This window comes from Stenotrophomonas chelatiphaga (genome assembly GCF_032054965.1).
Classification (GTDB): Bacteria; Pseudomonadota; Gammaproteobacteria; order Xanthomonadales; family Xanthomonadaceae; genus Stenotrophomonas; species Stenotrophomonas chelatiphaga.
In genome coordinates this window covers 1-55,749 of the sequence record NZ_DAMBRS010000015.1, presented here as the reverse complement: position 1 = coordinate 55,749, position 55,749 = coordinate 1, and the positions used below count along the sequence as shown (strand labels likewise).

51 protein-coding genes (1 of these 51 only partly in view) are annotated in these 55,749 nt (G+C 67.6%); 24 read left to right on the top strand and 27 right to left on the bottom strand.

Annotated features, from left to right (window positions below; all coding sequences use genetic code 11):
* Positions 1-1,060, bottom strand: partial view of an oligopeptide:H+ symporter gene (locus RTX79_RS15900; protein ID WP_312684723.1) — the 5' portion only. Its footprint begins 503 nt before the window's first position; 1,060 of the gene's 1,563 nt are visible here — the first part of the coding sequence; the start codon lies at positions 1,058-1,060; the stop codon falls past the left edge of the window.
* Between the two features lie 154 nt (positions 1,061-1,214).
* Here RTX79_RS15900 and RTX79_RS15895 point away from each other — a divergent pair, with 154 nt between their 5' ends.
* Complete coding sequence (locus tag RTX79_RS15895) at positions 1,215-2,039, top strand: endonuclease/exonuclease/phosphatase family protein (protein WP_312684722.1); 825 nt, start codon at positions 1,215-1,217, stop codon at positions 2,037-2,039.
* Between the two features lie 82 nt (positions 2,040-2,121).
* Here the strand turns inward: RTX79_RS15895 and RTX79_RS15890 are convergent, their stop codons facing one another.
* Positions 2,122-2,733: a superoxide dismutase gene (locus RTX79_RS15890; RefSeq protein ID WP_309685050.1), complete on the bottom strand. Its 612-nt coding sequence runs from the start codon at positions 2,731-2,733 to the stop codon at positions 2,122-2,124.
* 201 nt (positions 2,734-2,934) lie between these two features.
* Here RTX79_RS15890 and RTX79_RS15885 point away from each other — a divergent pair, with 201 nt between their 5' ends.
* Entirely contained in the window at positions 2,935-3,387 is a 453-nt protein-coding gene (locus RTX79_RS15885; protein ID WP_309685048.1) for a ribonuclease domain-containing protein, read from the top strand.
* On the top strand, positions 3,384-3,800 hold the full coding sequence (locus RTX79_RS15880; protein WP_312684721.1) for a barstar family protein: 417 nt from the start codon (positions 3,384-3,386) through the stop codon (positions 3,798-3,800). The genes RTX79_RS15885 and RTX79_RS15880 overlap by 4 nt, the downstream gene beginning before the upstream one ends.
* A gap of 32 nt (positions 3,801-3,832) precedes the next feature.
* On the opposite strand, the gene RTX79_RS15875 is transcribed toward RTX79_RS15880, so the two are convergent.
* Positions 3,833-5,629, bottom strand: coding sequence for a hypothetical protein (locus tag RTX79_RS15875; RefSeq protein ID WP_312684720.1), 1,797 nt, complete (start codon positions 5,627-5,629; stop codon positions 3,833-3,835).
* A 10-nt stretch (positions 5,630-5,639) separates the two neighbouring features.
* Entirely contained in the window at positions 5,640-6,239 is a 600-nt protein-coding gene (locus RTX79_RS15870) for an NfuA family Fe-S biogenesis protein (protein WP_057687180.1), read from the bottom strand.
* A 95-nt stretch (positions 6,240-6,334) separates the two neighbouring features.
* On the opposite strand from RTX79_RS15870, the gene RTX79_RS15865 reads away from it, so the two are divergent.
* From RTX79_RS15865 to zupT, 3 genes are all read left to right on the top strand, one after another.
* Entirely contained in the window at positions 6,335-6,676 is a 342-nt protein-coding gene (locus tag RTX79_RS15865; protein ID WP_057687181.1) for a 4a-hydroxytetrahydrobiopterin dehydratase, read from the top strand.
* Positions 6,677-6,681: 5 nt separating this feature from the next.
* Complete coding sequence (locus RTX79_RS15860; protein ID WP_312684719.1) at positions 6,682-7,104, top strand: energy transducer TonB; 423 nt, start codon at positions 6,682-6,684, stop codon at positions 7,102-7,104.
* Positions 7,105-7,201: 97 nt separating this feature from the next.
* Entirely contained in the window at positions 7,202-8,011 is an 810-nt protein-coding gene (gene zupT / locus RTX79_RS15855) for a zinc transporter ZupT (RefSeq protein WP_057687183.1), read from the top strand.
* A 465-nt stretch (positions 8,012-8,476) separates the two neighbouring features.
* On the opposite strand, the gene RTX79_RS15850 is transcribed toward zupT, so the two are convergent.
* A complete protein-coding gene (locus RTX79_RS15850; RefSeq protein WP_312684749.1) occupies positions 8,477-9,451 on the bottom strand; it encodes an RluA family pseudouridine synthase in 975 nt (324 codons plus the stop codon).
* A gap of 408 nt (positions 9,452-9,859) precedes the next feature.
* Between RTX79_RS15850 and RTX79_RS15845 the strand changes: the two genes are divergently transcribed.
* Positions 9,860-13,348: an Rne/Rng family ribonuclease gene (locus RTX79_RS15845; protein WP_312684717.1), complete on the top strand. Its 3,489-nt coding sequence runs from the start codon at positions 9,860-9,862 to the stop codon at positions 13,346-13,348.
* A 219-nt stretch (positions 13,349-13,567) separates the two neighbouring features.
* On the opposite strand, the gene RTX79_RS15840 is transcribed toward RTX79_RS15845, so the two are convergent.
* The 10 genes from RTX79_RS15840 to RTX79_RS15795 all read right to left on the bottom strand — a co-directional run bounded on the left by RTX79_RS15840 (position 13,568) and on the right by RTX79_RS15795 (position 27,488).
* A complete protein-coding gene (locus RTX79_RS15840) occupies positions 13,568-14,503 on the bottom strand; it encodes an endonuclease/exonuclease/phosphatase family protein (protein WP_312684716.1) in 936 nt (311 codons plus the stop codon).
* A gap of 5 nt (positions 14,504-14,508) precedes the next feature.
* Entirely contained in the window at positions 14,509-17,676 is a 3,168-nt protein-coding gene (locus tag RTX79_RS15835) for a discoidin domain-containing protein (RefSeq protein WP_428696020.1), read from the bottom strand.
* Entirely contained in the window at positions 17,673-18,509 is an 837-nt protein-coding gene (locus tag RTX79_RS15830; RefSeq protein ID WP_309685035.1) for a carbohydrate ABC transporter permease, read from the bottom strand. The genes RTX79_RS15835 and RTX79_RS15830 overlap by 4 nt, the downstream gene beginning before the upstream one ends.
* A complete protein-coding gene (locus RTX79_RS15825) occupies positions 18,506-19,387 on the bottom strand; it encodes a carbohydrate ABC transporter permease (protein ID WP_057506835.1) in 882 nt (293 codons plus the stop codon). Before RTX79_RS15825 ends, RTX79_RS15830 begins: the two co-directional genes overlap by 4 nt.
* Entirely contained in the window at positions 19,384-20,682 is a 1,299-nt protein-coding gene (locus RTX79_RS15820) for a sugar ABC transporter substrate-binding protein (RefSeq protein ID WP_428696022.1), read from the bottom strand. The genes RTX79_RS15825 and RTX79_RS15820 overlap by 4 nt, the downstream gene beginning before the upstream one ends.
* A gap of 40 nt (positions 20,683-20,722) precedes the next feature.
* Positions 20,723-22,327, bottom strand: coding sequence for a glucoamylase family protein (locus RTX79_RS15815; RefSeq protein WP_057506836.1), 1,605 nt, complete (start codon positions 22,325-22,327; stop codon positions 20,723-20,725).
* A gap of 238 nt (positions 22,328-22,565) precedes the next feature.
* Positions 22,566-25,625, bottom strand: coding sequence for a TonB-dependent receptor (locus RTX79_RS15810; protein ID WP_057506837.1), 3,060 nt, complete (start codon positions 25,623-25,625; stop codon positions 22,566-22,568).
* 76 nt (positions 25,626-25,701) lie between these two features.
* Positions 25,702-26,766, bottom strand: a complete 1,065-nt coding sequence (locus RTX79_RS15805; protein WP_123699774.1) for a substrate-binding domain-containing protein — start codon at positions 26,764-26,766, stop codon at positions 25,702-25,704.
* 147 nt (positions 26,767-26,913) lie between these two features.
* Entirely contained in the window at positions 26,914-27,174 is a 261-nt protein-coding gene (locus RTX79_RS15800; protein ID WP_312684747.1) for a BolA family protein, read from the bottom strand.
* A gap of 14 nt (positions 27,175-27,188) precedes the next feature.
* Positions 27,189-27,488: a YciI family protein gene (locus tag RTX79_RS15795; protein ID WP_312684711.1), complete on the bottom strand. Its 300-nt coding sequence runs from the start codon at positions 27,486-27,488 to the stop codon at positions 27,189-27,191.
* Between the two features lie 369 nt (positions 27,489-27,857).
* Here RTX79_RS15795 and RTX79_RS15790 point away from each other — a divergent pair, with 369 nt between their 5' ends.
* Genes RTX79_RS15790 through RTX79_RS15780 form a run of 3 tightly spaced genes read left to right on the top strand, consistent with a single transcriptional unit; the run spans position 27,858 to position 31,366 of the window.
* Positions 27,858-28,763 carry a segregation and condensation protein A gene (locus RTX79_RS15790; RefSeq protein ID WP_057506841.1) on the top strand — a complete coding sequence of 302 codons (906 nt, stop codon included), beginning with the start codon at positions 27,858-27,860 and terminating at the stop codon, positions 28,761-28,763.
* A 13-nt stretch (positions 28,764-28,776) separates the two neighbouring features.
* Positions 28,777-29,685 (top strand): SMC-Scp complex subunit ScpB, encoded by a 909-nt coding sequence (gene scpB, locus RTX79_RS15785; RefSeq protein ID WP_312684710.1) that lies wholly within the window; start codon positions 28,777-28,779, stop codon positions 29,683-29,685.
* The gene (locus RTX79_RS15780; protein ID WP_312684709.1) at positions 29,678-31,366 is read left to right on the top strand and encodes a pseudouridine synthase; all 1,689 of its coding nucleotides are present in this window, start codon (positions 29,678-29,680) and stop codon (positions 31,364-31,366) included. The genes scpB and RTX79_RS15780 overlap by 8 nt, the downstream gene beginning before the upstream one ends.
* A 170-nt stretch (positions 31,367-31,536) precedes the next feature.
* Here RTX79_RS15780 and RTX79_RS15775 read toward each other — a convergent pair whose 3' ends face one another.
* From RTX79_RS15775 to RTX79_RS15765, 3 genes are all read right to left on the bottom strand, one after another.
* Positions 31,537-31,974, bottom strand: a complete 438-nt coding sequence (locus tag RTX79_RS15775; RefSeq protein WP_312684708.1) for a hypothetical protein — start codon at positions 31,972-31,974, stop codon at positions 31,537-31,539.
* 91 nt (positions 31,975-32,065) lie between these two features.
* Positions 32,066-32,893 (bottom strand): amidohydrolase, encoded by an 828-nt coding sequence (locus tag RTX79_RS15770; RefSeq protein ID WP_057506845.1) that lies wholly within the window; start codon positions 32,891-32,893, stop codon positions 32,066-32,068.
* The gene (locus RTX79_RS15765; RefSeq protein WP_312684706.1) at positions 32,890-34,038 is read right to left on the bottom strand and encodes a pyridoxal phosphate-dependent aminotransferase; all 1,149 of its coding nucleotides are present in this window, start codon (positions 34,036-34,038) and stop codon (positions 32,890-32,892) included. The genes RTX79_RS15770 and RTX79_RS15765 overlap by 4 nt, the downstream gene beginning before the upstream one ends.
* Before the next feature lie 129 nt (positions 34,039-34,167).
* Here RTX79_RS15765 and ccmA point away from each other — a divergent pair, with 129 nt between their 5' ends.
* Genes ccmA through RTX79_RS15720 form a run of 9 tightly spaced genes read left to right on the top strand, consistent with a single transcriptional unit; the run spans position 34,168 to position 40,943 of the window.
* Entirely contained in the window at positions 34,168-34,806 is a 639-nt protein-coding gene (ccmA, locus tag RTX79_RS15760) for a heme ABC exporter ATP-binding protein CcmA (RefSeq protein ID WP_312684704.1), read from the top strand.
* Positions 34,803-35,498, top strand: coding sequence for a heme exporter protein CcmB (gene ccmB / locus RTX79_RS15755; RefSeq protein WP_057506848.1), 696 nt, complete (start codon positions 34,803-34,805; stop codon positions 35,496-35,498). The genes ccmA and ccmB overlap by 4 nt, the downstream gene beginning before the upstream one ends.
* Positions 35,499-35,531: 33 nt before the next feature.
* Complete coding sequence (locus RTX79_RS15750) at positions 35,532-36,281, top strand: heme ABC transporter permease (RefSeq protein WP_312684703.1); 750 nt, start codon at positions 35,532-35,534, stop codon at positions 36,279-36,281.
* The gene (gene ccmD / locus RTX79_RS15745) at positions 36,278-36,463 is read left to right on the top strand and encodes a heme exporter protein CcmD (RefSeq protein WP_057506850.1); all 186 of its coding nucleotides are present in this window, start codon (positions 36,278-36,280) and stop codon (positions 36,461-36,463) included. The genes RTX79_RS15750 and ccmD overlap by 4 nt, the downstream gene beginning before the upstream one ends.
* Positions 36,460-36,921: a cytochrome c maturation protein CcmE gene (gene ccmE / locus RTX79_RS15740; RefSeq protein WP_123699767.1), complete on the top strand. Its 462-nt coding sequence runs from the start codon at positions 36,460-36,462 to the stop codon at positions 36,919-36,921. The genes ccmD and ccmE overlap by 4 nt, the downstream gene beginning before the upstream one ends.
* A complete protein-coding gene (locus RTX79_RS15735) occupies positions 36,922-38,841 on the top strand; it encodes a heme lyase CcmF/NrfE family subunit (RefSeq protein WP_312684702.1) in 1,920 nt (639 codons plus the stop codon).
* A gap of 14 nt (positions 38,842-38,855) precedes the next feature.
* Positions 38,856-39,473 carry a DsbE family thiol:disulfide interchange protein gene (locus RTX79_RS15730; protein WP_057506853.1) on the top strand — a complete coding sequence of 206 codons (618 nt, stop codon included), beginning with the start codon at positions 38,856-38,858 and terminating at the stop codon, positions 39,471-39,473.
* Between the two features lie 37 nt (positions 39,474-39,510).
* Positions 39,511-39,942 carry a cytochrome c-type biogenesis protein gene (locus RTX79_RS15725; protein WP_312684701.1) on the top strand — a complete coding sequence of 144 codons (432 nt, stop codon included), beginning with the start codon at positions 39,511-39,513 and terminating at the stop codon, positions 39,940-39,942.
* Positions 39,936-40,943, top strand: a complete 1,008-nt coding sequence (locus RTX79_RS15720) for a tetratricopeptide repeat protein (protein WP_428696021.1) — start codon at positions 39,936-39,938, stop codon at positions 40,941-40,943. The genes RTX79_RS15725 and RTX79_RS15720 overlap by 7 nt, the downstream gene beginning before the upstream one ends.
* 136 nt (positions 40,944-41,079) lie before the next feature.
* On the opposite strand, the gene dksA is transcribed toward RTX79_RS15720, so the two are convergent.
* Entirely contained in the window at positions 41,080-42,363 is a 1,284-nt protein-coding gene (gene dksA, locus RTX79_RS15715) for an RNA polymerase-binding protein DksA (RefSeq protein ID WP_312684698.1), read from the bottom strand.
* Between the two features lie 371 nt (positions 42,364-42,734).
* Here dksA and yidD point away from each other — a divergent pair, with 371 nt between their 5' ends.
* From yidD to RTX79_RS15700, 3 genes are read left to right on the top strand one after another with little or no spacing between them, the layout of a single operon-like run.
* A complete protein-coding gene (gene yidD / locus RTX79_RS15710; protein WP_042615209.1) occupies positions 42,735-42,989 on the top strand; it encodes a membrane protein insertion efficiency factor YidD in 255 nt (84 codons plus the stop codon).
* A 1-nt stretch (position 42,990) separates the two neighbouring features.
* On the top strand, positions 42,991-44,337 hold the full coding sequence (locus tag RTX79_RS15705) for a dihydroorotase (protein WP_123699762.1): 1,347 nt from the start codon (positions 42,991-42,993) through the stop codon (positions 44,335-44,337).
* Complete coding sequence (locus RTX79_RS15700; protein WP_309685003.1) at positions 44,337-45,176, top strand: M23 family metallopeptidase; 840 nt, start codon at positions 44,337-44,339, stop codon at positions 45,174-45,176. The genes RTX79_RS15705 and RTX79_RS15700 overlap by 1 nt, the downstream gene beginning before the upstream one ends.
* A gap of 153 nt (positions 45,177-45,329) precedes the next feature.
* On the opposite strand, the gene RTX79_RS15695 is transcribed toward RTX79_RS15700, so the two are convergent.
* The 5 genes from RTX79_RS15695 to efp form a co-directional block, all read right to left on the bottom strand.
* On the bottom strand, positions 45,330-46,034 hold the full coding sequence (locus tag RTX79_RS15695) for a phytoene/squalene synthase family protein (RefSeq protein ID WP_312684697.1): 705 nt from the start codon (positions 46,032-46,034) through the stop codon (positions 45,330-45,332).
* A 10-nt stretch (positions 46,035-46,044) separates the two neighbouring features.
* Positions 46,045-46,740: a phosphoglycolate phosphatase gene (locus tag RTX79_RS15690; protein WP_312684695.1), complete on the bottom strand. Its 696-nt coding sequence runs from the start codon at positions 46,738-46,740 to the stop codon at positions 46,045-46,047.
* Positions 46,737-47,453 carry a bifunctional 2-polyprenyl-6-hydroxyphenol methylase/3-demethylubiquinol 3-O-methyltransferase UbiG gene (gene ubiG, locus RTX79_RS15685; RefSeq protein ID WP_057506862.1) on the bottom strand — a complete coding sequence of 239 codons (717 nt, stop codon included), beginning with the start codon at positions 47,451-47,453 and terminating at the stop codon, positions 46,737-46,739. The genes RTX79_RS15690 and ubiG overlap by 4 nt, the downstream gene beginning before the upstream one ends.
* 42 nt (positions 47,454-47,495) lie before the next feature.
* On the bottom strand, positions 47,496-48,839 hold the full coding sequence (locus tag RTX79_RS15680) for a TRZ/ATZ family hydrolase (RefSeq protein ID WP_057506863.1): 1,344 nt from the start codon (positions 48,837-48,839) through the stop codon (positions 47,496-47,498).
* A 200-nt stretch (positions 48,840-49,039) separates the two neighbouring features.
* Entirely contained in the window at positions 49,040-49,606 is a 567-nt protein-coding gene (gene efp, locus RTX79_RS15675; protein ID WP_182339677.1) for an elongation factor P, read from the bottom strand.
* Between the two features lie 120 nt (positions 49,607-49,726).
* On the opposite strand from efp, the gene epmB reads away from it, so the two are divergent.
* Positions 49,727-50,731: an EF-P beta-lysylation protein EpmB gene (gene epmB / locus RTX79_RS15670; protein WP_312684694.1), complete on the top strand. Its 1,005-nt coding sequence runs from the start codon at positions 49,727-49,729 to the stop codon at positions 50,729-50,731.
* Positions 50,732-50,738: 7 nt separating this feature from the next.
* On the opposite strand, the gene RTX79_RS15665 is transcribed toward epmB, so the two are convergent.
* The 3 genes from RTX79_RS15665 to RTX79_RS15655 all read right to left on the bottom strand — a co-directional run bounded on the left by RTX79_RS15665 (position 50,739) and on the right by RTX79_RS15655 (position 54,643).
* Complete coding sequence (locus RTX79_RS15665) at positions 50,739-52,871, bottom strand: putative bifunctional diguanylate cyclase/phosphodiesterase (RefSeq protein WP_312684693.1); 2,133 nt, start codon at positions 52,869-52,871, stop codon at positions 50,739-50,741.
* Positions 52,868-53,800, bottom strand: a complete 933-nt coding sequence (locus tag RTX79_RS15660) for a phosphate/phosphite/phosphonate ABC transporter substrate-binding protein (protein WP_312684746.1) — start codon at positions 53,798-53,800, stop codon at positions 52,868-52,870. The genes RTX79_RS15665 and RTX79_RS15660 overlap by 4 nt, the downstream gene beginning before the upstream one ends.
* 78 nt (positions 53,801-53,878) lie before the next feature.
* Positions 53,879-54,643 carry an RNA methyltransferase gene (locus tag RTX79_RS15655; protein WP_057506867.1) on the bottom strand — a complete coding sequence of 255 codons (765 nt, stop codon included), beginning with the start codon at positions 54,641-54,643 and terminating at the stop codon, positions 53,879-53,881.
* A gap of 115 nt (positions 54,644-54,758) precedes the next feature.
* On the opposite strand from RTX79_RS15655, the gene RTX79_RS15650 reads away from it, so the two are divergent.
* Positions 54,759-55,586, top strand: a complete 828-nt coding sequence (locus RTX79_RS15650; RefSeq protein WP_042615229.1) for an inositol monophosphatase family protein — start codon at positions 54,759-54,761, stop codon at positions 55,584-55,586.
* The last annotated feature ends 163 nt before the right edge of the window (positions 55,587-55,749 follow it).

Below are 55,749 nucleotides of genomic sequence, written 5' to 3'. Positions count from 1 at the left end.
TCACCAGCAGCGGGTTCAGGGCCTGCATCTGCGAGGCGGTGAACCAGCTCGGCATCTGCATCTGCTGGCCCTGCAGCACCCAGGTGGAGGCTTTCTGGTCGAACAGCGAGAAGAACGGCGTGGTCAGGGCGAAGATCACCAGCACGCGCAGCACCGAGCGCACGCCTTCGACGGCTTCGTCCGGGTGCACCGCACGGGCGCGCTCCAGCTGCATCCAGGTACCTCCGCCGATACCGGCCAGGATCGACACCAGCGCCAGGCACAGGCAGATCACGATACCCAGCGTGCCGACCAGCCCGAACGAAGCGATCGCCAGCACCACGCCGGCCACGGCCAGCACCAGGCCGGGACGGCCGCGCCCTTCCACGCGCGCGGTCAGCGCCGTACGCACCACGTTGGCGAACGAATGCGGGTCCTTCGGCGGCAGCGGCGTCAGCACGTAGCCCTTGCGTCCCAGCCAGAACACGAAGGTCGCGATGAACATCAGGATGCCCGGGATGCCGAATGCCCACTGCGGGCCCCAGTTCTTCAGCACCAGCGGGATCAGCAGCGAGGCGAACAGCGAGCCGAAGTTGATGATCCAGTAGAAGGCGTCGAAGACCAGCTTGGCCAGGTGCTTGTTGCCCTGGTCGAACTGGTCGCCCATGAACGAAGCGACCAGCGGCTTGATCCCACCCGCACCCAGCGCGATCAGGCCAAGGCCGAAGAAGAAGCCGCCGCGGCTGCCTTCGAACAATGCCAGGCACAGGTGGCCGACGCAGTAGATCAGGCTGAACCAGAGAATGGTGTGGTACTTGCCGAAGAATCTGTCGGCCAGCCAGCCACCGAGCAGCGGGAAGAAATACACGCCGATCATGAAGCTGTGCATGATGTCCTTGGCTTCACCGGCACGGCCTTCGGTGGTGATCTCCTGCAGCAGCAGCGAGGTGATCAGGAACTGCACCAGGATGTTGCGCATGCCGTAGAAACTGAAGCGCTCGCAGGCCTCATTGCCGATGATGTACGGGATCTGGCGCGGCATGGATCCCTTGCCGGCGGGGGCGACTGCGTTATGGCTCATCCTGTAAGGCTTTCCTGCGGACACGAAAGCGCCAAGGTTACCGGAAGGCAGGCCCCCAGCGCACGCTGCACGGCTGCATGACAGCACCCGGAAAGCATGGCAGAGACGCAACGGGGTCACGACGCCTGCACGGCGCAAGCGTAAACTTATCGTTATGCGCGCCCTCCCTTTCCCCTTGTTGCTGTGCGTTGGCCTGTTGCTGGCTCCTCTGGTGGTCCGTGCACAGCCGGCGGCGGCAACGCCGCTGGCCGAACTGAGCGTGGCCAGCCTGCAGCTCCCCGCGCAGGAGGATCCGGCCTGGGTACACCGTCGCGAAGCCATCGCCCAGCTGCTGGCCACGCTGCAACCGGACGTGATCACCGTGCAGCAGGTGCTGCAGGAGGGCAGGCGCAATCCAGCGTGCTGGCTGGCCAGCCGCCTGCGCTACAGCTGCGATTTCATCACCGCCGATCCGCCCAGCCAGGCCCAGCGCCACGGCAGCGCGATGCTCAGCCGGCTGCGCGTGGAAGAAGACGGCGTCACCCTGCTGCACCCGCCCGGCCGCTACAGTGCGGCGGGCATGATGCGCGTTGCGGTCGGCGAGGGCCAGGTCAACATCTACGTGGCGCGGTTGCGCCCCGAGCCGGATACCGCGGCCAGTCGCCAGCACCAGGCCAATGACCTGATGACCTGGATCGCCGCTACGTCCGATGGCCACCCCAGCCTGGTGGCGGGTGACTTTGCCGCCAGCAGCAGCGACGTGGTGCGTGGCATGCCCGGTTTCCAGCCAGCGCGGCGCAATCCGTCGGCCAGGGTGGAGAAGCCGGGCGCGGGCAACGGCAACGGCAACATCGACAGCCACGGGCTGGATGTGCTGTTCCAGGTCAAATCCTTCAGCGGCAAGCGCCAGCAGCGCATCGAACTGCCGGTCGAAGGCGATATGCCGGTGCTGCCACTGGGTGTCATGGCGGTGCTGCGCCTGCAGGCGCCGGCCGGCTGAGCCGACGCCGGCGGTCGTGCAACAGAAAAAGGCCGCGCTTGAGGGCGCGGCCTTTCTGCTGTTTACCGTGGCGCTGTTGCGATCAGGCAACCGCTTCCTGGTAACGACGCTCGACTTCATTCCAGTCGATCACGTTGAAGAACGCGCCGATGTATTCCGGGCGACGGTTCTGGTACTTCAGGTAGTAGGCATGCTCCCAGACGTCCAGGCCGAGGATCGGCGTGTTGCCTTCCATCAGCGGGCTGTCCTGGTTGCCGGTGCTTTCCACCACGACCTTGTTGTCCGGGGTAACGCTCAGCCAGGCCCAGCCGCTGCCGAAGCGGGTCAGCGCAGCCTTGGTGAAGGCATCCTTGAACTTGTCGAAACCGCCGAGATCGCTGTCGATCTTCTTGGCCACGTCACCCACCGGGTTGCCGCCGGCATTGGGCGCCATCACCGTCCAGAACAGCGAATGGTTGGCATGGCCGCCACCGTTGTTGCGCACCGGGCCCTGCAGGTTTTCCGGCAGCGACTTCAGCTTCTTGACCAGCTCTTCCACCGGCAGGTCGGCATATTCGGTGCCTTCCAGCGCTGCGTTGACGTTGTTGATGTAGGTCTGGTGGTGCTTGGTGTGGTGGATCTCCATGGTGGCCGCGTCGATATGCGGCTCCAGGGCTTCATAGGCGTAGGACAGCTTGGGCAGGGTGTAGGCCATGGTGCATCTCCTCGTAGCTTGGGGACCTGGCAGGCGCCAGGTGGTGCGCAGTAAATGATGGGGACTGGCGTGAAGATTACCAAGAGGGATGTAAAGGAAACTTCGTCCTGCAGGTGACCGTCGTGCGACAGCGGCGGCCCTCATGCACGATGCAGGCCCGCGGCGCTACAGTGGGCGCCGTCCCCACGCCTGCCCTTCGCCATGCGCAATCCCCGGCTGTTGATCACCGCCATCGCCCTGCTGCTGCTCGGGCTGCTGGGCAATCATTTCCTGCAGCGCCCGGCCAAGCCACAGTTCGCGCCCAGCCTGTCCGGCGCGCCGGCAAGCGTTGCCCGGCCGGCGGCCATCGCCGGTGACGGCGAACTGCCCGGTTTCCTGCCCGCCGAAGCACGCCACACGATCACCCTGATCCAGCGTGGCGGACCGTTCCCGCACCGCCAGGACGGCAGCGTGTTCGGCAACCGCGAACAGCGTCTGCCGCAACGCGAGCGCGGCTATTACCGCGAGTACACCGTGGAAACGCCGGGCGCCGGCAACCGGGGTGCACGCCGCATCATCACCGGCGGTCAGCCACCCGATGCCTGGTATTACACCAGCGATCATTACGAAAGCTTCCGCAGCTTCAACGTACCTGCAGAAGGGACCGCGCCATGACCCACGATGCCTTCGGCCTGGGCCTGCACGACCTCAACAATGCCGGCGTGTATGCGATCGGCGAAGGCGACGAAGCCGCACTCGCCGCGGCGATGCGCGATGCCGGCCTGCAGGTGCGCCGGGTCGACCTGGAAGGGGTCGCGGACAAGCGCACCCTGCTGGCCCGGCTCGCCGCGCAGTTGGATTTCCCGACCGGTTCCGGCGGCAACTGGGACGCGCTGTCGGACAACCTGCGCGACCTGTCGTGGCTGCGTGCCGATGGCGGGCATGCGCTGTTCCTGGATCGCATCGATGCGCTGCGTGCGCAGGACACCGGCAGCTTCGACACCCTGCTGGACATCCTCGACGAGGCCAGCCAGTACTGGGCCGCGCAGGACGTGCCGATGTGGGCGTTCCTGTCCAGCGAACGCTGAGCTGCCGCACGGCGCGCGCCGCACGGCAGGGGTCAGCGGATGCTGCCGTTGTCTTCCTGCAGCTCTTTCTTGAACGGAATGTCCGGCGGCGGACGCGCGATGGCCGGCTGGTCCTGCATGTTCGGATCGTTGAGGCCACAGCCGCCACCGAACTGCAGCACCGAGATCACGCAGGAGATCTTCGTGCTGGTACCGGGCAGCGGGATTTCCACCGATTGCACGCCACGCCGGACCCATTCCGCCAACAGTGATTCATTGGGCACCCAGTACTTGTCGAACGAGGTCGGGGTGTAGTCATACGGCGGCCGTTTGAGCCAGGTGCCGGACTGCGCTATGCGGTCGCGGGTCCACCCATCGTTGTCGCCACCGGGGGCGCCGCGATCGGCAGTGCCGGCGCCGTCCTGGCCGGGAACGCGCACGCTGCCGTCGGCGTTGAAGACACCGGTGCCCTGCCCGGCATCGCGGTTGGCCTGAGCTCCCGCACTACTGCCGGGACGATCCCGGTTGGACGCACCCCAGTCATCGCCACGCGCCGGCGTGGCCCAGTTGCCGGGCGTCGGCCGCGCCTGCGCACCGGCCTGGCCGGGCGCGCGCGACGAGGTCGCGGTGGCCGCAGGTGCGGTGGCAGGCGCAGTCGAAGATGACGAAGAAGAAGACGCCTGCGCAGCGGCGGTGGTCGGCGCGCGTGCGGGTGCACTGGCGGCGGCGCTGGCAGGGGCGACGGCACGTTCGCGCACCGTCGGTTCACTGCTGGGACGCGTGCGCAGCACCGGTTCGCGCCCCGGCAGGGTCGGCACGCTGACGGCAGGGGCGGTCACGGTGGCCACTTCGCGCTCACGCACGGCGGTTGGATCCCGCGGCGTTACCTGCACCGCTACCTCGGCCTGCGGTATCCGCAGAGGGGTTGGTGCCTCCACGGCCAGGGCGACCTCGCGCTCACGCACCTGCACCGTGGTTTCCTGCGGCGTGCGAGTACGCACGGGCGTGACCGGACGCGGCGTGACCACGGCCGGGGCCTGCACGATCTGCACCTCGCGTTCGCGGACCGACGGCGCCGCCTGGCGCGGGACCACGGTGACTTCGGTGCGCGGCACACTGACCGGCGGCACCACGAAATCGGTGGTCGCCTCGGCGACCTCGGTGGCTTGGATCGGCGGTGTCGGCAGTGGCGGCGCCGTTGCCGGTGGCGCCGGTTCGGCAGGCGCCGGTTCGGATGCGCTCGGCGGCGCCGCAGCGGCTTCAACCGGTGCAGGCTGCGCCGACGCAGTCGATGCTGTCGGCGCGCTGTCCCGTGCTTCGGACGGGGCGGCGGCAGGTTCGGCCGGCGCCGCGGCTGCCGCTGCGCCGGTCTCAGCCGCCGCCGCATCGCTGCCCGGCTGGTCGCCGCCACCTTCCTGCGCGCCCTGGCCGATGAACTCGACCTGCACCCGCTCGCCTTCTCCGCCCTGGTTATCCGGCTGCGAAGAACGCACCAACGCCACCCACAGCAGCAGGACGGCGAACAGCACGTGCAGCAGCAGGCTGGCGACGGCGGAGGTCCAGCGCATCCAGCGCTGGTCGCGCGGCGCCGGGTCCCACTGCTGCCACCCCAGGCGGCGCACCGCCTGCCACATCGTCAGTCCAGGCAGGCGCCCACCGGCGGCCGGCAACGGCCGCGGCAGCAGCACCGCGACCACCTCACGCGCATGCTGGGGCCGCGGCAGCGGCGGACGCGCGCGCAGCCAGATGGCCCACCCATAGGGCAGGCCGGTCTTCTTTTCGAGAATGGGCGGCTCCTGCTGGCGTGCCAGCAGGGCCTCGATCCACTGTGCAGCCCGGGATGACGGCACGCAGCGGGCGTCAGGCGACGTTGCCGCGCGGCATGTACGGCGCCTGCCCACTATCGTGGTCGGTGGCATCGCGCACGGCCGTGATGCCCGGAACCCGGCCCATCAGCGTCTTCTCGATTCCCTGCTTCAACGTGACATCGGCCATGCCGCAGCCCTGGCAGCCGCCGCCGAAGCGCAGCAGCACCACGCCGTCGGCAGACACTTCCTGCACCGCGACCTTGCCGCCATGCGAGGCAAGCTGCGGATTGACTTCGTTTTCGACAACCCAATGCACGCGCTCCACCAGCGAGGCCGCGTCGCCGGGTGCTTCACCCTTGATGCGCGGTGCCTTGATGGTCAGCTGCTGGCCTCCGGCATTGCCGGTGACGATGTCGATCTCGGCGCCGTCCAGCCAACCCACGCTGTCCGAAGCCACGTACAAGGTGAAGCCATCGCAGTCCACCGCCCACTCGTCGCCGAGCAGGTCGGCCGGTTCGGCGAACTCAAGGCGGGCGTCGGCGCGGGGGGTGCCGGCGTCGACCGCGGACACGCGCACGCCCATGCCGGGCACGCCTTCGCGTTCGATCAACTTGCGGAAATGGGTCTGGGCGGTGTCGGAGATCTGGATCATGGCGCTATTCTAACGAAGTACCTGTTACGCGATCATTCGGTTTATACACTGGACCGCGCAATGTTCAGTCAACGATTTCAGAGGTAGAGCATTCCATGAACGATCTGGTCCCGCTGGTACAGGCCCATTGCATCCCCCGCCGGGGCAACGAGCACCGCCTGGGGCAGGCCCGGCTGGCCGAGCTGCTGCCGCAGGTACCCGGCTGGGAGCTGGTTGAAAACGGCCAGGCGCTGCAGCGCACCTTCCGCTTCAAGGACTATTACCACACCCTCGCCTTCGTCAATGCGCTGGCCTTCATCGCCCATGGCGAGGACCACCACCCGGACCTGGGGGTGCATTACGACCGCGCCGTGGTGCGCTTTTCCACCCACGACGTGGGCGGGCTGAGCGAGAACGATTTCATCTGCGCTGCCAAAGCATCGGCCCTGACGGAGTGACTGCCATGACCCTGCGCTTGTTGACCCTGCCCCTGGTCGCCACGCTGTTGACCGCCTGCGGTGGTTCCGGCCAGCCCGCGACCCCGGCCGCACCGGCCACCCCGCCCACCGAAGTGGCCGCAGTGAAGACCCCGCCGCCGCAGTACCCGATCGAACTGGCCTGCAGCGGCGTGGGCGGCACCACCACGCTGAAGGTGGTGGTCGGGGTGGAAGGCAAGCCCACCGACGTGTCACAGCTGACCAGCAGCGGCAACCCGCAACTGGACGAACAGGCGCGCACGGCCGTGCAGGGCTGGCAGTTCAATGCCGCCAGCCGCAATGGCCAGAAGATTCCCGCCACGATCCAGGTGCCGGTGAGCTTCAACCCGCCACAGCCGCGCCCGGATGAGTGCTTCGCGGTGGAAGAACGCCTGCGCCGCGGCGGCTGATTCCTGCTTTACCCACCAAGGCCAGCCTGCGCCCGCCTTCCCTCCCCAACGCCCCGCCTGAGCGGGGCGATCGCTACCTGAAGGATCGCGCCGGCAGATGCTGCAGATTTCTACTGAAAATGTCTGGATCGCCATGGCGGTCACCCTGGCGGCTGGCCTGGCGACCGCGCTGGGCAGCCTGATGGTGCTCTTCGCCAAGCGCCCCAACCCGCGCCTGCTGGCCTTCGGCCTGGCCTTCGCTGGCGGTGCGATGGTCTATGTGTCGCTGTCGGAGATCCTCAACAAGTCGATCGACTCGTTCACCCAGGCCTACGATCCGCGCCTCGGCTTCACCTATGGCACCCTCGCCTTCCTGCTGGGCATCCTGGTGATCATGGGCATCGACCACCTGATCCCCAACCCGCACGAAAGCCTGGACGCCAAGGATCCAAGCTTCCGCGCCGACAACAAGGCCTACATCAAGCGGGTCGGCCTGCTGACCGCCGTGGCGATCACCGCGCACAACTTCCCGGAAGGCCTGGCGACGTTCTTCGCCACGCTGGAGAGTCCCTCGGTGGGCATGCCGCTGGCCTTCGCCATCGCGATCCACAACATCCCCGAAGGCATCGCCATCGCGGTGCCGGTGTACTTCGCCACGCAGAACAAGTTCTACGCCTTCGCGGCCAGCCTGCTGTCCGGCCTGGCCGAGCCGATCGGTGCGGCGATCGGCTATTTCCTGCTGTCCGGCTCGCTGAACCACGCCACTTTCGGCTGGGTGTTCGGGCTGATCGCCGGCGTGATGGTGTTCCTGGCGCTGGACGAGCTGCTGCCGGCGGCCAAGCGCTACGCCAAGGGTCACGAAACGGTCTACGGCCTGGTGGCTGGCATGATGACCCTGGCCTTGAGCCTGGTGCTGTTCAAGTGGTGAGTGGGTTGGCGAACGGGTGAAACCCCCTCGCGGGTGGCGTTCTGCGGGAGGTGCATCCGGGGCTGGGCCGGGCGGTGGGGCTGGTCGGGGGACGGCAAAAACTGCATCCATGCGGGCCTCGATTCGCGCCATCCATGGCGCTCTACGCCCCCGCCCAGCCCCACCGCCCGGCCCCCGGACAGGTTCCGTGGCTGCCAGCCGCGTGAAAAAAAGAAAAACGGGGTCAGAGTCCTTTCGCTGCGCGAAAGGACTCTGACCCCTGCCTCCAATCTTTCATTACGCGGCGGAAGGGCCCCGAAATCTGTCAGGGGCCGGGCGGGTGGGGTATGCGGGGCCTTGAGCGGCAGGAGCCGCGAAGAGCTACATGGACGTACTTGCGCGTGCCCCGCATACCCCGCCCGCCCGGCCCAACCGGGGATGCAGCTCGAAAACCACCCGCCGCGAGGGGCTCCGCCGTTCGCCGACCTACTTCAACCGATCCAGCGCCTCGACCAGTTCCTCGGCCAGCGGCGCGTTCAACACGTAAGGGGTCTTGCCTGCGTCCAGCGCGAATTCCAGTGAAGCCGCATGCAGGAATAGCCGCTTCAGCCCGATCTGTTCACGAAACCGCTTGTTGACGACCGGATCGCCGTACTTGTCGTCACCGGCCACCGGATTACCCAGGTGCTGCGCATGTACGCGGATCTGGTGGGTGCGCCCGGTTTCGATCCGCACCTCGCAGTAGGAATGGCCGCCGCGGCGCTCCAGCACCTTGAAATGGCTGATCGACGGCTTGCCGATCGCATTCACCTGCACGTGCCGCTCCCCGCCCTGGCGCAGGCCCACGTGCAGCGGCGCATCCACCGTCATGGTGCCGTCGGGCATGCGCCCGGCCAGCAACGTCAGGTATTTCTTGCGGATGCCGGCACCATGGTCCTCGCGCAGCAGCGCCTGCAGCTCGCTGAGCGCCGAACGCTTCTTGGCCACGATCAGCAGCCCGGAGGTGTCACGGTCCAACCGGTGTACCAGCTCCAGCGTCTTGCCCGGACGCAGCGCCCGCAGCGTTTCGATGGCACCGAAACTGATCCCGCTGCCGCCATGGCTGGCCACCCCGGAGGGCTTGTTCAGGGCCAGCAGACGCTCGTCTTCAAAGACGATGGCCTGCTCCAGCCGGCGCATGAACGATTCCGGCGGGCCAGCCTTGTCTCCCTCCTCGCTGAGATGGACTGGAGGAATGCGGATCACCTCCCCGCCCTCCAGCTTGCGTTCGGCCTTGGCGCGGCCGCCATTGACCCGCACCTGGCCGCTGCGGACCAGCTTGTAGACCAGGCTGCGCGGTGCCCCTTTCAGTTGTCCGAGCAGGAAATTGTCCAGCCGCTGTCCCGCCCGGTCATCGGGAACGGTGATCATGCGCACGGAAGGCTTGTCGGAGTTGGGCTTTGCGGGGTCTTGAGCAGTCATCAGCCTGTTTATTCTGTTACACTCGGGCGGCGAGATAAGGGATTGATTTCGTTGGAAGTTACTCCGGGCCAGAAGCCTGTCTTCCAACGAATCCGGCACAGTGCGCGACCACCGCCCCCGGGGCGGCCATGTTAGCGGCTCACCGGCGCTCCCGGCCATCGCCGATTGCCTGACACGCAGTCGCGCTGAACATGTCCCGTGTGGCGCTCCAGTTTAGGCTGACAGCTGCCGCCGGTCCCGCAACACCCAAAAACCAGATAACAAGAGCGCTCCCGCGGCCTGCCGTGGTGTCGTAGCGCTGGAAACCCGGGCCACCCTCCCCGCGCCTGCGCGAATGGGCGGCCAGCCGTATCCAGAGGCGAAACTCCATGGCGTTCCGCGCGGTAGCCGCTTGCGAGGAACGCAACAATGAAGCGAATGCTGATCAACGCCACGCAGGCCGAAGAACTGCGTGTCGCCATCGTGGATGGCCAGTCGTTGTATGACATCGACATCGAGCAGCCGGCCAAGGAACAGAAGAAGTCCAATATCTACAAGGGCCGGATCTTCCGCATCGAGCCCTCGCTGGAAGCCGCCTTCGTCGAATACGGCGGTGGCCGCCATGGCTTCCTGCCGCTGAAGGAAATTTCCCGCGATTATTTCCAGGCCGGCGTCGACCACAACAAGGCCGGCATCAAGGAGCTCCTGCGCGAAGGCCAGGAAATCGTGGTGCAGATCGACAAGGATGAACGCGGCAACAAGGGCGCTGCCCTGACCACGTTCATCTCGCTGGCCGGCCGCTACATGGTGCTGATGCCGAACTCGCCGAGCGCCGGTGGCGTCTCGCGCCGGATCGAAGGCGAAGACCGCGCCGCGCTGAAGGACGCGCTGGACAAGCTGAACATTCCCGACGAAATGGGCGTGATCATCCGCACCGCCGGCGTCGGCCGCGATGCCGAAGAGCTGCAGTGGGACCTGGATTACCTGCTGAACGTGTGGCGCGCCATCGCCGAAGCGGCGCTGAGCAAGCCCGCCCCGTTCCTGATCTACCAGGAATCGCGGCTGATCGTGCGCGCCCTGCGCGACTACCTGCGCGCGGACATCGGCGAGATCCTGGTCGACACCGAAGAGATGTACCAGCACGCCCGCGAGTTCATGCAGCAGGTGATGCCGCAGACCCTGCGCAAGCTCAAGCACTACACCGACGACATCCCGCTGTTCAACCGCTTCCAGATCGAGTCGCAGATCGAAGGCGCCTACGAGCGCAACGTGCGCCTGCCGTCGGGCGGTTCGATCGTGGTCGACCAGACCGAAGCACTGACCGCCATCGACGTGAACTCCTCGCGCGCCACCAAGGGCAGCGACATCGAGGACACCGCGTTCCAGACCAACCTGGAAGCGGCCGAAGAAGCGGCCCGCCAGCTGCGCCTGCGCGACCTCGGCGGCCTGGTGGTGATCGATTTCATCGACATGTCCTCCAACAAGCACCAGCGCGAGGTCGAAAACCGCCTTGCCCAGGCGCTGAAGTACGACCGTGCCCGCGTGCAGGTCGGCCGCATCTCGCGCTTCGGCCTGCTGGAAATGAGCCGCCAGCGCCTGCGTCCGAGCCTGGGCGAATCCAGCCAGCTGGTCTGCCCGCACTGCGACGGCCACGGCCGCATGCGCAGCGTGGAATCGCTGTCGCTGTCGATCATCCGCGTCGCCGAAGAGCATGCGATGAAGGAGAACACCGGGCAGGTGCTGGTCCAGGCCCCGGTCGAGATCGCCAACTACCTGCTCAACGAAAAGCGCAGCGCCCTGCGTGAAATCGAAGCGCGCCACGAAGCCCCGATCGTGATCGTGGCCGACGAACAGCTGCACACCCCGCACTACACCGTGACCCGCCTGCGCGAGAACGAGCTGGGTGAGGAAAGCGGCAAGCCGAGCTACCAGCGTGGCACCCCGCGCAAGCTGCCGGTGCATGCCCTGACCAAGGGCCAGCTGAACATTCCGCCGCCGGCCGTGACCCAGGTCCAGCACAATTCGCCGGCCCCGATCCGCGAAGAAGCCGCGCCGCAGCCTGCGCCGGTTGCCGTGGCTGCTCCGGTCGCTGCACCGGCCGCTACCGGCGGCGTGGTCGGCTGGTTCAAGCGCATCTTCGGTGGCGAGCCGGCTGCCGCACCGGCTCCGGCACCGGCCGCACGTTCGAACGGCGCTGAACATGGCCGCAAGGACCGCAACGGCAAGGATCGCAACGGCAAGGACCGCAAGGACCGCCGCGACGACAGCCGCAGCGCCGGCAACGGCGCCCCGCAGGCACAGGGCCAGGGCCGCAAGGAACGAGGCGAACGTGGTGAGCGTGGTGAGCGCCGCCAGGGCAACGGCCAGGGCGGCAACGCGCAGGTCGTGGCCGCCGCCAACGCGCAGGCCGGCAACGGCAATGGCCAGCAGCAGCCGAAGCAGCGCCAGGAACAGGGCCAGCAGGGTGGCAAGCAGCGCAATGAGCGTGGCGAGCGCACCGAGCAGGCCCAGGCGCCGGCACAGGGCCAGCAGCAGCCGAAGGTGAAGCAGCCGCGCCAGCCGCGTCCGCAGGAAAGCGACAAGCCGCAGCGCGACGGCAACGACATCGCCGCCGCCGCTGCCGCGGCAACCGTGCCGATGGGCGTGGACGCAGCCGCCGATGCGGCCGCCGCATCGCGCCTGGCCAACCAGCAGCTGCGCGGCGAAGTGGCCGACACGGTCGCTGCCACGCCGGCGGCGCCGCAGGCAACGGAAGCAGCAGCACCGATCCACGCTGCCGTGACCGATGCCGAAGCGGAAGTAGTGACTGCGGTGGGCACCGAAGCAGGTGCCGACGGCATCAGCGCGCCGGCCTCTGAGGACGGCAATGGCGAGGGCGGTTCGCGCCGTCGTCGTGGTCGTCGTGGCGGACGTCGTCGTCGTCGTGGCAATGCGGAAGGCACCGCCACTGATTCGCTGGGTCATGACGATTCGGACGAAGACGACAATGACGCCGACGAGCAGGACGTGGCTGCGGTCTCCGGCCTGGCCGATGCGGCCGGTACGGAAAAGCGCGAGCCCGCCTCGACGCGTCCGCAGCCTGAGTTCGACTTCGATGACGAAGGCGACGCGCCGGCTCCGGCCGAACGCGAAAAGCGTGCAGCTGCCGTGCTGGCGACCGCTGCCATCGTGCCGGCTGCCGCCAGCGCGCTGACCGCCTCGCCCGCCGCGGTGGTCGAAGCCCCGAAGGCCGTGGAAGCGCCGAAGGTTGAAGCCGCGAAGGTCGAGGCCCCGAAGGTGGAAACCGCTCAGGTCGAGGCCCCGAAGGTGGAAACCGCTCAGGCCGAGGCCCCGAAGGTGGAAGCTCCGAAGGTGGAGGCTCCGAAGGTCGACGCCCCGAAGGTCGAGGCAGCGGCCCCGCCGGCAGTGGCCGCTGAGATCGACCGTCCGCAGCACGATGCCGTCACGCCGGTGCAGGCCGACGCGCGGAAGGTTGAAGCGCCCGTCGCTGCAGCACCCGCTGCGGCAGTGCCGGCCGCCGCCGAGCAGGCGCCGAGCTGGCAGCCGGTGCCGCAGGCAGCGCCCAAGGTGGAGGCCGTCCAGGCCGAAGCCGAAGCGCCGAAGCCTGCCGCCATTGCAGCACAGCCGGCACCGGTGCAGACCAGCATGCTGGATGCCATCGATGCCGCTGCGCCGCAGGCTCCGGCCGTCACCGCATCCGCGGCGGTCGAGCCGGTCGTGGCGCCGGTTGCCGCTCCGCTGCCGGCTGCGGTTGCTGCACCGGCCGTGGTCGAAGCGGTCGAAGCCGCCGAGCCGGCCATCCTGGCCGGTGGCACCGATGCCGCCGCCCAGGCTGCAGTCGTGGCCCAGCCGGCAGCGGACGCCGAATCGGAAGCCGAGGATGACAAGGCCAAGCCGGGCAAGCTGCCGCAGGGCTGACCCCCTGCCGTGGTGCAAACGAAAACAGCGGCCTTCGGGCCGCTGTTTTTTTATGTGCCGGTAGCGCCGAGCCGTGCTCGGCGAGCGCAGCGGCAAAGGCGTGACGACCAACGGTCGTCACCCACCAGGACCAACGGTCCTCACCCACCAGCGCAGAAGCTGACGGCCAGCGGCCGTCACTACCTGCAGCGGCCGTCACTACCCGGCCAGCGGCCGTCGCTACCTGGGCGCGGACGCGGTGTCCGGTGCGAACTGCAGGCGCGTCCACACGCCGTAATGGTCCGACGCCCAGCGTCCGCCTTCGTCGGGCTGGTCGAACAGGATCTTCGCCTCGCGCGCCAGCAGTTGGTCCTGCTGGAAGAAGATGTGGTCGATGCGCGATGGCGCCTCGAAATAGTGCCGGTTGAGCGTGCTGACCTGCGCCAGGTCATTGTTGATGTGCACGCTACCGTAGCTGTCGCCGTAATGACTGCGCAGCTCGCTCAGGTCACCCGCATCGACCATCGCATTGAAGTCACCGGCGATCACCACCGGCGCACCCGCCGAGGTGCTGCTGATGAAGCGCAGCAGGTCTTCCACTTGGGTGCGGCGGGTCTGGATGCCCTTCTCATCGGAACGTTCGTTGAGGTGCGTGGCGTAGACATTGACCGGCCTGCCATCGACCTCGATGCGCAGGTGGCCCACGGTGCGGTAGTCAGCCAGTGGCTGCAGCAGGTGCTGGCCGCGCGCCAGTACCGGCCGGCGCGTCAACAGCGCATTGCCGTAGCGCTTGGCCGCCCCGGGCGGGTCGGTGGATACGAACAGGTACGAATAGCCCAGTCGAGTGGCCAGCCATTCGGCCTGGTTGCGCACGTTGCGCTTCTGGATCACCTCCTGCAGCGCGATCGCATCCGGCTGCAGGCGCTGCAGTTCGGCCAGGATGGTCTTGCGTCGCTCGGGCCAGTCCTCGCGGTCATGGTGCAGGTTGAAGGTCACCATGCTCATGCCTGCCTCGCGCGTCGCGCTGACCGGCGCGCTGTTCAACCCGGCGACCGCGGCACGCGGCGGAGCATCCGCCGACAGCGCCACACCCGGCAGCAGCAGTGACACGCACACGGCTGCACCGAGCAACGTCCGCACGACACCCTGCGTGCCCTCCCCGCCCCTCACCCGCATGCTGGTCACCCCTTGCGTTCGGCCCGGCGCACGGCGGCCGGGACCTCGATCTCGATCTTCGCCGGCACCTGGTGCACGTGCAGTTCGCCGCCGATCCATTCGACCGGCTCGCCATTGATCGTGGTCGCGCCGGGCTCGCCCGCATACGGCCACGGCAGCACCAGGCCACCGGCTGGCGGCAGCACGCCGGCACCGACGTCCAGCACCAGTTGCCTGTCGCTGCGTTGCAGCCGGTAGTCCAGCTGGCCCTGCGGCGTGCGCAGTCCCTTCACCGCGATGCCCTGCCCTTCGAACCAGCGCACCGGCACACCCGCGGCCAGCACCAGCGACTGGTCCACGTCGCGGTTGTAGGCAAACATGTCCAGCGCCGAACGCACGAAGTCCGAAGCCACCCAGGCATGCGGCAGGTCGCCGACGAAGAACGGCTTGCGCGGCGTGCGCGACACCACCTCGGCCCACTGGTTCCAGGCCTGCGGCGAGCGGTCCTTGAAGAAGAATTCGGTGGCCTGCCAGGCGCGGTCACGCCAGCCCAGGCGCACGAAGGCGGCGACGTTGCGCCATTCGTAGGGGGTGTAATCCTTCCACTCGCGCTTGCCGTCGCGGCGTGCCACGAACTCGGTCCAGTAGCGCTGGAAGGTGTTGTCCAGCTGCGGCTGCGGCAGGCGACCCTGCTCACCGCCGGGCGCCAGTGCGATGGTGGTGGAGGTCGCATCGAAGTCGCCCAGCTCCGCCGACCCCGGCAGGAAGTCGATGCGATGCTGGTCCATCGCCGCATACAGCGATGCCTGCAGGTCGGCGCGGAATTCATCGCGCGCGCCGGTGATCGCCAGCACTTCCATCTTCTGCAGGCGCTCGGCGATGATCCCGGCGTCCTTGTAGCCGCGCAGCGCCCAGAAGTTGTCCCAGTACGAATGCATCGGCTTGGCCGAATAGCCTTCGTGGCTGATCGAGGCCGGCATCATCCCGTAGAACGCCGGATTGCGCGCGCGGTTCTCTTCGGTGCGCTCGCTGGCGCGCAGCCGTTCCATGTAATGGAACGCGCCCACCACGTGCGGCCACATCGCCTCCAGGAAGGCATCGTCACCGGTGTAACGCCAGTATTCGGCGATGTTGTAGATCAGCTCGCCGTGGCTGTCGTTTTCCGGCACCGGGTCACTGCCGCGGTCGTCCACGCAGCACGGCACCTTGCCGTTGTCGAACTGGAACGGGGCATACCACTGCACGTAATCGCGCACCGCATCGCTGCGGCCCATGCGCAGCAGGCCTTCGGAAATCATCGCGCCGTCGCGGATCCAGCTGCGCCCGTAGGACCGCGTACCGGGCTGCAGGCGCGGGCCCACGCGGGAAATCAGCATGTGCGCCAGCGCCGTGCGCAGCGTGTCGGCCAGCGGCTGGCCCTCGCGCGGCAACTGCAGCTGCAGGCCATCCAGCTTCTGCCGCCACATCGCCGCCACCTGTGCCTGGGCTTTGCCGGCGTCAAAACCGCGCGGATTGAAGCTGCCGACCTGGGGCAGCACCAGCGCCACTTCGCGGCTCTGTCCCGGCTCCAGCTTGAACGTGTACAGCAACGCGCCGGATGCCATGCCGGTCGGGTCCTTCACCGAGGTGGTGGTCGGCAGCGTGCCAGCGGCCAGGTGCATCACCTCCAGCTTGCCGTCGAACGGGGTGGCGAAGCGCGCATCCGGCGTCTGCACCGCATACAGCCGCGGCTCGCCGTTGACCTTCACCAGCCCTTCTTCCACATCCAGGCTGTCGATCCGGCTGAAGCCGCCGACGGTGTTGAGGAACTGGGTCGGCGGATTGACCTGCCAGGGGCGGATCGCCAACGCCAGGGTGTATTCGTGGGCCACCTTGTCCGGGTTCTTCAGCGAATAACGGGCCACCAGCTGCGAGGTGTCCGGCGTGCCCTGCACGAAACCGGTGACCGACAGCGACGCCTTGTCATGCTGCCAGTCCACGCTGGCGATCGGCAGGTAGCTGTCCTGCAGCGACTGGATCGGGCTGACATCGGCCCAGCTGACCAGCTTGCCGTCCAGCTTCAGGAACGGCTCCACGCTGAAGCTGCCACGCGCCATTTCCAGCGCGCCGTCTTCGCTGATCAGCGCCTGTTCGCGGCCGCCATCCAGTCCCAGCAGGGTCCAGCTCGGCTGCTCGCCCACGTACGCGCGCGGCAGCGAACCACGCGGCAGGTCGGCGGCCACCGATGACAGGAACGCATTCGGGGTGGCGGCGAAGGCCAGCGGCTTCAGCGCGATATCGCGGATGCCATAGCGCCAGTTCGGGCCGCCCTGCAGGTCGAAGCGCAGGTAGCGCGCATCGGTTTCCGGCAACGCCAGCCAGTCACGGCCACCACTGCCGGCGGTCACTTCGCGGATCGTGCGCCAATCGCGCCCGTCCTGCGAAGCGCGCACGGTGTAACGCGTGGCCTCCAGGCCGGGCAGCCAGTCGATGACCGCCCCGCCCACTTCGCGCGGCTTGCCCAGGTCCAGGCTGATGGTCTGCTGCTTGACCCCGCCACTGACCCAGAACGTATCGGCCTTGCCATCGATCATGCGGTCCTGCAGGGCCGGGGCGGTATCGGCCAGCACCTCCGGGTGCAGCGCCGAATCATCCTGCGCGGGCAGGCCCTGCAGGGTCAGCTTGTCGAAGCACACCGTGCCGCGGCCGCCGACCTTGCTGTAGATGGTGAACTCCATCGACGCGCTGCGCTTGAGTTCCTTCTCCGGCGACGGGCCCCAGGCCTTGTCGATGTGGCGCTTGCGGAACTCCACCGGGGTCCAGGCCTTGGGGAACGCGTAGCCCGGGCGGTTGACCCACCACACGTTGTCACCGCTGGCGTCGATCAGCTTGAACTGCAGATCGTTGGCCGGCGAATCCCCGCGCAGCTGGAAGCCGAAGCGGTAGTTGGCCGGGTAGTCGATGTTCAGCGCGCGGCGCACGCCGACATAACCGGAGACCTCGTGGAAGTTGTAGTCCAGGCACATCGCGCGGCCGCCGCCGGCACCGGCGACGTTGCGCAGCGAGCCGCTGACCTGGTCGGACAGCACCAGCGTCCATTGGCCCATGTCGTCGAAATCGTCGATGACCTTCGGTGCGGGAGCGGCAGGAGGCGGGGCAGCAACTGCCACGCAGGACCACAACAGCGCCAGGCCGGCGACGATTCGACGATTCACCCTTTGACACTCCCCAACATGAGACCCTGGATGTAGTACCGCTGCAGCAGCAGGAACAGCGCGAGCACCGGGATCACCGTGACCACCGCGCCGGCCATCATCATCTCAACATCCATGATGTGTTCGCGTGACAGCGTGGCCAGCGCCACCGGCAGGGTGTAGTGCTCCTGGTCGGTCAGCACGATCAGCGGCCACATGAAGTCGTTCCACGCGCCCATGAAGGTGAAGATGGACAGCGTGACCAACACCGGCTTGAGCATCGGCAGCACGATCTGGAAGAAGATCCGCAGCTCCCCTGCCCCGTCCATGCGCGCCGCTTCCAGCAGTTCGTCCGGGATGGAGCGCGCGTACTGGCGCACCAGGAAGATGCCGAACACGGTCGCCAGCGCCGGCACGATCACCCCGCCGAAGCTGTTGACCAGGCCCAGCTGCTTCATCAACAGGAACAGCGGCAGCATCGCCACCTGCGCCGGGATCACCAGCGCCGCCATCAGCACCTGGAACAGGCGGTCACGGCCGACGAAGCGCAGCTTGGCGAAGGCGTAGCCAGCCATCGTGTTGAGCAGCAGCGACCCCAGCGTGATCGCCACCGACACCAGCAGGCTGTTGGCGAAGTTGACGCCCATGCCGGTGCGCGCGAACAGCTCGTGGTAGTTGCTGAAGGTGACCTGCGAGCCCACCAGCGGCGGCGGAAACTGCGTCGCCTCGCCGGCCGGCATCACCGACACCGACACCATCCACAGCAGCGGCGCCAGGCTGACCAGCGCCAGCACCAGCAACCCGCCGTTGATCCACCATCCGTGCCAGCGTGACTGGCCGATTTCGCGACTCATACCATCTGCCTTTTGCGCCCGAAGCGCAGCATCACCGAGGTCACCGCCAGGATGATCAGGAACAACAGGAACGCCACCGCCGATGCACGGCCGAGGTTCCACCACTTGAAGCCTTCTTCGAACATGAAGTACAGCACGCTGACGGTGCTCTGCAGTGGGTCGCCGCGGGTCATCACGTAGGGTTCGGCGAACAGCTGGAAGTAGCCGGACACGGTGATCACCCCGACCACCAGCAGCACCGGGCCGAGCATCGGCAGGGTGATGTGCAGGAACTGCTTCCAGCGCGACGCGCCGTCGATGCGCGCGGCCTCGTACAGGTCATGCGGGATCGCCTGCAGGCCGGCCAGGAAGATCACCATGTTGTAGCCGAAGTTCTTCCACACCGCGAACAGCATGATCGTCGGCATGGCCCAGTCCGGATCGCCGAGCCAGTCGATCGGGCTGATCCCGATGTGCCCCAGCCCGTAGTTCACCAGCCCGTAGCTGGTGTGGAACAGGTAGCGCCAGATCACTGCCACCGCCACCAGCGTGGTCACCACCGGGGCGAACAGCGCGGTGCGGAACAGGGCCTTGAAGCGTGCCGCCGGGGCGTTGAGCAGGATCGCCGCGCCGAGCGACACCGCGATGGACAGCGGCACGCCGATCACCACGAAGTACGTGGTGTTCCACAGCGATTTCCAGAACATCGGCGTCTGCAGCAGGTCGATGTAGTTGCCCAACCCGACGAAACGCAGGTTGGCGCCGTCGGCCAGCGAGTACAGGTCGAAGTCGGTCACGCTCAGCGCCAGCGCCGAAGCCACCGGCAGGCCGAAGAACACACCCAGCACGATCACCGCCGGTGCAGCGAAGATCCAGCCGGCAAGCGAGGAACGGTTCATGGCTGGCCTCCGGTGGCCACGGGCGCGACATCGCGCTGTTGTTCGATCACCTGCTCATGCATCCAGCGCCGCTTGGCCAGCACTTTGTCCACGCGGTCATCGAGTTCAGTCACCGCAGCATCCTGCGCCTGCCCGCCGCGCACCACTTTTTCAGTGACGATGCGCATTTCCTGCACGATGCGCTCCCATTCCAGCACCTTCGGCGTCGGCTTGACGCGCTCGAGCTGGTCACGGAACGCCGCAGCCAGCGGATCACCGGCCAGCGACGGGGCCTGCCAGGTGCTGCGACGTGGTGGCAGGTCGCCGATGATGGAATGGAAGCGTTCCTGGATCGCCGGCCGCGACAGGAACTCGATCAGCTTCCACGACGCTTCCTTCTGCTGCGCCTTGCGGAAGATCACCAGGCTGGTGCCCCCTGCGATGCCGGCACCAGGGCCGTCCGGACCCGGCAGTGCGGCAGTGCCCCACTTGCCGGCCAGTTCCTTCGGTTCCAGCTTCTTGAACTCGCGGATGTTCCAAGGGCCGGAGATGTAGAACACATTGAAGCCGCGGAAGAACTCGTCCCAGACGTTGGAGATCTGGGTTTCGGACATCTTCGGTGCCCAGCCCTTTTCAAACATGTTGGCGTAGAAACCCAGCGTGCGGCGGAAGCCGGGGCTGCGGAAGTTGCCGCGGGTATCGTCATCGCGCAGCAGCGGATCGGGCTGCTGCAGGGCGAAGGACAGCTGCTGCTCGAACTCGTTGATCGGCATCAGCACCGCGTAACGGTTCGGGCCCTGCATCTTCTTGATGTCGGCCATCTGCTGTTCGAACTCGGCCCACGTGCGCGGTGGCGCATCGTGGCCGGCCTGCGCGAGCAGATCCTTGCGGTAATACAGCAGGCGGGTGTCGACGTACCACGGCACGCCGACCACCTCGCCATGGATCACGTTGGTGTCCCAGATGCCGGGGAAATAATCGGCCGGTTCGACCACGCTGGAACGGTCGATGTACGGCTGCAGCGGCTCCAGCGTGTTGAGTTCGGCGAACTCCGGGATCCAGGTGTTGCCGAGCTGGCAGACATCGGGCAACCCATCGGCGGCGAAGGCGGTCAGCAGTTTTTCGTGCGCGGCCGTCCACGGGATGTTCTGCACGTCCACCCGGATGCCGGGGTTCTCCGCTTCGAACTCGTGGATCAGCTCGGCCACCACTTCGGCCTCGCGCCCCATCGCCCAGAAGCGCACCGTGGTGCCCTCTTCCTTGCGCGCGCAGCCCGCCAGCACCAGGCCCGCCACCAGCGCGGCGACCCAGCGCAGGCGACGGCCCGGGGACGTGTTGTTCGTTGCCAGCTCCGGCTTACTTGCCCGGGTTGTTGTTGCGCGATGCATTCTTCTGTTCCTGTGCCGCGGCGGCGCGTGATTCTGCAATGCCGACCGCGCGTGCGTCGGCGGCCTTCTCGTCTTTTTCCAGCTGCAGCGGCTGCTGTTCGCCTTCCGGGGTCAGCCAGCCGCCGCTGAAACCAGCGCGCTCCAGCCCCTTGCGGATGTGCGGGTTCTTCTTCATCACCTCCCACACGAAATCGTTGCGGTAGTTGGCGATCATGGTCAGGATCGGGCCCTGGTCGATGCCGATGTAGTCACTCGCCACCCAACCGCGGTCGGGCACCATGCGCCCGGTCTTGATCGGGATGTCGTAGTTGAAACTCGGGTTGAACGAATCCAGGAAGCCGTAGCTGGAATAGATGTAATCACCAAAGCGCTTGTGCATTTCCTGGGTGGCCGGGATCACTTCTTCCGGCGCGAACACGATGGAGGAAATGGCCGCGGTGGGGGCGATGGTGCCGTCGTCGAAATTCTCGCGCAGGCCGGCGCCGCGCGAAGAGTAGTGGCGGAACTGGCGCTGCTCGCCACGGTATTCCTGGGTGGTGTTCTGCGGGCCGTCGCTGGCAGTCAGGCCCCAGACGTTCTGGCCGTATTCCTTCCAGTTCATCGGGTTGCTGATCGCATACTCGCGCTGGGCCAGCGCGGCCGAACGGCTGTTGAGGAAATAGGTGCTGCCGCGTTCGCGCATGTAGGCGTCCTGGATATCGCGGAAGTCGATCCAGACATGGCTGTACTGATGGCCGAACAGCGGACCGAAGGACAGGTATTCCTGGCCCTGGTAGACGCCCCAGTCGTTGTCGTAGGTGCGCGTCCACACCGTCCAGGCATCCGGGCTGACCGGATGGGTCGGCGAACCCAGCGCCAGGATGTAGACGATCATCGCCTCGTTGTAGCCCATCCAGTCGTGTTCGATGGTGCCGCTTTCCGGGAACCAGCCCATCGAGATCAGCGGCGAACGCTCCTGCAGCCACGGCCAGTCCACGCGCTTGTACAGGGTCTCGGCGATGTCACGGATTTCCTTCTCGCGCGAATCGCCGCCGTCGTAGTACGACTGCGCGAACAGCACGCCCATCATCAGCAGCGCGGTATCCACCGAAGACAGTTCCACCCAGCTGTCGTAGCGGTGGCCGTCCTGCATGTCCAGGAAGTGGTAATAGAAGCCTTTGTAACCGCCCTTGCCGGTGCGCTGCGGGCCCATCGGCACATCGCGCAGGAAGCGCAGCGTGGTCAGGGTGCGGTCCACCGCCTGGTTGCGGCTGACCCATCCGTTTTCGATGCCGATCGGATAAGCGGTCAGCGCGAAGCCGACCGAGGCGATGCTGGCGAACGGCCGCGAGGGATAGCGGTCCGGGGTCAGCCCGTTGATCTCATTGCTGGTGTCCCAGAAGAACTGGAAGGTGCGGCGTTCGATGTCATCGAACAGCGGCGGCAGCTCCGGCTTCATCGGGCGCGGTGGCAGGTCGGCTTCGACCAGGATCACCTGCGGGGCCGGCTTGGCCGGCTCGGGCGCGGCCTGCGGCTTGCAGCCGGCGGCGGCCAAGGTGATCGCGGCAATGGTCAACAGGTGGCTTACCCGCATCGGCCCCTTCCTTTTGTGCTGTTCAAGAATGGAGAGCATAACGTCCAATGACCTGAAATCGTTTACAAACGCGTCCCGAAAAAAAACCACCGCAGTGGTTGGACGCCAACGCTCATTGCCCAGCCCACTGCCCCCTCCAGGGCAGTGGGCTGGACAATGGACGGGCCCGAAGACCCGCCATTGCCTTCCCACGGTACCGCCCGCAGGCGGTACCGCGTGGTGCATCAGGCGTTCCGGATCAGAACCGGAAGCCGACTTCCGCCTTCACCTGGCGCGGCGTACCGACGATGTCGCCGGTTTCGTTGTAGCTGGCCAGCAGCTTGCCGTTGGTCTTGGTGTAGTTGTAGTTGGAGAAGTTGTCGAAGTTGAACACGTTGATGATGTCGATACGAGCGTACAGCTCGGTCTCGTGCGCCATCTTGAACGTCTTCGTCGCCTGCAGGTCGACCGAACGGTAGCCGAAGATCTTGCCACCGAGCAGGAACTTGCCGTTGCCGTTGGGCACCGCGGCGCCCGGGGTCGGCAGGTCGAAGCCGGTCGACTGGGCGACCGGGTACCAGTCGTTCACCGCGGTCGGGGTGGCCAGGGTGACCTTGCCGCCGAAGGTGATGCCCCAGAAGCCCGCGTACGAACCGGTGACCACCAGGCGGTGGCGCGGCGCGCCGTTGGAGCGGATGGTCGGGTAGTCCTCGATCAGGCCGCGGTCGAAGGCGTACTTCTCGTTGATGTCGCGGTTGTGGCGTGCGGTCGTCCAGGTGTAGGCGATCGAGGAGCCCCAGCCGCTTTCCTGGGTGAACGGCTTCTGCGCCGACAGCAGGACCTGGGTCGCGCGGGTCTTGATGCCCTGCTGGCCGATGATCAGGCTGCCGAAGCCCGGCACGTTGCAGCTCCAGGCCTGGCTCAGGCCCGGATCGCTGCCACCGCACAGACGCGGGTCATCGAAGAACTGGCCGGTCGGGTAACGGTTGCCCAGGGTGAAGGCGAAGCCGTCGTAGCTCAGGGTGCGGGAAATGGTGGCATCGGTCAGCCACTCACCGACCTGGTTGCTCATGCCGAAGCTGAACTGATCCGAGTACGGCACCTTCAGGTTGTTGTTCAGCAGGTCCACTTCCAGGCCGGCGTTGCTGGTCGAACCGACCAGCGCCTGCAGGTTGCCGATGCCGTTGAGCAGGTTCGGGTTCCAGTCATAGCAGGCGGCCTGGCCGTTGAGGCAGGTGCCGGTGTTCGGGTTGCGGAAGTAGATGGTCGGCTGCGGCAGCGCCAGCTTGGTGGTTTCCAGCTGCAGGTTGTCGAACAGGTCGCGATCGTAGGAACGACCGGCACCGCCGTGGAACACGTGCTGCTCGTCGGCGTTGATGTCATACGAGAAGCCGATGCGCGGCTGCCAGGCATCCTTGAACGCCTTGCGGTTCTTGCCGGTGCTGATGTAATCGCTGATGTCCAGGCCGCCCAGTGCCAGCGAATCGGCGTAGGTCTGGCCGGCGGCAGCGCGCGGATCCTGCGAGTAGATCGCGTCGACCACCGCCTGCGGGGTCACGAAGTCCAGGTAGGCCGGGGTCTTTTCGTAGTCCCAGCGCAGGCCGAGGTTCAGCTGCAGGTGGTCGTTGACCTGCCAGTCGTCCTGGATGAACAGGCCGATCTGCTTGGACTTGGAACGCACTTCGCCGGACACGCCCGACACGCCGGTCACCGGCTTGACGAACTGCGCCTTGTACGGGATGTCGGACGGGAAGTCCGGATCGCCCAGGGTGTAGGTGAAGGCCGGGTTGATCTGTGCCGCATCCGATGCGTACAGGTCGATTTCCTTGTACTTGGCGCCCATCTTGATGGTGTGGTCGCCGTTCCACTCGATGCCATCCAGGGTCAGGTTGTCTTCGATCGCCCAGCCCTTCTGGCCCTTCACCTGCGAATCCAGCGCGGAGGCGCCACCGATCTTGACCAGGGTACGGTCTTCGGTGCCGTCCGGCGCGGTGTAGGTGTAGCCGTTGCCCAGGGTCAGCGGGGTCGGGTTGTTGAACGAATCTTCATGGGTGAGCATCAGTTCGTTGTAGTAACGCTCACCGCTGTGGTTCCAGCGCAGCGCGTAACGACGGTCGGTGTTGACCACTTCACGGCCGGCTTCCGGCGCGGTCTGGCCACTGAACTGCTGCTGGGTCTCGTCGCGATCCTGGAAGCTCAGTTCGATGCGATCGTTGTCGGTCGGCTCGAAGTCGATCTTGGCGAAGATCAGGTCCTGCTGGAACGGCTGGCTGGCCGGGCCGAGGCCGGCGGCGGCGTCTGCCGGCAGCAGGCCGATGCGGTTGGTGACCGAGCCTTCCGGGGCGATGGTGACCGGCAGGTCGAAGCGCTTGGCTTCGTAGGTCACGAAGAAGTGCGCCTTGTCCTGGACGATCGGGCCACCGAGCGCGAAGCCGTATTCCTTCTCGGCCGACGCTTCCTTGGTCTGGCCCGGCTGGCGCTCCGCCGGGGTCTTGGCGCGCATGTCTTCGTTGGTGTAACGGTAGAAGGTTTCACCCTTGAACTCGTTGGTACCGGACTTGGTCGCCGCGGTCACGGCCGCGCTGGACACCTGGCCGTATTCGGCCTTGTAGTTGCCGCTGATGACCTTGTATTCACCGATCGCCAGCTGCGGGAACGGGTTGCCGGCGCTGCCGGACTGGCCGGCCACGCCGCCGCCCTTGACGTAGCTCTTCTGGCCCACGCCGTCGATGTAGACGTTGGTGCCATCGGCATTGGTGGCACCGCCACGCAGGGAGGTGTTGCCCTTCGCATCGCGGGTGAAGATCAGGCCCGGCACGGCGTCGGCGAACTCCAGGAAGTTGCGGGAGACCTGCGGGGTGGTCTGGATCTGCTGCAGGCTGACGGTCTTGCCGACTTCGGAGGTGCGCACTTCCTGCAGCAGGGTCGGGGCGACCACGGTCACCGCGTCCAGGGTGGTGGCATCGCCGGCCGGAGCCGCCGCTGCCGCGCCGCTGAAGTTCAGCGTGGCGGCCGAGGCCACGGTCACGGTGACCTTCTGCGTCTGGCCATTGGCCACCACGTCGTAGGTGCCCGGATCCAGGCCCATCAGCGAGTAGCTGCCGTCAGCGCGGACGGTGCCGCGACGGGTGGTGCCGGTGGCCACGTTGGTGGCGACCACTTCGCTGCCAGCCTGGGCCGAAGCAACGGTGCCGCGCAGGCTCGCGTTGGCCGACTGGGCCATCACGTCCGGTGCTGCAGCGATGGCCAGGCAGCTGACCAGGGCGCACGTCAGCAGACGGCGAGCCGGCATCCGACGATGGTGATTGAACTGCGTCATGAAAATCTCCGGGGGTGGTGGCGACCGCGATGGCCGCCCCTTTCATGTCAAACAAAAAATGGAATCGCCTCTGGCTTCAACGGCCGGATGGCGTGTGGGTTTGGGTCCTGCGGGAAACACTCTTGCTTGAATCACGCACGATCAGCTTCGGCACAAGCGTCTGCTTGTCACCCGCGCTTTCCGTGCTTTTTGAATCCATCAACTGCATCAGGCGCGTCATCGCCATGTCACCGAGCTCGGCGATACTCACCTGCATCGTCGTCAACGACGGGTGAACGAAACGGGCCAGCGGAATGTCATCGAAACCGGCCAGCGCCACGTCATCGGGCACCTTCAGGCCCGCCTGCGCGAACGCATACAGGCAGCCCAGCGCCATCATGTCGTTGGCCGCGAATACCGCATCGGGCAGCGTTCCGGCTGCCAGCAACTCCTGACCGGCACGATGGCCGGAAGCTTCGTCGAAATCGCCGGGCAGCTCGATGCCCTGCGCATCACTGCCAAAGGCAGCCAGCGCATCGCGGAAGCCCCGCAGGCGTTCGCGCGCATCGTAGTTGGAGTCCGGGCCTGAAATGAAGGCAATGCGGCGGTGGCCGACGTCGAGCAGGTGGCGGGTCATCGCCACGGCGCCAGCGTGGTCATCGATGCTCAACACAGGATGGTCCTGGTCGGGCAGGTAGGTATTGATCAGCACCGTGGGCAGCGACTGCGGCAGGTTGTCGGTCAGGAAACCCGGGCTTTCCGCATACGGGGACAGCACCAGCAGGCCATCGACCCGGCCGCGCATGGCACGCAGGGCCGCACCCTGCTGTTCCTGGTCGCCGTGGTAACTGGACACCAGCAGGTGCTGGCGGCGGATGCGGGCGATCTGGTCGATGCCGCGCATCAGTTCGGAGAAGAACTCGCCATACAGGTCGGGCAGCACCACCCCGACGGTATTGGTGCGCCGGCTGCTCAGGCTGCGGGCGGCGGCGTGCGGGGTGTAGCGCAGGCGCGCAGCCACCTCCAGCACCAGTTGGCGAACCGGCTCGGCGACATTTTCGTGTCCATTGAGCGCGCGCGAAACCGTGGCCACGGAGACCTTGGCTTCCCGCGCAACATCCTTGATGGTGATCGCTGCCTTGTTCACAAAGTCGCCCTCCACGACTCCAGCCCTACGGCTTGGCGCGGAATGTAAGCGTTTCCAATGTCCGATGTAAACACTTCGTTAGTCCTATAAGTCGTGGGGCGTCCGCCCGCTGTCCACCGCGGGACGCCCCGGGGACGTCACAGGACAGCAAGGGACACCGGATCAGCCAGCCTCGGCCGGGGTCTGCGCACGTATGGAAAGCGCGTGGATATCGGCCTGCATCATGTCGCCAAGTGCAGCGTATACGGCGCGATGTCGTGCAATCTGCCCCATTCCGGCAAACTGCTCGCTGACCACGTGGACGTTGAAATGACCGCGCCCGTCACGCGCGCCGGCATGGCCGGCATGACGGTGACTATCGTCTTCAACATGCAGGTGCACGGGAGCCAGTGATTGCTGCAACGCATCACGGATTCGCTCCATCCGCTCGGCGTTGCTCACGGCAGGACCTTGCGGAACGGGCGGACCTCGGTGCGCACGTAGACACCGGCTGCCACGTAGGGGTCGGCGTCGGCCCATTCGCGGGCGGCGGGCAGCGAGTCGAACGCGGCGATCACCACGCTGCCGCTGAAGCCGGCCGGACCCGGGTCCTCGCTGTCGATCGCCGGGCACGGACCGGCCAGCAGCAACCTGCCCTGCTCCTGCAGGGCCTGCAGCCGTGCCAGGTGGGTCGGGCGGGCGGCGATCCGGGCCGGAAGCACGTCCTGGCCGTCGTAGCCTTCAATTACGTACCACATCGATTGTCTCCTGTTGTCCTGCGGGAACTGGCGCTGATTCTAGCGGCTGCCTGACCACGCGCCGCGCCTGACTGGACACCGCGATTGCAAAGCCGTAACCTGTTTGCATTGCACGTGACTGGACGCAGCGTCCCGTCGGTCCCATGGCCCCGCAGGCCACCGATGATCGAACCGCTGCCCCCGACCAGACCGCGTAGACGACCTCCCCGTAGTTTCGTCGCTGCCGCCAGTGCGGTGCGTCCTGCTTTATTGATGTGTGGAATCGCGCCGATTCCGGCGTGTCCTGGTTTCCGCCATGGCCTGTCAGGCAGTTGCCTGGAGGCAATGGCCGGCACCGCGACCGGTCCGTTGCAATCCTGATGTCCTTTGATGACCTCTGAAACCGCGCTAGACGCGACCCCGTCAATCCGGCCGCCCACCCCACAGCAGCAGGAAATGCCGCTGGCCGTGGTGCATGGGCAACCGGTCCTGCAGATACCGCAGGACCTGTACATCCCGCCGGATGCACTGGAAGTCATCCTGGATGCATTCGAAGGGCCGCTGGACCTGCTGCTGTACCTGATCCGCCGCCAGAACCTGGATGTGCTGGACATCCCCGTCGCCGAGATCACCCGGCAGTACGTGGAATACATCACGGTGATGCGCGAGCTGCGTTTCGAGCTCGCCGCCGAATACCTGGTGATGGCCGCGATCCTGGCCGAAGTGAAGTCGCGGATGCTGCTGCCGCGGCCGGTCAGCGAGGACGGTGAGGAAGCCGATCCGCGCGCCGAACTGGTCCGCCGGCTGCAGGAGTACGAACGTTTCAAGCAGGCCGCCGAGGATATCGACGCCCTGCCCCGGCAGGACCGCGACACCACCGTGGTGCATGCCTTCGTCCCCGACCGCGCGGCGATCCGCCTGCCGCCGCCGGTGGAACTGAAGGAAATGCTGGTGGCCCTGCACGACGTGCTCAAGCGCGCCGAGCTGTTCACCGGGCACGCGATCAAGCGCGAAGCCCTGAGTGTCCGCCAGCGCATGGGCGACCTGCTGGGCCGCATGGAAGAAGGCGTGTTCTACCGTTTCGAATCGCTGTTCACCGCCGAAGAAGGGAAGCTCGGCGTGCTGGTCACCTTCCTGGCCATGCTGGAACTGGCCAAGGAGCAGCTGCTGGATATCGTGCAGGAAGCCCCGCTGGCGGCGATCTACGTCAAGTCGCTGGCGGCGGGAAACACCAATGAGCCGCTGTCTTTCAGCAGCGAATTCGATGACAACGACGCAGCCAACCCGAACGAGTGAGCGCGAATTGCCGATGGATCAACCGCTGATCAACCGAATCGTCGAAGGCGCGCTGCTGGCATCGCCGCAGCCGCTGACCCTGGTGCAGCTCAAGGAGCTGTTCCCGGAAGACGAGCCGGCGCCGGCAGGCAGCGTGGAACGCGCACTGGAAACCCTGCGCGAGGCCTGCGTCGAGCGGGGCGTGGAACTGGTGGAGGTGGCCTCCGGCTTCCGCTACCAGGTCACCGCCGAGGTCCATGGGCATATCAGCCGGCTGTGGACCGAGCGCAAGACGCGCTACACCCGCGCCACGCTGGAAACGCTGGCGCTGATCGCCTACCGGCAGCCGATCACCCGTGGCGAGATCGAACAGGTACGTGGCGTTGCGGTGAGCAGCAACATCATCCAGGCCCTGGAAGAACGTGAGTGGATCCGGGTGATCGGCCACCGCGATGTGCCTGGCAGGCCGGCGCTGTTCGGCACCACCAAGGGTTTCCTGGATTATTTCGGCCTCAAGCGCCTGGATGAACTCCCGCCGCTGTCCGAGCTGAAAGACCTGGCCGAACTGGAACCGCAGCTGCCGCTGGGGCCGGATGGCCAGCCCGATGCACCGCTGCCGGCCGCGGCCGCCAGCCCGGGCGCAGCCGCCAATGATGACGATGCCCCCGCCCCCGGCGGCACCGACGAAGAAGGCATCCCGGCCGCCGCAGGCGCCGATGCCGGACCCCTACCCCCTGCCGCGCCCGTCGCGGCAGACCCTGATGAGCAAGCACCTTCGCCCAGCGACAACGGGCACCCCGACACCGCGCCGGGCACGCGCGCGGCGCCAGTGAACGAGAGCGAAGACAACGCCGTCGCGAAGACGACCGTGGCTGTTGACCTAGCCGATTCCGAACCAGAGGCCGACGATGAAACGTCGGCCGGAGCCAAAGTTAATGAGTGATACCCCCCGCAAGCTGTCGTTGAACAAGCTGTCGCTGAAGCGCGAAGCCACCTCCGAACAGTTCAAGCTGGAAGAACGCCTGCACAAGGTGCTGGCACAGGCCGGCCTCGGTTCGCGCCGTGCGCTGGAACAGCGCATCGCCGAGGGCCTGGTCAAGGTCAACGGTGAAGTCGCGCAGACCGGCATGTCGGTCCGCAGCGGCGACCGCATCGAGCTGGATGGCCGCGGCTTCGTCGCCACCGCCCTGGCCGAGCCCTCGCGCGTGCTGGTCTACAACAAGCCGGAAGGCGAAGTGACCACCCGCGAAGATCCAGAAGGCCGCCCGACCGTGTTCGAGTCGCTGCCGGCGCTGAAGGGCGCCCGCTGGATCGCCATCGGCCGCCTGGACATCAACACCACCGGCCTGCTGCTGGCCACCACCGACGGTGAACTCGCCAACGCGATGATGCACCCGTCCTTCGAAGTCGAGCGCGAGTACGTGGTGCGCGTGCGCGCCCCGGAAGGCCAGGAAAAGGTCGACGACAACACCATCCTGCGCCTGCAGCGTGGCGTCGCGCTGGAAGACGGTCCGGCCAAGTTCGATGAAGTCGAGCGCATCGGCGGCACCGATTCGCACGACTGGTTCCGCGTGGTGGTCAAGGAAGGTCGCAACCGCGAAGTCCGCCGCCTGTGGGAATCGCAGGGCTGCCAGGTCAGCCGCCTGAAGCGTACCCGCTACGGCACCGTGAGCCTGCCGCGCGAACTGACCCGTGGCCATTCGGTGGAACTGCCGACCGCCCAGGTCGAAGCGCTGCGCGCCAAGTTGAACCTGGAAGAAGGCGCACCGTCCGCGCTGACCCTGCAGCCGGTGATCGGCCAGCGTCGCGCGGCCAAGACCACCGTGCGCATGGGCCGCGAAGGCGGCCGCGGCACGGCCTACGTCAACGGCCACAACACCGCCGATGAAGGTCGCGAGCTGCGTCGCTTCGACAACGTCCGCGAAGATCGCGGTCGTGGTCGCGGTGGCAAGGGCGGCGGCGGCTTCAAGGGCGGCCTGACGGTCAGCGGTGAAGCCGCGGCCAAGCAGTCGCAGCGTCCGTTCAAGGCGCGCCCGCAGAAGAATGACCGTGGCCTGCCGGAAGGCAATCCGGCGGCATTCCGCAGCTGGTACGTGCCGGACGGCGTCAGCACCGGCCCGAGCGGCCACCGCAACGCCGGTCCCGGCGCAGCGCGCGGCCCCGGTGCCCGTGGTCCGGGTGGTCCGGGTGCGCGCGGCCCCGGTGCGCGCGGTCCGGGCCAGGGCGGTGGTTACGGCCAGGGCCAGGGTGAAGGTGGTCGTGGCGGTTACGCCAAGCCGAAGTCGCCGGGTGCCGGTGGCAATCGCGGTGGCCAGGGCCAGGGCGGCCAGGGCAACAAGCATCCGTATGGTCACCCGGGCAACGCACCGTCGTTCCCGTCCGACCATGCCAACCCGGGCTTCAGCCCGTACGGCAGCACCCCCCGTCCGGCCAGCGGCAATCGCGGCCCGGGTGGTAATCGTTCGGCCGGTGGCCCGGGTGGCAACCGCGGTCCGGGTGGTCCCGGTGGCAACCGTGGCCCCAGCGGCCCGGGCGGCAACCGTGGCCCGGGTGGCCCCGGTGGCAACCGTGGCCCGGGCGGTCCGGGTGGCAACCGCGGTCGCGGTGGCCCGCGCGGCGGCTGATCCCCTCGCGTGATGCATCAAAAAACCCGGCTTCGGCCGGGTTTTTTGTTGCCTCGTCAGCGTGACGGGTACTGACGGCCGCTGGCCGACGTGCCAGGTTTCTCGGTAGTGACGGCCGCTGGCCGTCAAACAAGTCGCGATGACGGCCAGCGGCCGTCACTACCCCGCCCTCAGCGCCGTTCGATCGTGAACGCCGTGCCGTCGATCCCCAGGTCCCAGCCCTTGCCGGTACCGGCCAGCGCCAGCGAGATATCGCCCTTGGTCATCGCCACCGCACCGCTGGAGCGGACCGCGCCGGCATGCGCGCTGACCGCCGCATACGTGCCGAACAGGTCATCCGGGGAGTAAGCGCCGCTGAAACGGCCCGTGCCATCGACGATCTTCGACTTGCCCACGGTCAGTCCACCGCCCTTGACCTTCAGCGTGACCGGCATGCGCATGCCGTTGTCGCAGGTGATCGTCCCGGTGCCGGAGGCGGTCTTGTAGAACACCGACCAGCCGGACAGGTCATAGCGCAGGCTGCACTCGATGTTACCGGCAGCCTGTGCGGCGGGCGCAACGAAAGCCGAAACGAACAGCACAGCCATCAGGGAAACAGCGTTCTTCATCGTCGGGAAACTCCGGGTTTCATGATGCGCCGAATCTAGCAGCGCGCCGCCCCGTCAGGACAGGGGCGGCGGCCCCCATCCCGGGCGCGGTTCAGCCGGCGCGCGGCGGCGGATCCAGCTCGAAGCGGTCCGCGTCCAGCATCGCCGGGAAGCGCGCGCGATGGGCAGCCAGCGCCTGCGCCGACAGCGTGGTGGTCACCACCTGCTCGACTTCGCGCACTTCCACCTGCGGCTGGCCGAGGTAATCGATGACCGCGCTGTCGCCGGCGTAGTGCAGGTCGTTGCCGTCCACGCCCACCCGGTTCACCGCCGCCACGAAACACAGGTTTTCGATCGCGCGTGCGCGCAGCAGCGTCTTCCACGCATAGGCGCGCGCCGAAGGCCAGTTGGCGACGAAGATCTGCAGGTCGAAATCCAGCTGCCCTGCCCGTTCCACATCGAAACGGTTGCGGCAGAACACCGGGAAACGCAGGTCGTAGCAGACCTGCGGATTGATCCGCCAGCCCTTCCATTCCACGCTCAGGCGTTCATGTCCGGCGGCATAACGTTCGTGTTCGCCGCCGTAGCGGAACAGGTGGCGCTTGTCGTACTGCTGCAGGTCGCCGTCCGGGGTAGCGAACAACAGCCGGTTGTAGACCGCATCGCCTTCGCGCAGCTGCACGCTGCCGGTGACCGCGGCGCCCAGTTGAACCGCCTGCTCGACGATCCACGCCACGGTCGGGCCGTGCATGTCTTCGGCCTGGCTGATCGCCGCGTTGGAAAAGCCACTGGTGAAGGTTTCCGGCAGCACCACCAGGTCGGTCGTGCCTGCCAACGGCGCCAGCAGCGCGGCGTAATGCGCGCGGTTGCCGGCCGGATCGTGCCAGCGCGTATCGCCCTGCACCAGGCTGATGCGCAGGTCCTGCGGTGCGCCGCTCACAGCCGCTGCAACCGTTCGATGGCCGCATCCAGCGTGGCTTCGTTCTTGGCAAAGCACAGCCGCACGATGCGCTGGCCAACCGGCGGCGTCTCATAGAACGGCGACAGCGGGATCGCCGCCACGCCCTTTTCGATGGTCAGCCACTTCACGAACTCATGGTCGGGCAGGTCGCTGATCGCCGAATAATCGACCAGCTGGAAGTAGCCGCCCGGCACCGCCAGCGGCACCAGCCGGGTCTGCGCCAGCTGCTCGCGGAAACGGTCGCGCTTGGCCTGGTAGAACGCCCCCAGTTCCAGGTGATGCTGCGGCTCGTCGCGGATCATCGCGGCGAAACCGTACTGCGCCGGGCCGAAACTGGTGAAGGTGTTGTACTGGTGGACCTTGCGGAATTCCGCGCTGAGTGCGGGCGGTGCGATCGCATAGCCGATCTTCCAGCCGGTGCAGTGGTAGGTCTTGCCGAAGCTGGAAATCACGAACGCGCGTGCGCGCAGTTCCGGGTGGCGCAGCGCCGATTCGTGGCGGCGGCCGTCGTAGATGATGTGCTCGTACACCTCATCGGAGATCAAGTAGATGTCGGTGCCACGCAGCAGGTCGGCCAGCGCCTGCAGGTCGGCCTCGGCCAGCATCGCCCCGGACGGATTGTGCGGGGTGTTGACCATCAGCAGGCGCGTGCGCGGGGTGATCGCCGCGCGTACGCGGTCCCAGTCCACCGCGAAGGTCTGCGGGTCCAGCGGCACGTGCACCGCGCGCGCGCCGGCCAGGTCGATGGCCGGCTCGTAGCAGTCATATGCCGGGTCCAGCACGATCACTTCCTCGCCGGCACGCACCACGGCGTGGATGGCATTGAAGATCGCTTCGGTGGCGCCACTGGTGACGGTGATTTCGGTATCCGGATCCACCTGCGCGCCGTACAGGTCCAGCGACTTCTGCGCGATCGCCTGGCGCAGCGGCGCCACTCCGGTCATCGGCGGGTACTGGTTCAGGCCTTCGGCCATCGCGGCGGTGGTGGCATCGATCAGGCGCTGCGGCGCGCTGAAATCGGGAAAGCCCTGGCCAAGGTTGACGGCGCCGTGTTCGGCGGCCAGCTGGGACATCACGGTGAAGATGGTGGTGCCCACCTTGGGCAGCTTGGTCTGCGGTTGCATCGGCCTGTGCGGGGTTGGAAGACAGGCATGTGAGTGTAGCGCCTTGACGGCCAGCGGCCGTCACTACCGGCCAGCGACCCTCTCTAGCCTTTACAATCAGGGCCCGTGTTCGGCGCAGAGAATCGCCCCTTGGATACCCCTGCGCTGCTGGCCGCACATGGCCTTTGCTTCTCACGAGATGACGAACGCGTGTTCGGCCCGCTCGATTTCCACGTGGACACCGGCGAAGCGCTGCTGGTGCAGGGCGACAACGGTGCCGGCAAGACCACCCTGCTGCGCGTGCTGGCAGGCCTGCTGCGGCCTTCGGCCGGGCGCGTGGACATCGATGGCCGCGCCGCCAGCACTGCCGAACGCGCGCGCTTCGTGGCCTACCTGGGCCACCTGCCCGCGATGAAACCGGATCTGGATACGCTGCACAACCTGCATTTCCTGTGCGGCCTGCATGGCCGTCGCGCGCGCCAGATGCCCGGCAACGCATTGGCGGTGGTCGGGCTGGCCGGCCACGAGGACACCCTGGTACGGCATCTGTCGGCCGGGCAGAAGCGCCGGCTGGCGCTGGCGCGGATGTGGCTGTCGCCGGCACCGCTGTGGCTGCTGGACGAACCCTATGCCAACCTCGACCTGGAGGGCATCAACCTGGTCAACCGGATGATCTCCGCGCACCTGCGCGGCGGTGGCGCGGCGCTGGTCACCACCCACGGCGCCTACGCCGCCCCGCCGGTGCGCACGCGCCAGCTGCAGTTGGCGCTGCCGCAGGTGGCCGCATGATCGCCCCCGGCACCGAACCCGGCCTGTGGCAGACCGCGCGTGCGCTGGCCGTGCGCGACCTGCGGCTGGTCTGGCGCCGCCGCGGCGATGCGCTGCAGCCGGTGCTGTTCGCCTTGCTGGTGGTGGTGCTGTTCGCGCTGGCGTCCGGCCGCGATCCACGCCAGCTGGCCGGCAACGCCGTCGCGGTGCTGTGGCTGGCAGTGCTGCTGGCCGGACAGCTGGCGCTGGATTCGCTGTTCCGCTCCGATGCCGAAGATGGGTCGCTGGAACAGTGGCTGCTGGCGCCGGTGCCGCTGGCCTGGCTGGTGCTGGTGCGCGTGCTGATGCACTGGCTGACGACGGCCCTGCCGCTGATCGTACTCAGCCCGTTGCTGGCGGAAATGCTGCATCTGCCACATGACCAATTACCGATGTTGCTGGCATCGTTGCTGCTGGGCACGCCGCTGTTGAGCCTGATCGGCGGCATGGTGGCGGCACTGACGGTCGGCATCCGGCGCTCTGGTATCCTCGTGGCGTTGCTGTCGTTGCCGCTGTACGTGCCGGTGCTGGTGTTCGGTGCAGGCAGCGTCGCTGCGGCCGCACGCAACCAGGATCCGTATGGCGCGCTGCTGATGCTCGCCGCCGGGCTGGTGGTGGCGCTGGTGCTGGCGCCACTGGCGACCGCTGCCGCCATCCGCATTTCCTTGAGCTGAGCCACACCGACAACCCGGGATAGCCGCTACCGCATGCAACCGATCGTCCGCTGGTTCCACCAACTCGGCTCGCCGCCCACCTTCGACCGTTTCGCCCGTCGCTGGTCCCGCGTCTTCCACCTCGCTGCGCTGCCGGTGCTTGCTTTCGGGCTGTGGCAGGCGTTGTTCGTGGTGCCGGCCGATTACCAGCAGGGCGACAGCTTCCGCATCCTGTTCGTGCACGTGCCCAGCGCATGGATGAGCCTGTTCGTCTTCGCGCTGATGGCGCTGTATGCGGCCATCGCACTGGTGTGGAAGATCAAGGTCTGCGAAGTCCTGGCGATGGCGTGCGCGCCGATCGGTGCAGGCTTCACGCTGATCACCCTGCTCACCGGCAGCATCTGGGGCCGGCCGATGTGGGGCACCTGGTGGGACTGGGACCCGCGCCTGACCACCGAACTTATCCTGCTGTTCCTCTATTTCGGGGTGATCGGGCTGTACATGGCCATCGAAGACCGGCGCAACGCCGCGCGCGCGGCGGGACTGCTGGCCGTCGTCGGGGTCGCGCTGCTGCCGGTCATCCGGTATTCGGTGGACTGGTGGGGCAGCCTGCACCAGGGCCAGACCATCCGCCTGTTCGGGCCGACCACGCTGGATGCCAGCATGCAGCTGCCGCTGTGGCTGATGGTGATCGGCACCAAGCTGTGGTTCGTCGGCTCGCTGCTGGCCAAGGCGCGTGCGGACAACCTGCAGCGCGAAGCCGGCAAGGACTGGGTGCAGCGCCAGCTGCAGGGGGAACCATGACGTACCTGGGCTACGTGGTCGCCGCCTACGCGGTGTTCGTCGGGGTGCTGGCGATCGATGCCATCGGCTCGCACCTGCGCCTGCGCCGCGCGCAGCAGGACGCCCGCCAGCGCCAGCTGCGCCAGCAGGCACGCCGCTCGGCCAGCGCCGGCAACGGGCTGCCGCTGGAGCTGGAGCGATGAATCCGCAGCGTCGCCGTCGCCTGCTGTGGGTGCTGCTGCTGCTGGCCGCGTCCGGCCTGGCCACTGCGCTGGTGGCGATGGCCCTGCAGCGCAACGTGGCCTACCTGTACACCCCGGCCGAAGTGCTGCGCGGTGATGCCGGCAGCGCCGAACGCTTCCGCCTGGGCGGCATGGTCGCCAAGGGCTCGCTGAAACGCGAGCCCGGCTCGCTGGTGGCGTTGTTCACCGTCACTGATGGCGATGCGGACATGACCGTGCGCAGCGACCAGATCCTGCCGGACCTGTTCCGCGAAGGCCAGGCCGTGGTGGTGACCGGGCGCCTGCAGGGCGACCGTTTCATCGCCGAAGAAGTGCTGGCCAAGCACGATGAAACCTACATGCCGAAGGAACTGGCCGACAAGATGGGCAAGGCACACGTCAAGCACGATGTGCCCGTGCCTGCGCCCGAGGTGCGCTGAGTGCTGCCCGAACTGGGACAGATCCTGCTGCTGCTGGCGTTGTTGGCGGCGCTGCTGCAGGCCAGCCTGCCGCTGATCGGCGCCCAGCGCGGCATCGCCAGCTGGATGCAGGTCGCGCGGCCGGCGGCGCTGGCGCAGGTGCTGCTGGTGGCGGCCGCCTTCGCGGTGCTCACCGCTGCGTTCGTGCAGCAGGATTTCTCGGTGCGCTACGTCGCGGAAAATTCCAACACGCTGCTGCCGATGGTGTATCGCTGGTCGGCGGTGTGGGGCGCGCACGAAGGCTCACTGCTGCTGTGGGCGCTGGTGTTGGCCGCATGGACCGGCGCGGTGGCGCTGGGCTCGCGGCGGTTGCCCGACACCGTGCAGGCGCGCGTGCTGGCGGTGATGGGCCTGGTCAGCATCGGCTTCCTCGCGTTCCTGATCTTCACCTCCAATCCGTTCGCGCGCCTGATCCCGGCGCCGCTGGAGGGCCGTGACCTCAATCCGCTGCTGCAGGACCCCGGGCTGATCATCCACCCGCCGATGCTGTACCTGGGCTACGTGGGGTTCTCGGTGCCGTTCGCGTTCGCCGTTGCCGCGCTGCTGGATGGCCGGGTCGACACGCGCTGGGTGCGCTGGACACGGCCGTGGACCAACGTGGCCTGGGCGTTCCTCACCCTGGGCATCGCGCTGGGCAGCTGGTGGGCCTACTACGAACTGGGCTGGGGCGGCTGGTGGTTCTGGGATCCAGTGGAGAACGCCAGCTTCATGCCGTGGCTGGCCGGCGCCGCGCTGATCCATTCGCAGGCGGTGACCGAAAAGCGCGGCACCTTCGCCAGCTGGACGTTGCTGCTGGCGATCGCCGCCTTCGCGCTGTCCCTGCTCGGCACCTTCCTGGTGCGCTCGGGCGTGCTGACCAGCGTGCATTCGTTCGCCGCCGATCCCTCGCGCGGCATGTTCATCCTGCTGTTCCTGGCGATCCTGGTGGGCGGGGCGCTGCTGCTGTTCGCGCTGCGCGCCGGCCGCCTGGGCGTGGACAGCGGCGATCCGCGCCGCGGCTTCACCGCCACCTCGCGCGAGACCCTGCTGCTGGCCAACAACCTGCTGCTGGCCAGCGCCTGCGCGATGGTGCTGCTGGGCACCCTGTATCCCTTGCTGGCCGATGCGATGGGGCTGGGCAAGATCTCCGTCGGGCCGCCCTACTTCGGCAGCCTGTTCCTGCTGCTGATGGCCCCGCTGGTGTTGCTGCTGCCGTTCGGCCCGCTGGTCAACTGGCAGCGTGACCAGCCCTCGCGCGCGCTGGCGCTGCTGCTGCCCTGGCTGGCGCTGGCCATGCTGCTGGCCGCGCTGGCCTGGTGGCGCGCACCGCAGAACGGCTGGAAGGTCGGCCTGGGTGTCGGCGCGGCCGCCTGGGTGGGACTGGGCACGGCACGCTTCATCTGGCAGCGCCTGCGCGGCAATGGACGCTTCACCGCGGAAATGACCGGCATGCTGCTGGGCCATGCGGGCATGGCGGTGTTCCTGGCCGGCGCGCTGCTGGTTGAAGCGCTGAACGTGCAACGCGAGGTGGCCCTGTCACCCGGCCAGACCGTGGTGGTAGGCCGCCATGAGATCCGCTTCGAAGGCGTCGACCACCGCGAAGGCCCGAACTTCAGCGCCGACCGCGGCCACCTGCGGGTGTTCCGTGATGGCCGCGAACGCGCGCTGCTGCACCCGGAAAAACGCCTGTATGCCAGCGGTGGCCAGGTGATGACCGAAGCCGGCATCGACGCGCGGCTTTCCGGCGATGTCTACGTGGCAATGGGCGAGCCGCTGGGCAACAATGCATGGGCCGTACGCGTGCATATCAAGCCATTCGTGCGCTGGATCTGGCTCGGGGCGCTGTTGATGGCGCTCGGTGGCCTGGTCGCTGCCGTTGATCGTCGTTTCCGCCGTCCGTAGGAGTCCTGTTTTCCATGTCCGAATCCCCCGCCCCCCGCCCTTCCCGTCCGCTGCCCCCGGTGGCCATCGTGATCGGCGTGCTGTTCTTCTTCGGCCTGCTCGGGCTGATGGTGTATGGGGTGATGAAGAGCGGCGATCCGCAGCGCGATGTCCTGCCCTCGCCGCTGATCGGCAAGCCGGCGCCGGCCTTCGAACTGCCGGTGCTGCACGATCCGGACATCCACGTGCGCAGCGAAGAACTGCGCGGTGCGCCGTACCTGATCAATGTCTGGGGCAGCTGGTGCGCCGCCTGCCGCGAAGAACACCCGGTGCTTACCCGCTTCGCCGAAACCAAGCGCGTGCGGGTCATCGGCTACAACTGGAAGGATGAACCGGCCGATGCCCTGCGCTGGCTTGAACAGCTGGGCAATCCCTTCATGGTGGTGCTGAGTGACATCGAAGGCCGCACCGCGATCGACTGGGGCATCACCGCCGCACCGGAAACCTTCCTGGTGGATGGCAGCGGCGTGGTGCGCTGGAAGTACAGCGGCGCGATGACCCAGGCGGTGGTCGACCAGAAGTTGATCCCGGCACTGGAACAGATCGAAAAAGCCCAGGCCGATGCCGGCAATGCACTGCACGCCACGCCCTGACCCCCAGGGCGCGCGCCGGTTCGCAGGCGGCCTGCTGATGGCCGTGCTGCTGCTGGCCTCGCTGTTCTGCAGCGTCGCCCGCGCACAGCAGCCGGTCCACGACGCGCGGCCGCTGCAGTTCACCGATGCCGCCGAAGAAGCACGCTTTCACGCACTCGCCGCGCAGCTGCGCTGCGTACAGTGCCAGAACCAGTCATTGGCCGATTCCAATGCGCAGATCGCCCAGGACCTGCGCCGGGAAGTGCTGCAGTTGATCCAGCAGGGCCATGACGATGCCGGGGTGAAGCGCTTCCTGGTGCAGCGCTACGGCGAGTTCGTGCTGTACCAGCCCACGCTGCAGCCCGGCACCTGGCTGCTGTGGGGCGGGCCGCTGCTGTTCCTGCTGGGCGGCGGGCTGGTGGTGTGGCGGCTGGTGCGTCGCCGGGGCGGCGCCGTGGTGGTCGACGAAAACCGCGGTGACGGCTGGTGACGGCCGCGTTGGCCGCGCTGGCCGGCGTTGCCGGCATGCTGCTGGCACTGGCCGTGCTGTGGCCGTTGCGCGCGCGTGGGCGGCTGGGTTTCCTGGCTGCCTGCCTGAGCATCGGCGTGGCAAGCGCCAGCCTGTACCTGCTGGTCGGCGATCCGCGCGCCGCGCAGGCACCGGCCGCGCCCTCGCTGGCGGAACTGCACGATGGCGTGCAGGCGCTGGAACAGGCACTGGAGCAGGAACCGCAACGTGCCGATGGCTGGGTGCTGCTGGGCCGCTCGCGCGCTGAACTCGGCCAGCTCGATGCCGCTGCCGCCGCGTACAGCCGCGCTGCAGCGCTGGCGCCGGACGACGCCGGGGTGCTGGTGGAAGCCGCCCAGGCGCGTGCGCAGGCCGATCAGGAAAAGCGCTTCGATGACGTGGCGATCGGTTGGCTGCAGCATGCGCTGCAGGTGCAGCCCGATGCCGAACGCGCGGCGTGGCTGCTGGGCATCGCGCTGCGCCAACGCGGCCGCGATGGCGAGGCGGTGGCCGTGTGGTCCGCGCTGCTGCCGCGCCTGCAGCCCGGGGCGGCGGCGGCGCTGGAACAACAGCTGGTCATCGCACGCGCTGCGGCCGGTGCCCAGGCGCCCGCTGCGGCAGCGGGCGCGGTGCAGGAAAAGGCGGCGGCGCTGCTGCGCGTGCGCATCGCGCTGCCGCCCGGGTTCGATCCCGCGCAGTGGCCGCAGGGCGCGGCCCTGTTCGTGCTGGCACGTGCACCGGGAGGCCCGCCGATGCCGGTGGCGGTGCGCCGCTATCCGCTGCAGGCGCTGCCTGCCAGCGTCAGCCTCAGCGACGCCGACAGCCCGATGCCGACCCAGCCGTTGTCCGCGCATGCACGCGTGGAGGTGCTGGCACGGCTGTCGCGCGATGGAACCGCCGCGCACGCCGATGGTGACCTGCAGAGCGAGCCGGTGATGGTGCAGCTGCCGCAGCGCGGCGAGTTGGAATTGCAACTGCGGTAACGCGGTCAGCCTAGCGACCGCTGCGCTCGCCGACCATGGGTCGGCGCTACCGTGCTGCCCCTGCTTGGCGGATGCGCAAACGAAAAAGCCCGGTGCGAACCGGGCTTTTCGTCATGCATCGGCATCCGCGCGGGGCTTAGTCGCCCTGCTGCTTCTGCATGTGTTCCCAGCGCTCCTGCGCATCGATGGTGCGCTCGGCGGTCAGGCGCGCCTCCAGGCGATCCAGGCCGATCTCTTCACCGGTGTCCACGCAGTAGCCGTAGTCACCTGCTTCCAGGCGCTTGAGCGTGCTGTCGATCTTGCCAATCAGCTTGCGGTAACGGTCGCGGGTGCGCAGTTCCAGCGAGTTCTCGGTTTCGCGGGTCGCGCGCTCGGCTTCATCGCCGATGTCACGCACTTCCTCACGCAGGTTCTCGATGGTCTGCTTGGACTCTTCCACCAGGTCGGCGCGCCAGTCCTGCAGGCGCTTGCGGAAGTACTCCTGCTGCAGGGGGCTCATGTATTCCTCTTCCGCGCCCGGCTTGTAGCCGGTGGGCAGGATCGGACGGCCGGTGGCTTCGTCGGTCTTGTACTCGACCACCTTGTACTTGCTGCGCGGCGCCGGAGCGGTCGAGCGTGCGGTCACTGCCACGGCAACCTTGCCCACCGGGCGGGCGACAGTCTTCGGGGCGGCATCGGATTTCACAGGGGTTTTCGCGGACGATTTCGAAACGGGCACGGGATTCTTGATTTGCGGGGCCTGCTTGGCTGGCGCCTTGGCCACCTTTTCAGGTGCCTTGGTGCCGGCGTCGCTGGCCGGGACAGACGTGGCCGGAACCGGCGGCGCCGGCTTCGGTACGGACTTCACTGCAGGCACTGCCGCCGGCTTGCCGGTGGCCTTGCCGACCGCGGGCTTTGCCGTGGCGGTCTTGTTCACCGCCGGACTGGCCGACGGCTTGCTTGCGGTCGCCTTGCCGGAAACCGGCTTGGCGGCCTTGGCCGCCTTGGCGACCGTGGAAACCTTCTTTGCCGGGGCCGGCGTGGCCACGGGCTTCTTAACTGCCGGCTTGCTGGCTGGCTTGGTGGCCGGCTTGGCAGGCTTGGCAGCGGCCTTGGCCGGCTTGCTGGCGACCTTGGCGGGCGCTTTCTTCGCCGCTACCTTGGTCACTGCCGTCTTCCTGGCCACCACCTTCTTCGCCGGTGCCTTGGTGGCCCCAGCCTTCTTGGCCACGACCTTCTTTACCGGCGCCTTCTTCGCGAGCGCTTTCGCTGCCGGCGCCTTCTTCGCCGTGGCCGTCCTGGCCGCTGTCTTTCCCGTCGCCTTGGCCACCGGCTTGGCCGGCTTGCTGGCTACGGACTTGGCCGCCGTCTTCTTCGCAACAGGGCTGGCGGACTTCTTGGCGGCCTTGACGGCCTTTTTTGCAGATTTTTTAGCAGCCACGAAACGCTCTTCCTTGGATTCCCCGGGGCCCGGGAAAGCGGGCCTTTATAGCCTACCCGGCCGACTGCAGCAACCGCGTGACAGGACGCACACACGGCCCTTGCAACACGGGGCTGTGGCATGCCCGGAACCCGCATGACCTGCTGCGCGGCACGGAACCTGGTCGACGGACACAGCCGCCGACATGGCTGCGGCGCAGGACGCGTGCGGCAGCCAACGCCCCATCCTGCGACAAATATGCGCCGCTGCCAACCATGTGCCCCAACGGGCCTGTAATGAATGGGCCGAGGCCCTCCACCGGGCGGCGCGGGCCACCCTCCCATGCCGCCGCGATTCACCCCAAGCGCGGACACTCGTTTTACTATGAACGGGTGATCTCCCACTTGCTCATCGCCCTGCTGCGCTTCTACAAGCGCTTCATCAGCCCGCTGCTCGGGCCGCGCTGCCGCTTTGTCCCCAGTTGTTCCGAATATGCCATGCAGGCCATCGCCGGCCACGGTCCGCTGCGTGGCAGCTGGCTTGCCGTGCGCCGTATCGGCCGCTGCCACCCCTTCCATCCCGGCGGATTCGATCCGGTGCCTGAACGCACCGAAGATCCCGCCTGCCGCTGCAAAGGAAACCACTGACATGCCTTCCACGCTGATTACCAACGCCCGCCTGGTCAACGAAGGCCGCGTCTTCGATGCCGACCTGCGCATCGAGAATGGCCGCATCGCACGCATTGAAAGCGGGCTGGCCGCGCGCGATGGCGAGCAGGTGGTCGATGCCGCCGGCCGCTGGCTGCTGCCCGGCATGATCGATGACCAGGTGCACTTCCGCGAGCCGGGCCTGACCCAGAAGGGCGACATCGCCACCGAATCGGCCGCCGCGGTGGCCGGTGGCCTGACCACCTTCATGGACATGCCCAACACCAACCCGCCGACGCTGAACGCCGACGCCCTGCAGGCCAAGTACGATTCCGCCGCCGGCCGCGCGCGCGCCAATTACGGCTTCTACATGGGCGCCAGCAACGACAACCTGGAGCACATCCAGCGCCTGGATCCGAAGACCGCGCCGGGCATCAAGGTGTTCATGGGGGCCTCCACCGGCAACATGCTGGTGGACAACCCGGAAACGCTGGACGCGATCTTCCGCGACGCGCCGACCCCGATCATCACCCACTGCGAAGACACGCCGATGATCGACGCGCTGATGAAGGAATACCAGGCGCAGTACGGCGACACCCTGAGCGCCGAGCAGCATCCGGACATCCGCTCGCGTCAGGCCTGCCTGAAGTCGTCCGAACTGGCGGTCTCGCTGGCCCGCAAGCACGGCACCCGCCTGCACGTACTGCATATTTCCACCGCCGACGAACTGGCCCTGTTCGAGCGCGGCCCGCTGATCCGCGCCGACGGCAGCCGCAAGCAGATCACCGCCGAAACCTGCATCCATTTCCTGCGCTTCGACCGCACCGATTACGCCCGTCTGGGCAACCTCATCAAGTGCAATCCGGCGATCAAGGACGTGGCTGACCGCGAGGCGCTGACCGCTGCGCTGGTGGAGGACATCATCGACGTGCTGGCCACCGATCATGCTCCGCACACCTGGGAAGAAAAGCAGAAGCCGTACGCGCAGGCGCCGTCCGGCCTGCCGCTGGTGCAGTACGCGCTGACCGCCGCGCTGGAACTGGTGCACGAAGGCAAGCTGGACATCGCCCGGGTGGTGCAGAAGTTCGCGCACGCGCCGGCCCAGTTGTTCGACGTGGCCGAACGCGGCTTCCTGCGCGAAGGCTATTTTGCCGACCTGGTGCTGGTGGAGGACAAGCCGTTCACCGTCAAGCGCGAAGACGTGCTGTCCAAGTGCGGCTGGTCGCCCTTCGAAGGCACCACCTTCCAGTCGCGCATCGCCTCGACCTGGATCAATGGCCAGCTGGCCTGGGACGGCACGCAGATCGTGGGGGCGGCCAACGGCCAGCGCCTGGCGTTCAACCGCTGATGCGGGCGCTGTTGCTGGGCTCGGTGCTCGCCGGCGCCCTGCCCGTGCTGCTGTCCGCGGCGGCCCCGGTCGAAGCGCAGGCCACCGACAGCCGCGTGGTGTTTCCCGCCAGCGCCTCGCAGGGCGCGATGGTGATCGGCAAGGTGCCGGCCGGCAGCAGCGTGCGCTATGCCGGCCGCAGCCTGCGGGTGAGTGGCTACGGCAGCGTGGTGTTCGGCATCGGTCGCGACGAGCAGGGCCCGCTGCAGGTTGACGTACAGCGCCCCGACGGCGGCAGCGAGCGCGTCGCCATCGCGGTGACGCCGCGTGACTGGCCGGTGGAACGGGTCAACGGCGTGCCGCCGAAGACGGTCAATCCGCCGCCGGCCATCGCCGAACGGATCAAGCGCGAACAGGCCCAGGTGACGGCGGCGCGGGCGCGCGATGACAACCGCGCCGACTTCGCCCAGCCGTTCGTGTGGCCCGTGCAGGGTCGCATCAGCGGCCGCTTCGGCAATGCGCGTGTCTACAACGGGCAGCCCGGATCGGGCCATTCCGGCATGGACATCGCCGTGCCCACCGGCACGCCGGTCAAGGCACCGGCTGCTGGCGTGGTGACCTTCGCCGCCCCGGACCTGTACCTGACCGGCGGCACGCTGCTGCTTGACCACGGCTTCGGGGTGAGCTCGAACTTCCTGCACCTTTCGCGCATCGACGTGAAGGTCGGCGACCGGGTCGAACAGGGCCAGGTGATTGCCGCGGTGGGGGCTACCGGGCGGGCGACCGGCCCGCACCTGCACTGGGGTATGAACTGGTTCGACACCCGCATCGATCCGCTGCTGGTGCTGGAACGCAGGTGAGGCGTGACGGCCATCGGCCGTCACCCACCACGGCGCCCGGCCAACGCTGACGGCCAGCGGCCGTCACTACCTCGATCAGCGGGTATCGGTCAGACCACCGCCCGCTGCGCTCGCCGACCATGGGTCGGCGCTACCGTCTCCCGGCGCGCGGCATCAACCGCGCGCGGCCCACCACACACGCAACAAGGTGCGCACCGGCGTTGCTTCAATCGGCTTGCCACTGGCCTGCGACTGCAGCCGTGCACGCGCCAACGCCGCCCAGATCCGCCGCGGCCGCGGGCCGGCAACGCGCAGCTTCCAGTCCCTCAGCAGCTCACCGGCCCAGCGCCGTGGAGCGGCGGCAGCGTCGGGTTCCAGCAGCGAGCGCGGCACGCCGGTCACGCCCGCGTCGTAAAGCCGCTGCGCCAGCGTCTGCAGCAGCACGGCCTGGCCCGCACCGGCGCGCGGGCGGTCTTCGAACAGCACCACCTCCACTGCCGCCACCGCTTCGGCGAACGCGGTCAACGCACGCTGCGCGGCGGCCGCATCCACGGCCACGGCGCGCGCCTCCACCAGGCTGGGCAGCGCATCGGCCAGTACCGCCCACGGTGCGCGGATCGGCTCCAGCACGCGGCCCAGCGGGTGGCGCGAGCGCTGGCCCGCCCAGCTGCGCAGCTCTTCGCCCCACCAGGCCAGCTTGGCATCGGCCGGCAGCGGGTCGCCGCTGGTGTTGAGCATGTCATCCAATTCCTGCAGCAGCGAAAACCACGCCACCGCCCGCGCACGATGTTCCGGCGCGACGAACGGCTCGGCCACCGACCACTCGGGCCAGCGTGCACGCCACTTGTCCAGGAAGCTGTCCAACGCACTGCTGTTCACTACGTATCCTTCAATGCTTGACCGGCGGTGCCGGGAGGGTCGGCCAGCGTGTGGCCTGCTGCAGCGAGTGCGCATCATCCAGCGCAACATCGGCGTTCCAGCTGGCCGGGTCGTCATCGGCCAGGCGATAGCCCCACAACGCGGCGACCGACGGCATTCCGGCAGCGCGCGCGGCGATGATGTCGCGCTCGTCATCGCCGACGTACACACAGTGCGACGGTGCGATGCCGATCGCCTGCGCCGCATGCAGCAACGGCAGCGGGTGCGGCTTGCGCTCGCGCAGCGAATCGCCGCCGACCAGCACCGCACAGCGCGCCTGCCAGCCGTGCTGCGGCAGGATCAGCCGCGCCAGGTATTCGGGCTTGTTGGTGACGATGCCCCAGCGCACGCCGGCAGCGTCCAGCGCGGCGAGCATGCCCGCCACGCCATCGAACAGCGTTGCATGCTGGCCGATCAGTGCCTGGTAACGCTGCAGGAACTCCGGGATCAACGCATCGCGCTCATCGCCGGGCAGCTCGGGAAAGGCCACGGCCAGCATCGCCCGCGAGCCCTTGGAGACCACCGGGCGAAGCGCTTCAAGGGAGATCGGCGGCCGGCCGCGAGCGGCCAGCATGTCGGCCGCGGTCGCCACGAAATCCGGCGCGCTGTCCAGCAGGGTACCGTCCAGGTCGAACAGCACCGCGGGCGGGAAGCGCACTGCGGTCATGCCGGCTTGGTCGCGTGGGCGAGATAGTTGATGTCGGTACGGCTGGACAGCCGTGCGCGGTTGCGCCACGGCTCGTAGGCCATGCCGCTGACGTCCTGCAGTTGCAGGTCGGCGTCGCGCAGCCAGCGTGACAGCTCGGCCGGGGTGATGAATTCCTGGTAGTGGTGGGTGCCCTTGGGCAGCAGCCGGGCCACGTATTCGGCCCCCACGATCGCCACCGCGAACGCGGCGGCGGTGCGGTTGATGGTGGACAGGAACAGCTGGCCGCCGGGTTTCAGCAGGCGCTTGCAGGCTTCGATGATCGCACCGGGGTCCGGCACGTGTTCCAGCATTTCCATGCAGGTCACCACATCGAAGCTACCCGGCTGCTCGGCGGCCAGATCCTCGGCGGCCTGCACCCGGTAGTCCACGGTCACGCCGGTTTCCAGCGCGTGCAGGCGCGCCACCTTGACCAGTTCCGGCGCCAGGTCGATGGCGGTCACCTCGGCACCGGCCTGGGCCAGCGCCTCGCTGAGCAGGCCGCCACCGCAGCCGATGTCCAGCACGCGCAGGCCGCGCAGTGGTGCGCGGTCGGCGACATACTTGGTGCGCACCGGGTTGAGCGCATGCAGCGGCTTCTGCGGACCTTCCGCGTCCCACCAGCGGTTGGCCAGGGCGGCGAATTTGTCCAGCTCGGCCTGGTCGAAATTGGAAGAAGCGTTCGGGGCGTTCATGGGGTGTCCTTGCGGCGCCGGAAGGCGCGCGGATGGGATGGATCAGGCGCGCACGTGGCGGATGCGCTCGCGCCACTGGCGCGCGTTGGCGATGATGCCCGGCAGGTCCATGCCGACCAGTTCGCGCTGCACCAGCTTGGGCTGGCCGGCGATCCACACATCGCTCACCTGCTGGCGGCCGGTGGCATACACCAGCTGCGACAACACGTTGTGCAGGGGCTGGGTTTCCAGCGCGGACAGGTCCACGCAGACCAGGTCGGCCTGCTTGCCGACTTCGATCGAGCCGATGCGCTGTTCGAAGCCCAGCGCACGCGCACCGCCCAGCGTGGACGCGCGCAGCGTGCTCGCCGCATCCAGCGCGGTCGCATCGTTGGCCACAGCCTTGGCCAGGATCGCCGCGGTGCGGTTTTCGCTGAACATGTCCAAGTCGTTGTTGCTGGCGCAGCCGTCGGTGCCGATGGCCAGGTTCACTCCCGCGCGCTGCAGCGCGCAGGCCGGGCAGAAGCCGGACGCCAGCTTGAGGTTGGATTCGGGGCAATGCACCACGCTGACGCCGCGCTCGGCGCACAGGTGGATTTCCGCGTCGGTCAGCTGGGTCATGTGCACGGCGATCAGGCGGTCGTTGACCAGCCCCAGCCGATCCAGGCGCGCCAACGGGCGCTGGCCGTGCAGCTTGATCGAATCGCTGACTTCCTGCGCGGTCTCATGCGTGTGCAGGTGCACCTGCATGTCCAGCTGGTCAGACAGCATGCGCACGCGCTCGAAGTTCGCATCGTTGACCGTATACGGCGCATGCGGGGCGAACGAGGTGCCGATCAGCGGATCGTTGCGCCACTGGTCGTGCAGCTCGCCGGCCTTGGCGAAGTACTCGTCATCGCTCTTGGCCCAGGCGGTGGGGAAATCGATGATCACCGCGCCGACCAGCGCGCGGAAACCGTGCTTCTTGTAGACCGCGGCCTGCACGTCGCCGAAGAAGTAGTTTTCGTTGGCGCAGGTGGTGCCGCCGCGCAGCATTTCGGCGATCGCCAGGGTGGTGCCGTCGGCGACGAATTCCGGCCCGATCACCGCTGCCTCCACCGGCCAGATGTGCTGCTGCAGCCAGGTCATCAACGGCAGGTCGTCGGCCACCCCGCGCAGCAGGGTCATCGGATTATGGGTATGCGCGTTGACCAGGCCCGGCATCAACGCCGCCTCCGGGCGGCTGACCACCTGGGCCGCAGTGAAGCGTTCGCGCGCCTGGCTGCGTGGCAGGATCGCGATGATCTCGCCGTTGCGCACCGCCACTGCGTGGTCTTCCAGCACCACGGCATGCGGCTCGATCGGGACCACGTAACCGGCTTCGATCAGCAGGTCACAGGCTTCGGGGAGGTGCGGGCTATCGCTCATGCGGGCTCACTGGCTGGGGGGCGGCGAGATACTGCTGGGGGACACGCCCCTGAGTCAGGGGCTGCCGCGAAGCGGCGGGGTCTGGAGACTCGTGAAGCGGGGCCCATGATCTGCCGAAGCAGATCATGGGAGCGCCAGCGCGAATGCGATGGCGCGTACCCGGCCAGCGGCCGTCCCTACCGTAATCCAGCTGTGCCGGATTACTTTACGCGTGCGGAGTATTCGCCCGAGCGGGTGTCGACCTTGATGATCTCGTCCTGGTTCACGAACAGCGGAACGCGGACCACCGCGCCGGTTTCCAGCGTGGCCGGCTTGCCGCCGCCGCCGGAGGTGTCACCACGCACGCCCGGATCGGTCTCGGTGATCTTCAGTTCGACGAAGTTCGGCGGCTGCACGAAGATCGGCGAACCGTTCCACAGGGTCACGATGCAGGATTCTTCACCCTTCAGCCACTTCTCCGCGCCGCCCATGCCGGCCTTGTCGGCCTGCACCTGCTCGAAGGATTCCGGGTCCATGAAGTGCCAGTACTCGCCGTCGCTGTACATGTAGTCCATGTTGGTGTCGACGACGTCGGCCACTTCCACGTCATCGGTGGCCTTCATGGTCATTTCCACGGTCCGGCCGGACTTGATGAAGCGGTAGCGCACGCGGGTGAAGGCCTGGCCCTTGCCCGGCTTGATGAACTCGGTTTCCGAGATGACGGCCGGTTCATTGTTGACCAGGATCTTCATCCCGTTCTTGACATCGTTCATGCCCGCAGTGGCCATGCTCAAGCTCCTCAAATGGCGAAACCGCCGCATGTGCGGCGAGCCGGATAGAATGGAAAGCCCACCGGAGGCCGGTGGGCACTGATTTATGCCCCCATGATAACCGCAGGCCCCCTGTCCATGCAGCTCTCCGCCGCTCACCGCCCCGTTTCCGCCCGCTGGCAGCAGCTCTGGCGCCAGGCGATACGCGATCCCGGCGAACTGCTTGCGCGGCTCGGCCTGGAGCCTGCCGCGCTGGGTGTTTCCGAGGCGGCCCTGCAGCAGTTCGCGCAGCGCGTACCGGAAGGGTTCGTGGCCCGCATGCGGCATGGCGACCCGCACGACCCACTGCTGCGCCAGGTGCTCCCGATCGACGCCGAAATGCGCCAGGTGCCCGGCTTCAGCCTGGATGCGGTCGGCGATGGCGCGGCCAAGAAGGCCACCGGGGTCATCCAGAAGTACCGCGGTCGGGCGCTGCTGGTGACCACCGGCAGCTGCGCGATCAACTGCCGCTACTGCTTCCGCCGCCACTTCGATTACGGCACCGAAAACGCCGCCAAGGGCGGCTGGCAGGAGGCGGTGCGGGCCATCGCCGAAGACCCGGGCATCGACGAGGTCATCCTGTCCGGCGGCGATCCCCTGTCGCTGGCCACGCACAAGCTGGTGGAGCTGACCGACGCGCTGCGCGCCATCCCGCACCTGCGCCGGCTGCGCATCCACAGCCGCCTGCCGGTGGTGCTGCCCGAGCGCGTGGACGATGAACTGGTGGCCTGGCTGGGCAGCCTGCCGTGGCCGCTGGCCTTCGTGATCCACGCCAACCACGCCAACGAGTTCGATGCCAGCGTGGATGCCGCCCTGGCGCGCCTGCGCGCGGCCGGCGCGCAGCTGCTGAACCAGGCCGTGCTGCTGCGCGGGGTCAACGACAGCGAAGACGCGCTGGCCGCGCTGAGCGAACGCAGCTTCGCCGCCGGGGTGATGCCGTACTACCTCTACCAGCTGGATCGCGTGGAGGGCGTGACCCACTTCGAAGTGGACGATGCAACGGCCAAGGCCCTGATCGCCGCACTGACCGCACGCCTGTCCGGCTACCTGGTCCCCAAGCTGGTCCGCGAACTCCCCGGCGACCCCAGCAAGCGTCCCGTATAGCCGGAAATCAGGCGCCGGATTCGATCATCTGCACCACCGCGGTGGCGGTGATCGGGTGGCTCAGCCAGTACCCCTGGGCCAGGTCGCAGCCGCGCTGGCTGAGCAGGTCGAACTGCACTTCCTGCTCGATGCCTTCGGCCACCACGGTGATTCCCAGCGCGTGGGCCATGGCGATGATCGCGGTGGTCAGCGCCAGGTCATCCGGGTCGCGCTGCATGTCGGCGACGAAGCTCTTGTCGATCTTCACCCCGTCCACCGGCACCTGGCGCAGGTGGCTGAGTCCTGAAAAACCGGTGCCGAAATCGTCCAGCCATACTTTCACGCCGGTGCGGTGCAGCTTGTCCAGCAACTGGGCGGCCAGCATCTCATCGCCTATCACGGCCGTCTCGGTCAGCTCCAGGTGCAGGCGCGAAGCCGGCAGTCCCGATTCGTGCAGGCACTGCGCGACCAGGTCCGGCAGTTCGCCGCCGCGCAGCTGCCGCGGTGACACGTTGACCGACACGAACATCCCCTCGCCATCCCCGCTGCGCGGCCACTGCGCCGCTTCCATGCACGCCGCGCGCAGCACCTTCGGGCCGATCACTTCGATCAGTCCGCTCTGCTCAGCCACTTCGATGAACACCGATGGCGGGATCGTGCCCAGCGTCGGGTGCTGCCAGCGCAGCAGCACTTCCACCCCGACCATGCGCCGGTCGCGGGTGCGGAAGATCGGCTGGTAGGCCAGCCGCAGTTCACCGCGTTCCCAGGCACCGCGCAGCTCCTGCTCCATGTGCACGCGGCGTTCCACGGCGTGGTCCATGGCGCGGCTGTAGTAGCGATGGCAGTTCTTGCCCGCCATCTTGGCCTGGTACATGGCGATGTCGCCGTTCTTCAGCAGGGTGGTCGCATCGGCGGCATCATCGGGGAACAGGGTGACGCCGATGGACGCGCCCAGGAACAGCTCGCGGCCCTGTACGCGCAGCGGCTTGCCCAGCTCGCGCACCAGCAGGTCGGCCAGCTCGCGCGCCTGCGCGGCGACATCACCTTCGGCCAGCAGGATCACGAATTCGTCGCCGCCGAAACGCGCCAGCAGCGCCTCGTCGCCGCCCGCCGCAGACACGGCCTCGCTGATCCGCTGGACGAACTGCAGCAGCGCTTCATCGCCTGCTTCGTGGCCCAGCGTGTCGTTGACCCGCTTGAAGTCATCCATGTCGGCAAACAGCAACGCCAACTGGTGGCCCGACGCGCGCGCCGCCATCAGGCGATGGTCCAGCGTCTCGCGGAACGCCAGCCGGTTGGTGAGCCCGGTCAGGGCATCGGTGTAGGCCATGTGCCGTACTTCGCGGTCATGCCGGGCGATGGCATCGCGCATCCGGGCGAAGGCGCGCACCAGCTCGCCGACTTCATCGTCGCGATGGTTCTCGCGCAGCGGCACCTGGTAGTCGCCGGCCTCGATCTGCCGCGCCGCCATCGCCAGCCCCCGGATCGGCGTGACCAGGGTGCGCTGCACGTACAGCACCACCGCCACCCCGATCGCCACCAGCAGCGCCAGCATCAGCAGCAGCCAGCCAAGGTGGCGGGTGCCGACCTGTTCCAGCCGCTGCGCCAGGGTCTGGCTGGCCTGCGCCTCCAGCACCTGCACTTCCTTCAACGAAATGCCTACGCGCACGCCACCCAGGCGCTGGTTTCCGACCATGATCGGCATGCTGTTTTCCAGCACCTTGGGCGATTCCTGCACCAGCGCGCCCTTGGCGGCCACCGCCTTGGCCGCGAGTGGATCGGACATCGCACGCCCATAGTCCGGCACCGCCACCGACCCGTCATGCAGCAGGCGGCCCTTGGCATCGAACACCAGCACGTAGCCCACCGCGCGTTGCCGCGACACGTTGCGCACCAGCGCACCGACCTGCTCCAGGTCGTTGTAGTACAGCGGGTTGGACAACGCATCGGCCAGTTCACGGGCCATCGTCTCGCCGCGGCTGCGCATGCTGCGGTCGAACAGTTCGTGGATGACCGTACCGCTGAGGCGGGTCACTTCCCGCTGGGAGGCCGCCTGCCGACCCAACAGCACCGCCAGGATGGCCACCACCACCAGCATCGCCCCGCCCATCGCCAGCACGAAGCGCGCCTGCATTCCCGATCCCAAGCCCAGGCGCTTCATTCCACTTCCATCCGCACGCGTACCAGTCCTCGTTTCAAATCATCCAGCCGCCGAAGCATCCGCGCATCAACGCGATGGAAGCCGGATGTACCAAAAAACCGTGCCAAGGCATCTTTCGCCTGCGGGTCCTGCGCGGCCTGCAGCAGCACCTGCTGCAGGCGATCGCGCACCTGCGGATCCAGGTCCGCGCGCACCACCTCCACCGCGCGCGGATACGGCGCAGTGCGATGGATTACCCGCAGGTCATGCTTGAACGCCGGTGGCACCCGGCGTTCATCGTCCCAATCCACGCTGCTCACCGCACCGGCGTCGACCATGCCCTTCTGCACGAACGTGGCGATGTTCAGCTCGGTACGCGCGAACACGTAACCCACCGCATCGGCGGTGGGCGTGTCATCGGGCTCCTGCAGGATCTGCGGCACCAGGCCGTTTTCCAGCAGGGTCATGGCCGGCACCAGGTAGGCACTGGTGGAGGCCGAATTCTGCAGCGCCAGGGTATGCCCGCGCAGGTCCGCCAACTGGTGCAGTTGGCTTTCGCGGCGCACGAAGAACACGCTGTGGTATTCGCGCACCCCGCTGCGTTCGGTCAGCAGCAGCGGGCGCGCATCCGCGCGCTGGCCCAGCGCCACCGCGGTGCTGGCCGTTTCGGTGACCCAGTCAACGCGTCCGCGGCGCAGGTAACTGGCCATCTGCTGCGCATCGCGCGCCATCAGCACGCGGCCTTCGGTGATGCCCAGGTCGTGCATGTGCGCCACCACGTAATCCAGCAGGGGCTGCAGCTGCGCATAGTGTGACTTCGGATCGTCGCTGATGCGGCCCAGCACCAGCACGTGACGCTGGTCCGGCCGCCCACTGCTGGGCACCGGCGACGCGGCCATGCACGCACCTGCCAGCAGCAGGCACGCCAGGCCCAGCAGTCCCCACTGCATGCGTCCCAGCCAAGCGTTCACGATGTTCCCCCTTGATGTAAGGGAAAGACTACCCGAAAAAGTGAGAACTGCGTCAGGCTATTTTTTGTCGCCGTGTGCCAGACGGGCCATGCGCTGGGCGTCGGCCAGGATGCCGCGCAGCAGGCGGACTTCCTGCTCGCTGGGCTCGCTGCGCAGGAACAACCGGCGCAGTTTGCGCATCGCCGATTCCGGCGCCCTGCCCTTGTGGAACTCGATCTCGTCCAGGGTCTCGCCGAGCTGGCCGAAGAAGCTTTCCATCTGCTCATGGCTGGCCGGCTGTTCGCGCAGGCCCGGCTCGACCACCGGCGTAGCGGCATCGCCGAGCAGGCGCATGCGCACCTCGTAGGCCAGCACCTGCACCGCCGCGGCCAGGTTCAACGAACTGAACGCGGGATCGGACGGAATGTGCACCGCGGCATGGCACAACTGCAGCTCTTCGTTGGTCAGGCCGGTGCGTTCACGACCGAACACGATGGCCACTTCGGCGCCTTCGCCCGCCTTGGCGGCGACCCGGGCGGCGGCCACGGTGGGCAGCAGCTCTTCCAGCTGCACCCGGCGCGCACGCGCGGTGCAGCCCAGCACGAGGGTGCAGTCGGCCACGGCATCGGCCAGGGTCGCCACTACCGGGGCATCGCCCAGCACGTCTTCGGCGCCGGCCGAACGCCGGAAGGCATCTTCGTCCAGCGGTTTTTCCGGGGCGACCAGCACCAGCCGGGCCAGGCCCATGGTTTTCATGGCACGCGCGGCGGCGCCCATGTTGCCGGGATGCTGGGTCCCGACCAGGACGAAACGGATACGGGGAGCAATGGATGGATCGGACATGAACGCGGTAGTCGAGCTGGACGGCCTGCAATGGTAAACTGTGCGGCCGGCCACTGCGCCGGACCTGCTCTTTTCCCCCGCCGATCCCCCCTCTGCCCTCCCGGGAGCTACCGCCATGCAGAAACCCGCCGTCACCGTCATGGTCAAGGCCGCCCGCCTCGCCGGCAACGTATTGTTGCGCAACATCAACAAGCTCGAGGCGCTCAACGTGGTGCAGAAGGGCCGCATGGACTATGCGAGCGAGGTCGATGCGGACGCGGAAAAGGTCATCGTCAAGGAACTCAAGCGCGCCTACCCGGAATACGGGGTGATCGGCGAGGAAGGTGGCACCCAGGGTGCCAACCGTTACATGTGGGTCATCGATCCGCTGGACGGCACCAGCAACTACCTGCGCGGCTTCCCGCACTACTGCGTGTCCATCGCGCTGGTGGAAAACGGCGAGCCGACCGATGCGGTGATCTTCGATCCGCTGCGCAATGAACTGTTCACTGCCAGCCGCGGTGCCGGCGCGGTGTTCAACGACCGCCGCATCCGCGTGTCCGACCGCAAGGACCTGGAAGGCACGATGATCCACACCGGCTTCGCCCCGCGCGAGCGCGCCCGCGCCAGCGCCCAGCTGAAGGCGGTCGACACGCTGCTGGTGCAGGCCGAAGACGTGCGTCGCACTGGTTCGGCTGCGCTGGACCTGGCCTACGTGGCCTGTGGCCGCGCCGATGCCTACTTCGAGGCCGGGGTGAAGTCCTGGGACATCGCCGCGGGCATCCTGCTGGTCCGCGAAGCGGGCGGCAAGGTCTGCGATTACAAGGGCGCCACGCTGGGGCGGATGGACAACCGCGGCCCGGAAAACCACCAGGTGGTGGCGGGCAACCTGAAGGTGGCCGAGTCGCTGCAGAAGGTGCTGGTCAACACCGGCTACGCCGCCGAGTTCGACGCGAAGTTCTGATTTCGCTTGAATCAGGTGGGTCGGACGGCGCCTTCGGGCGCCGTTCTGCTTTGTGGGGCAACGGTAACGGCAACGTCGACGTCAAAAGCTGCAAGGCTGCGTGCTGGCGGGGCGGGGTGGGTTGGCGGGGGACGGCAGAAGCCGCATCCTGCGGGCCTCGTTT

What these genes read in the sequence shown, in the direction of transcription:
- RTX79_RS15895 (WP_312684722.1), top strand. Translation starts at nt 1,215, where the DNA reads ATGCGCGCCCTCCCTTTCCCCTTGTTGCTGTGCGTTGGCCTGTTGCTG.
- RTX79_RS15890 (WP_309685050.1), bottom strand. Translation starts at nt 2,733, where the DNA reads ATGGCCTACACCCTGCCCAAGCTGTCCTACGCCTATGAAGCCCTGGAG.
- RTX79_RS15885 (WP_309685048.1), top strand. Translation starts at nt 2,935, where the DNA reads ATGCGCAATCCCCGGCTGTTGATCACCGCCATCGCCCTGCTGCTGCTC.
- RTX79_RS15880 (WP_312684721.1), top strand. Translation starts at nt 3,384, where the DNA reads ATGACCCACGATGCCTTCGGCCTGGGCCTGCACGACCTCAACAATGCC.
- RTX79_RS15870 (WP_057687180.1), bottom strand. Translation starts at nt 6,239, where the DNA reads ATGATCCAGATCTCCGACACCGCCCAGACCCATTTCCGCAAGTTGATC.
- RTX79_RS15865 (WP_057687181.1), top strand. Translation starts at nt 6,335, where the DNA reads ATGAACGATCTGGTCCCGCTGGTACAGGCCCATTGCATCCCCCGCCGG.
- RTX79_RS15860 (WP_312684719.1), top strand. Translation starts at nt 6,682, where the DNA reads ATGACCCTGCGCTTGTTGACCCTGCCCCTGGTCGCCACGCTGTTGACC.
- zupT (WP_057687183.1), top strand. Translation starts at nt 7,202, where the DNA reads ATGCTGCAGATTTCTACTGAAAATGTCTGGATCGCCATGGCGGTCACC.
- RTX79_RS15850 (WP_312684749.1), bottom strand. Translation starts at nt 9,451, where the DNA reads ATGACTGCTCAAGACCCCGCAAAGCCCAACTCCGACAAGCCTTCCGTG.
- RTX79_RS15845 (WP_312684717.1), top strand. Translation starts at nt 9,860, where the DNA reads ATGAAGCGAATGCTGATCAACGCCACGCAGGCCGAAGAACTGCGTGTC.
- RTX79_RS15840 (WP_312684716.1), bottom strand. Translation starts at nt 14,503, where the DNA reads ATGCGGGTGAGGGGCGGGGAGGGCACGCAGGGTGTCGTGCGGACGTTG.
- RTX79_RS15830 (WP_309685035.1), bottom strand. Translation starts at nt 18,509, where the DNA reads ATGAGTCGCGAAATCGGCCAGTCACGCTGGCACGGATGGTGGATCAAC.
- RTX79_RS15825 (WP_057506835.1), bottom strand. Translation starts at nt 19,387, where the DNA reads ATGAACCGTTCCTCGCTTGCCGGCTGGATCTTCGCTGCACCGGCGGTG.
- RTX79_RS15815 (WP_057506836.1), bottom strand. Translation starts at nt 22,327, where the DNA reads ATGCGGGTAAGCCACCTGTTGACCATTGCCGCGATCACCTTGGCCGCC.
- RTX79_RS15810 (WP_057506837.1), bottom strand. Translation starts at nt 25,625, where the DNA reads ATGACGCAGTTCAATCACCATCGTCGGATGCCGGCTCGCCGTCTGCTG.
- RTX79_RS15800 (WP_312684747.1), bottom strand. Translation starts at nt 27,174, where the DNA reads ATGGAGCGAATCCGTGATGCGTTGCAGCAATCACTGGCTCCCGTGCAC.
- RTX79_RS15795 (WP_312684711.1), bottom strand. Translation starts at nt 27,488, where the DNA reads ATGTGGTACGTAATTGAAGGCTACGACGGCCAGGACGTGCTTCCGGCC.
- RTX79_RS15790 (WP_057506841.1), top strand. Translation starts at nt 27,858, where the DNA reads ATGACCTCTGAAACCGCGCTAGACGCGACCCCGTCAATCCGGCCGCCC.
- scpB (WP_312684710.1), top strand. Translation starts at nt 28,777, where the DNA reads ATGGATCAACCGCTGATCAACCGAATCGTCGAAGGCGCGCTGCTGGCA.
- RTX79_RS15780 (WP_312684709.1), top strand. Translation starts at nt 29,678, where the DNA reads ATGAGTGATACCCCCCGCAAGCTGTCGTTGAACAAGCTGTCGCTGAAG.
- RTX79_RS15775 (WP_312684708.1), bottom strand. Translation starts at nt 31,974, where the DNA reads ATGAAGAACGCTGTTTCCCTGATGGCTGTGCTGTTCGTTTCGGCTTTC.
- RTX79_RS15765 (WP_312684706.1), bottom strand. Translation starts at nt 34,038, where the DNA reads ATGCAACCGCAGACCAAGCTGCCCAAGGTGGGCACCACCATCTTCACC.
- ccmB (WP_057506848.1), top strand. Translation starts at nt 34,803, where the DNA reads ATGATCGCCCCCGGCACCGAACCCGGCCTGTGGCAGACCGCGCGTGCG.
- RTX79_RS15750 (WP_312684703.1), top strand. Translation starts at nt 35,532, where the DNA reads ATGCAACCGATCGTCCGCTGGTTCCACCAACTCGGCTCGCCGCCCACC.
- ccmD (WP_057506850.1), top strand. Translation starts at nt 36,278, where the DNA reads ATGACGTACCTGGGCTACGTGGTCGCCGCCTACGCGGTGTTCGTCGGG.
- ccmE (WP_123699767.1), top strand. Translation starts at nt 36,460, where the DNA reads ATGAATCCGCAGCGTCGCCGTCGCCTGCTGTGGGTGCTGCTGCTGCTG.
- RTX79_RS15730 (WP_057506853.1), top strand. Translation starts at nt 38,856, where the DNA reads ATGTCCGAATCCCCCGCCCCCCGCCCTTCCCGTCCGCTGCCCCCGGTG.
- RTX79_RS15725 (WP_312684701.1), top strand. Translation starts at nt 39,511, where the DNA reads ATGGCCGTGCTGCTGCTGGCCTCGCTGTTCTGCAGCGTCGCCCGCGCA.
- RTX79_RS15705 (WP_123699762.1), top strand. Translation starts at nt 42,991, where the DNA reads ATGCCTTCCACGCTGATTACCAACGCCCGCCTGGTCAACGAAGGCCGC.
- RTX79_RS15700 (WP_309685003.1), top strand. Translation starts at nt 44,337, where the DNA reads ATGCGGGCGCTGTTGCTGGGCTCGGTGCTCGCCGGCGCCCTGCCCGTG.
- RTX79_RS15690 (WP_312684695.1), bottom strand. Translation starts at nt 46,740, where the DNA reads ATGACCGCAGTGCGCTTCCCGCCCGCGGTGCTGTTCGACCTGGACGGT.
- ubiG (WP_057506862.1), bottom strand. Translation starts at nt 47,453, where the DNA reads ATGAACGCCCCGAACGCTTCTTCCAATTTCGACCAGGCCGAGCTGGAC.
- RTX79_RS15680 (WP_057506863.1), bottom strand. Translation starts at nt 48,839, where the DNA reads ATGAGCGATAGCCCGCACCTCCCCGAAGCCTGTGACCTGCTGATCGAA.
- efp (WP_182339677.1), bottom strand. Translation starts at nt 49,606, where the DNA reads ATGGCCACTGCGGGCATGAACGATGTCAAGAACGGGATGAAGATCCTG.
- epmB (WP_312684694.1), top strand. Translation starts at nt 49,727, where the DNA reads ATGCAGCTCTCCGCCGCTCACCGCCCCGTTTCCGCCCGCTGGCAGCAG.
- RTX79_RS15665 (WP_312684693.1), bottom strand. Translation starts at nt 52,871, where the DNA reads ATGAAGCGCCTGGGCTTGGGATCGGGAATGCAGGCGCGCTTCGTGCTG.
- RTX79_RS15660 (WP_312684746.1), bottom strand. Translation starts at nt 53,800, where the DNA reads ATGCAGTGGGGACTGCTGGGCCTGGCGTGCCTGCTGCTGGCAGGTGCG.
- RTX79_RS15655 (WP_057506867.1), bottom strand. Translation starts at nt 54,643, where the DNA reads ATGTCCGATCCATCCATTGCTCCCCGTATCCGTTTCGTCCTGGTCGGG.
- RTX79_RS15650 (WP_042615229.1), top strand. Translation starts at nt 54,759, where the DNA reads ATGCAGAAACCCGCCGTCACCGTCATGGTCAAGGCCGCCCGCCTCGCC.